Annotated in this window: 62 protein-coding genes and 2 pseudogenes (1 of these 64 running past the window's edge); 29 read left to right on the top strand and 35 right to left on the bottom strand. The window is 70.6% G+C overall.

Annotation, left to right across the window (positions count from 1 at the left end):
* Positions 1–9: 9 nt before the first annotated feature.
* Together AOK03_RS03030 and AOK03_RS03035 are read right to left on the bottom strand one after the other, a co-directional pair.
* Positions 10–822, bottom strand: coding sequence for a maleylpyruvate isomerase family mycothiol-dependent enzyme (locus AOK03_RS03030; RefSeq protein WP_055563652.1), 813 nt, complete (start codon positions 820–822; stop codon positions 10–12).
* A gap of 113 nt (positions 823–935) precedes the next feature.
* On the bottom strand, positions 936–2723 hold the full coding sequence (locus tag AOK03_RS03035) for an ABC transporter ATP-binding protein (RefSeq protein ID WP_055563555.1): 1788 nt from the start codon (positions 2721–2723) through the stop codon (positions 936–938).
* Positions 2724–3014: 291 nt separating this feature from the next.
* Between AOK03_RS03035 and AOK03_RS03040 the strand changes: the two genes are divergently transcribed.
* Complete coding sequence (locus tag AOK03_RS03040) at positions 3015–5141, top strand: ATP-binding protein (protein WP_055563556.1); 2127 nt, start codon at positions 3015–3017, stop codon at positions 5139–5141.
* A 28-nt stretch (positions 5142–5169) separates the two neighbouring features.
* Here AOK03_RS03040 and AOK03_RS03045 read toward each other — a convergent pair whose 3' ends face one another.
* Positions 5170–6072, bottom strand: coding sequence for a LysR family transcriptional regulator (locus AOK03_RS03045; RefSeq protein WP_055563557.1), 903 nt, complete (start codon positions 6070–6072; stop codon positions 5170–5172).
* 189 nt (positions 6073–6261) lie between these two features.
* Between AOK03_RS03045 and AOK03_RS03050 the strand changes: the two genes are divergently transcribed.
* Positions 6262–6567 (top strand): DUF1330 domain-containing protein, encoded by a 306-nt coding sequence (locus AOK03_RS03050; protein WP_055563558.1) that lies wholly within the window; start codon positions 6262–6264, stop codon positions 6565–6567.
* Positions 6568–6641: 74 nt separating this feature from the next.
* Here the strand turns inward: AOK03_RS03050 and AOK03_RS03055 are convergent, their stop codons facing one another.
* Entirely contained in the window at positions 6642–7994 is a 1353-nt protein-coding gene (locus AOK03_RS03055) for an ROK family protein (RefSeq protein WP_055563559.1), read from the bottom strand.
* A 173-nt stretch (positions 7995–8167) separates the two neighbouring features.
* Between AOK03_RS03055 and AOK03_RS03060 the strand changes: the two genes are divergently transcribed.
* The 4 genes from AOK03_RS03060 to AOK03_RS03075 are packed head-to-tail and all read left to right on the top strand — an operon-like array spanning position 8168 to position 12770.
* Positions 8168–9490, top strand: a complete 1323-nt coding sequence (locus AOK03_RS03060; RefSeq protein WP_055563560.1) for an ABC transporter substrate-binding protein — start codon at positions 8168–8170, stop codon at positions 9488–9490.
* Between the two features lie 10 nt (positions 9491–9500).
* Positions 9501–10496, top strand: a complete 996-nt coding sequence (locus AOK03_RS03065) for a carbohydrate ABC transporter permease (protein ID WP_055563561.1) — start codon at positions 9501–9503, stop codon at positions 10494–10496.
* A gap of 28 nt (positions 10497–10524) precedes the next feature.
* Positions 10525–11364, top strand: a complete 840-nt coding sequence (locus tag AOK03_RS03070; protein ID WP_055563653.1) for a carbohydrate ABC transporter permease — start codon at positions 10525–10527, stop codon at positions 11362–11364.
* Positions 11365–11384: 20 nt separating this feature from the next.
* Complete coding sequence (locus AOK03_RS03075; RefSeq protein ID WP_244177466.1) at positions 11385–12770, top strand: GH1 family beta-glucosidase; 1386 nt, start codon at positions 11385–11387, stop codon at positions 12768–12770.
* 40 nt (positions 12771–12810) lie between these two features.
* Here the strand turns inward: AOK03_RS03075 and murJ are convergent, their stop codons facing one another.
* On the bottom strand, positions 12811–14382 hold the full coding sequence (gene murJ, locus AOK03_RS03080; RefSeq protein ID WP_107097912.1) for a murein biosynthesis integral membrane protein MurJ: 1572 nt from the start codon (positions 14380–14382) through the stop codon (positions 12811–12813).
* 264 nt (positions 14383–14646) lie between these two features.
* Here murJ and AOK03_RS03085 point away from each other — a divergent pair, with 264 nt between their 5' ends.
* Positions 14647–15225: a hypothetical protein gene (locus tag AOK03_RS03085; protein ID WP_079074438.1), complete on the top strand. Its 579-nt coding sequence runs from the start codon at positions 14647–14649 to the stop codon at positions 15223–15225.
* Positions 15225–15692 carry a hypothetical protein gene (locus AOK03_RS03090; RefSeq protein ID WP_055563562.1) on the top strand — a complete coding sequence of 156 codons (468 nt, stop codon included), beginning with the start codon at positions 15225–15227 and terminating at the stop codon, positions 15690–15692. The genes AOK03_RS03085 and AOK03_RS03090 overlap by 1 nt, the downstream gene beginning before the upstream one ends.
* Here AOK03_RS03090 and AOK03_RS03095 read toward each other — a convergent pair.
* Complete coding sequence (locus AOK03_RS03095; protein ID WP_055563657.1) at positions 15647–16849, bottom strand: MFS transporter; 1203 nt, start codon at positions 16847–16849, stop codon at positions 15647–15649. The two genes, AOK03_RS03090 and AOK03_RS03095, sit on opposite strands and share 46 nt — an antisense overlap.
* Positions 16850–16922: 73 nt before the next feature.
* On the opposite strand from AOK03_RS03095, the gene AOK03_RS03100 reads away from it, so the two are divergent.
* Positions 16923–17681, top strand: a complete 759-nt coding sequence (locus AOK03_RS03100) for a DeoR/GlpR family DNA-binding transcription regulator (RefSeq protein WP_055563658.1) — start codon at positions 16923–16925, stop codon at positions 17679–17681.
* 5 nt (positions 17682–17686) lie between these two features.
* Positions 17687–18337: an HAD family hydrolase gene (locus AOK03_RS03105; RefSeq protein ID WP_244177467.1), complete on the top strand. Its 651-nt coding sequence runs from the start codon at positions 17687–17689 to the stop codon at positions 18335–18337.
* On the opposite strand, the gene AOK03_RS03110 is transcribed toward AOK03_RS03105, so the two are convergent.
* On the bottom strand, positions 18327–18935 hold the full coding sequence (locus AOK03_RS03110; RefSeq protein ID WP_055563563.1) for a TetR/AcrR family transcriptional regulator: 609 nt from the start codon (positions 18933–18935) through the stop codon (positions 18327–18329). The two genes, AOK03_RS03105 and AOK03_RS03110, sit on opposite strands and share 11 nt — an antisense overlap.
* 108 nt (positions 18936–19043) lie before the next feature.
* On the opposite strand from AOK03_RS03110, the gene AOK03_RS03115 reads away from it, so the two are divergent.
* From AOK03_RS03115 to AOK03_RS03125, 3 genes are read left to right on the top strand one after another with little or no spacing between them, the layout of a single operon-like run.
* Positions 19044–20561, top strand: a complete 1518-nt coding sequence (locus AOK03_RS03115; RefSeq protein ID WP_055563564.1) for a cytochrome P450 — start codon at positions 19044–19046, stop codon at positions 20559–20561.
* 55 nt (positions 20562–20616) lie between these two features.
* A complete protein-coding gene (locus tag AOK03_RS43745; RefSeq protein WP_306333181.1) occupies positions 20617–20952 on the top strand; it encodes a hypothetical protein in 336 nt (111 codons plus the stop codon).
* On the top strand, positions 20949–21965 hold the full coding sequence (locus AOK03_RS03125; protein ID WP_055563565.1) for a glutathione S-transferase family protein: 1017 nt from the start codon (positions 20949–20951) through the stop codon (positions 21963–21965). Before AOK03_RS43745 ends, AOK03_RS03125 begins: the two co-directional genes overlap by 4 nt.
* 7 nt (positions 21966–21972) lie before the next feature.
* Here AOK03_RS03125 and AOK03_RS03130 read toward each other — a convergent pair whose 3' ends face one another.
* Positions 21973–22251: a hypothetical protein gene (locus tag AOK03_RS03130; RefSeq protein WP_055563566.1), complete on the bottom strand. Its 279-nt coding sequence runs from the start codon at positions 22249–22251 to the stop codon at positions 21973–21975.
* Positions 22252–22491: 240 nt separating this feature from the next.
* Here AOK03_RS03130 and rpmF point away from each other — a divergent pair, with 240 nt between their 5' ends.
* Complete coding sequence (rpmF, locus tag AOK03_RS03135) at positions 22492–22662, top strand: 50S ribosomal protein L32 (protein WP_055563567.1); 171 nt, start codon at positions 22492–22494, stop codon at positions 22660–22662.
* 23 nt (positions 22663–22685) lie between these two features.
* On the opposite strand, the gene AOK03_RS03140 is transcribed toward rpmF, so the two are convergent.
* Entirely contained in the window at positions 22686–22928 is a 243-nt protein-coding gene (locus tag AOK03_RS03140) for a hypothetical protein (protein ID WP_055563568.1), read from the bottom strand.
* 22 nt (positions 22929–22950) lie between these two features.
* Positions 22951–23583: a TNT domain-containing protein gene (locus AOK03_RS03145; RefSeq protein ID WP_425264349.1), complete on the bottom strand. Its 633-nt coding sequence runs from the start codon at positions 23581–23583 to the stop codon at positions 22951–22953.
* A gap of 345 nt (positions 23584–23928) precedes the next feature.
* Here AOK03_RS03145 and AOK03_RS03150 point away from each other — a divergent pair, with 345 nt between their 5' ends.
* Positions 23929–25164, top strand: a complete 1236-nt coding sequence (locus AOK03_RS03150) for a lactonase family protein (RefSeq protein ID WP_055563569.1) — start codon at positions 23929–23931, stop codon at positions 25162–25164.
* Here the strand turns inward: AOK03_RS03150 and AOK03_RS40480 are convergent.
* Positions 25161–25490 carry a hypothetical protein gene (locus AOK03_RS40480; protein WP_157868843.1) on the bottom strand — a complete coding sequence of 110 codons (330 nt, stop codon included), beginning with the start codon at positions 25488–25490 and terminating at the stop codon, positions 25161–25163. The two genes, AOK03_RS03150 and AOK03_RS40480, sit on opposite strands and share 4 nt — an antisense overlap.
* 141 nt (positions 25491–25631) lie before the next feature.
* Here AOK03_RS40480 and AOK03_RS03160 point away from each other — a divergent pair, with 141 nt between their 5' ends.
* Entirely contained in the window at positions 25632–25985 is a 354-nt protein-coding gene (locus AOK03_RS03160; RefSeq protein WP_055563571.1) for a hypothetical protein, read from the top strand.
* Positions 25986–26148: 163 nt separating this feature from the next.
* Here the strand turns inward: AOK03_RS03160 and AOK03_RS45095 are convergent, their stop codons facing one another.
* Together AOK03_RS45095 and AOK03_RS03165 are read right to left on the bottom strand one after the other, a co-directional pair.
* Positions 26149–26340, bottom strand: a complete 192-nt coding sequence (locus tag AOK03_RS45095; RefSeq protein ID WP_208609489.1) for an HNH endonuclease signature motif containing protein — start codon at positions 26338–26340, stop codon at positions 26149–26151.
* A 310-nt stretch (positions 26341–26650) separates the two neighbouring features.
* Positions 26651–27583, bottom strand: coding sequence for a hypothetical protein (locus AOK03_RS03165; protein WP_055563572.1), 933 nt, complete (start codon positions 27581–27583; stop codon positions 26651–26653).
* Positions 27584–28210: 627 nt separating this feature from the next.
* On the opposite strand from AOK03_RS03165, the gene AOK03_RS03170 reads away from it, so the two are divergent.
* A complete protein-coding gene (locus tag AOK03_RS03170) occupies positions 28211–29131 on the top strand; it encodes an IS5/IS1182 family transposase (RefSeq protein ID WP_055563573.1) in 921 nt (306 codons plus the stop codon).
* A 31-nt stretch (positions 29132–29162) separates the two neighbouring features.
* Here the strand turns inward: AOK03_RS03170 and AOK03_RS03175 are convergent, their stop codons facing one another.
* Together AOK03_RS03175 and AOK03_RS03180 are read right to left on the bottom strand one after the other, a co-directional pair.
* On the bottom strand, positions 29163–30314 hold the full coding sequence (locus AOK03_RS03175) for a serine hydrolase domain-containing protein (protein WP_055563574.1): 1152 nt from the start codon (positions 30312–30314) through the stop codon (positions 29163–29165).
* 147 nt (positions 30315–30461) lie between these two features.
* Complete coding sequence (locus tag AOK03_RS03180) at positions 30462–31865, bottom strand: amidohydrolase family protein (RefSeq protein WP_079074442.1); 1404 nt, start codon at positions 31863–31865, stop codon at positions 30462–30464.
* A 289-nt stretch (positions 31866–32154) separates the two neighbouring features.
* Between AOK03_RS03180 and AOK03_RS03185 the strand changes: the two genes are divergently transcribed.
* The gene (locus AOK03_RS03185; protein WP_055563575.1) at positions 32155–32949 is read left to right on the top strand and encodes a hypothetical protein; all 795 of its coding nucleotides are present in this window, start codon (positions 32155–32157) and stop codon (positions 32947–32949) included.
* 75 nt (positions 32950–33024) lie between these two features.
* On the opposite strand, the gene AOK03_RS03190 is transcribed toward AOK03_RS03185, so the two are convergent.
* Positions 33025–33798: an SDR family NAD(P)-dependent oxidoreductase gene (locus AOK03_RS03190; RefSeq protein ID WP_244177468.1), complete on the bottom strand. Its 774-nt coding sequence runs from the start codon at positions 33796–33798 to the stop codon at positions 33025–33027.
* Positions 33799–33954: 156 nt separating this feature from the next.
* On the opposite strand from AOK03_RS03190, the gene AOK03_RS03195 reads away from it, so the two are divergent.
* Positions 33955–35328, top strand: a complete 1374-nt coding sequence (locus tag AOK03_RS03195; protein WP_055563576.1) for a HEAT repeat domain-containing protein — start codon at positions 33955–33957, stop codon at positions 35326–35328.
* Positions 35329–35334: 6 nt separating this feature from the next.
* Here AOK03_RS03195 and AOK03_RS03200 read toward each other — a convergent pair whose 3' ends face one another.
* Positions 35335–35934, bottom strand: a complete 600-nt coding sequence (locus AOK03_RS03200) for an isochorismatase family protein (protein WP_055563577.1) — start codon at positions 35932–35934, stop codon at positions 35335–35337.
* Between the two features lie 69 nt (positions 35935–36003).
* On the opposite strand from AOK03_RS03200, the gene AOK03_RS03205 reads away from it, so the two are divergent.
* The gene (locus AOK03_RS03205) at positions 36004–36291 is read left to right on the top strand and encodes a DUF1232 domain-containing protein (protein ID WP_055563578.1); all 288 of its coding nucleotides are present in this window, start codon (positions 36004–36006) and stop codon (positions 36289–36291) included.
* Here the strand turns inward: AOK03_RS03205 and AOK03_RS03210 are convergent.
* From AOK03_RS03210 to AOK03_RS03220, 3 genes are all read right to left on the bottom strand, one after another.
* Positions 36256–36969: a DUF2470 domain-containing protein gene (locus tag AOK03_RS03210; RefSeq protein ID WP_055563579.1), complete on the bottom strand. Its 714-nt coding sequence runs from the start codon at positions 36967–36969 to the stop codon at positions 36256–36258. The genes AOK03_RS03205 and AOK03_RS03210 overlap by 36 nt on opposite strands.
* Positions 36970–37115: 146 nt before the next feature.
* Positions 37116–37772, bottom strand: a complete 657-nt coding sequence (locus AOK03_RS03215; protein ID WP_055563580.1) for an MBL fold metallo-hydrolase — start codon at positions 37770–37772, stop codon at positions 37116–37118.
* On the bottom strand, positions 37772–38857 hold the full coding sequence (locus AOK03_RS03220) for an S-(hydroxymethyl)mycothiol dehydrogenase (RefSeq protein ID WP_055563581.1): 1086 nt from the start codon (positions 38855–38857) through the stop codon (positions 37772–37774). The genes AOK03_RS03215 and AOK03_RS03220 overlap by 1 nt, the downstream gene beginning before the upstream one ends.
* A 121-nt stretch (positions 38858–38978) precedes the next feature.
* Between AOK03_RS03220 and AOK03_RS03225 the strand changes: the two genes are divergently transcribed.
* The gene (locus AOK03_RS03225) at positions 38979–39761 is read left to right on the top strand and encodes an ABC transporter permease (RefSeq protein WP_055563582.1); all 783 of its coding nucleotides are present in this window, start codon (positions 38979–38981) and stop codon (positions 39759–39761) included.
* Positions 39762–39809: 48 nt separating this feature from the next.
* Here AOK03_RS03225 and AOK03_RS42385 read toward each other — a convergent pair whose 3' ends face one another.
* The gene (locus AOK03_RS42385) at positions 39810–39974 is read right to left on the bottom strand and encodes a hypothetical protein (protein ID WP_157868844.1); all 165 of its coding nucleotides are present in this window, start codon (positions 39972–39974) and stop codon (positions 39810–39812) included.
* Positions 39971–40156 carry a hypothetical protein gene (locus AOK03_RS03230; protein ID WP_055563583.1) on the bottom strand — a complete coding sequence of 62 codons (186 nt, stop codon included), beginning with the start codon at positions 40154–40156 and terminating at the stop codon, positions 39971–39973. Before AOK03_RS03230 ends, AOK03_RS42385 begins: the two co-directional genes overlap by 4 nt.
* Before the next feature lie 622 nt (positions 40157–40778).
* Between AOK03_RS03230 and AOK03_RS42390 the strand changes: the two genes are divergently transcribed.
* The 3 genes and pseudogenes from AOK03_RS42390 to AOK03_RS03240 all read left to right on the top strand — a co-directional run bounded on the left by AOK03_RS42390 (position 40779) and on the right by AOK03_RS03240 (position 43407).
* A complete protein-coding gene (locus AOK03_RS42390) occupies positions 40779–41267 on the top strand; it encodes a hypothetical protein (RefSeq protein WP_157868845.1) in 489 nt (162 codons plus the stop codon).
* Positions 41268–41410: 143 nt separating this feature from the next.
* Positions 41411–41800: pseudogene (locus AOK03_RS03235) on the top strand (glutathione peroxidase); the annotation flags it as partial.
* 59 nt (positions 41801–41859) lie between these two features.
* Positions 41860–43407 (top strand): recombinase family protein, encoded by a 1548-nt coding sequence (locus AOK03_RS03240; protein ID WP_055563584.1) that lies wholly within the window; start codon positions 41860–41862, stop codon positions 43405–43407.
* Here AOK03_RS03240 and AOK03_RS42395 read toward each other — a convergent pair.
* The gene (locus AOK03_RS42395) at positions 43382–43519 is read right to left on the bottom strand and encodes a hypothetical protein (RefSeq protein WP_157868846.1); all 138 of its coding nucleotides are present in this window, start codon (positions 43517–43519) and stop codon (positions 43382–43384) included. The two genes, AOK03_RS03240 and AOK03_RS42395, sit on opposite strands and share 26 nt — an antisense overlap.
* Positions 43520–43814: 295 nt before the next feature.
* Here AOK03_RS42395 and AOK03_RS41695 point away from each other — a divergent pair, with 295 nt between their 5' ends.
* Positions 43815–44498, top strand: a complete 684-nt coding sequence (locus AOK03_RS41695; protein ID WP_055563585.1) for a hypothetical protein — start codon at positions 43815–43817, stop codon at positions 44496–44498.
* Positions 44499–45431: 933 nt separating this feature from the next.
* On the opposite strand, the gene AOK03_RS03250 is transcribed toward AOK03_RS41695, so the two are convergent.
* From AOK03_RS03250 to AOK03_RS03265, 5 genes are all read right to left on the bottom strand, one after another.
* Positions 45432–46094, bottom strand: coding sequence for a class I SAM-dependent methyltransferase (locus AOK03_RS03250; RefSeq protein ID WP_055563586.1), 663 nt, complete (start codon positions 46092–46094; stop codon positions 45432–45434).
* A 68-nt stretch (positions 46095–46162) separates the two neighbouring features.
* On the bottom strand, positions 46163–46672 hold the full coding sequence (locus AOK03_RS03255; RefSeq protein ID WP_055563587.1) for a hypothetical protein: 510 nt from the start codon (positions 46670–46672) through the stop codon (positions 46163–46165).
* Positions 46669–46896, bottom strand: a complete 228-nt coding sequence (locus tag AOK03_RS43045; RefSeq protein WP_167355568.1) for a hypothetical protein — start codon at positions 46894–46896, stop codon at positions 46669–46671. The genes AOK03_RS03255 and AOK03_RS43045 overlap by 4 nt, the downstream gene beginning before the upstream one ends.
* Positions 46893–47084 carry a hypothetical protein gene (locus AOK03_RS03260; protein WP_107097909.1) on the bottom strand — a complete coding sequence of 64 codons (192 nt, stop codon included), beginning with the start codon at positions 47082–47084 and terminating at the stop codon, positions 46893–46895. Before AOK03_RS03260 ends, AOK03_RS43045 begins: the two co-directional genes overlap by 4 nt.
* Positions 47077–47286 carry a hypothetical protein gene (locus AOK03_RS03265; RefSeq protein ID WP_055563588.1) on the bottom strand — a complete coding sequence of 70 codons (210 nt, stop codon included), beginning with the start codon at positions 47284–47286 and terminating at the stop codon, positions 47077–47079. The genes AOK03_RS03260 and AOK03_RS03265 overlap by 8 nt, the downstream gene beginning before the upstream one ends.
* Before the next feature lie 168 nt (positions 47287–47454).
* Here AOK03_RS03265 and AOK03_RS03270 point away from each other — a divergent pair, with 168 nt between their 5' ends.
* The 3 genes from AOK03_RS03270 (at position 47455) to AOK03_RS03280 (ending at position 49382) form a co-directional block, all read left to right on the top strand.
* Positions 47455–48210, top strand: coding sequence for a DUF6879 family protein (locus tag AOK03_RS03270; protein WP_055563664.1), 756 nt, complete (start codon positions 47455–47457; stop codon positions 48208–48210).
* 13 nt (positions 48211–48223) lie between these two features.
* Positions 48224–49075, top strand: a complete 852-nt coding sequence (locus tag AOK03_RS03275) for a helix-turn-helix domain-containing protein (protein ID WP_055563589.1) — start codon at positions 48224–48226, stop codon at positions 49073–49075.
* A gap of 97 nt (positions 49076–49172) precedes the next feature.
* Positions 49173–49382: a hypothetical protein gene (locus AOK03_RS03280; RefSeq protein ID WP_055563590.1), complete on the top strand. Its 210-nt coding sequence runs from the start codon at positions 49173–49175 to the stop codon at positions 49380–49382.
* Between the two features lie 27 nt (positions 49383–49409).
* Here the strand turns inward: AOK03_RS03280 and AOK03_RS42400 are convergent, their stop codons facing one another.
* The gene (locus tag AOK03_RS42400) at positions 49410–49571 is read right to left on the bottom strand and encodes a hypothetical protein (protein ID WP_157868847.1); all 162 of its coding nucleotides are present in this window, start codon (positions 49569–49571) and stop codon (positions 49410–49412) included.
* Between the two features lie 159 nt (positions 49572–49730).
* On the opposite strand from AOK03_RS42400, the gene AOK03_RS03285 reads away from it, so the two are divergent.
* Positions 49731–50015: a hypothetical protein gene (locus AOK03_RS03285; protein ID WP_055563591.1), complete on the top strand. Its 285-nt coding sequence runs from the start codon at positions 49731–49733 to the stop codon at positions 50013–50015.
* A gap of 522 nt (positions 50016–50537) precedes the next feature.
* Here the strand turns inward: AOK03_RS03285 and AOK03_RS03290 are convergent.
* The 6 genes and pseudogenes from AOK03_RS03290 to AOK03_RS03310 all read right to left on the bottom strand — a co-directional run.
* Positions 50538–50765: a hypothetical protein gene (locus AOK03_RS03290; protein ID WP_055563592.1), complete on the bottom strand. Its 228-nt coding sequence runs from the start codon at positions 50763–50765 to the stop codon at positions 50538–50540.
* A 166-nt stretch (positions 50766–50931) separates the two neighbouring features.
* Positions 50932–51516: pseudogene (locus tag AOK03_RS03295) on the bottom strand (N-acetylmuramoyl-L-alanine amidase); the annotation flags it as partial.
* A gap of 2 nt (positions 51517–51518) precedes the next feature.
* Entirely contained in the window at positions 51519–52010 is a 492-nt protein-coding gene (locus tag AOK03_RS03300; protein ID WP_055563594.1) for a hypothetical protein, read from the bottom strand.
* Positions 51997–52179 (bottom strand): hypothetical protein, encoded by a 183-nt coding sequence (locus AOK03_RS42405; protein WP_157868848.1) that lies wholly within the window; start codon positions 52177–52179, stop codon positions 51997–51999. Before AOK03_RS42405 ends, AOK03_RS03300 begins: the two co-directional genes overlap by 14 nt.
* Positions 52180–52183: 4 nt before the next feature.
* A complete protein-coding gene (locus AOK03_RS03305; protein WP_055563595.1) occupies positions 52184–52453 on the bottom strand; it encodes a hypothetical protein in 270 nt (89 codons plus the stop codon).
* Between the two features lie 8 nt (positions 52454–52461).
* Positions 52462–53300 carry the 3' portion of a hypothetical protein gene (locus AOK03_RS03310; protein WP_055563596.1) on the bottom strand. It continues 262 nt past the right edge of the window, so 839 of the gene's 1101 nt are visible here — the last part of the coding sequence; its start codon lies beyond the right edge, outside the window; its stop codon occupies positions 52462–52464.

Here is a 53300-nt window from a genome sequence, read left to right on the forward strand (position 1 = left end):
GCCCCGGCGTCACCGCCGCAGCCAGGCCCCCGCGCCCTTCACCCAGTCGGCGAACAGCGCCTCGTCACCGAGGACTTCGATGCCGTCGGCGGGGGTCGGGGAGCGGCGCAGGTAGAGCAGGAGCAGGAGGTCCGTGAGCGGGCCCCGTACGGCAGTGGTCGCCTTCTTGTGGCCGTGCGACCACGTGATCGGGGTCCCGGTGAGGTCGATCAGCCACTCCCCCGTCCCTTCGGGGGCGTCCGTCGCGTGGAAGTGGAGCGTGCGGTCGGGGCCCAGCAGCGCGTGCAGGTCGGCCTCCGACTCGTAGGCCTGGGGCAGGGTGCTGAACTCCAGCCACTCTTCGAGGCCGTCGAGCGCGACGTCCGCGTCGAGGGTGTACGTGCCGTCGACCGCCGCCGTCGCGTCGAAGCGGTGGACGACCGTCTCGTACGTCATGCGGCGGGCCCAGAAGAGCGGGGTGCCACCCGGGGCGACGGTCCACACCTTCACCTCGGGGCCCGCCTCCCGCAGCGTGTCCGCGAACTGGGCGGCGCCTTCGGTGAGCCAGGCGGACAGCGCGGGGACGTCGTCGTCCGCTTCGGGGGTGACGAGGTTGACCTGTTCGTCCGGGACGGGGCCGGTGGCCCGGGTCCGGACGACCGTCTCGGCCCAGCGGTGCGTGCCGCCCACGTGCCGCAGCAGGTGGGCGAGGGTCCAGCCGGGGCAGCCCGGTACGGGCGCGGTCGCGTCCGCACCGGCGATGGTCGCGGTCAACTGGGCGGTCTGGTCGATGATTCGGTCGGCGTAGCGGTCGTGGACCGCGTGGAGGCTCGGACGCGTCATGGCGTCACCGTAGACCACGGGCTGCAGCGTGCTCGGCACGAACCAGGGGCTGGCGAAGACGGACGGGGCCGCGGGGCGCGATGAAGTCGGCCGGGAAGGCGTCGGTCTCCCGGTCATGCCGACGTCGCCAGGAACTGTGTCGCGGCCAGTTCGCCGTACAGCGGGTCGGCCGCGACGAGTTCGGCATGCGTACCCACCGCACGCACCTTCCCCGCGTCCATCACCACGATGCGGTCGGCGAGCGTCACCGTCGACAGGCGGTGCGCCACGACCAGGACCGTGACCTCGCGGGACACCTCGGCGACGACGTCCCGCAGCGCCAGTTCGTTGACGGCGTCCAGCTGTGAGGTCGCCTCGTCGAGCAGCAGCAGGCGCGGCCTTCTGAGCAGTGCCCTGGCAATGGCCACCCGCTGCCGCTCGCCGCCGGACAGCTTGGAGCCCCGGTGACCGACCACTGTCTCCAGGCCCTCGGGCAGCCGCTCGACCACGGCGTCGAGCCGGGCGCGCACCAGCACGTCCCGGACCTCGGAGTCGGTGGCGTGCGGCGCCGCGAAGAGGAGGTTCTCGCGCAGGGTGCCCGCGAGGACGGGCGCGTCCTGCTCCACGTATCCGATGGCGGCCCGCAGTTCGGCCAGCGGCCACTCCCGCACGTCCTCGCCGTCGACCAGGACACGGCCGCCCGTCACCTCGTAGAACCGCTCGATCAGACCGAACACGGTGGTCTTGCCCGCGCCCGAAGGACCGACGAACGCCGTCATGCCCGGGCCCGGCACGTCGAAGCTCACGCCGTGATGGACGTACGGGAGGTCGTCGCGGTAGCGGAAGGTCACGCCGTCGAAGACGACCGACGCGGCGGCGTGGCCGGTGGGTGCGGGCTGCCTCGGCTCCGTCTGTTCCGTCTGTTCCGTCTCCAGGCGTTCCGCCTGCACGATCCGGGCGATCGCCGCCGACCCCACCTGGTACTGCGACGCCGCCTCGACCAGACGCGACACCGGGTCGATCAGATAGAAGAGGAAGAGCAGGAACGCCACCAGCGTCGAGACGGAGATCGCCCCCGACGCGACCCGCGCGCCCCCGATCCCGAGCACCGCCAGGAACGACACCTGCACCGCGAGACCGACCGAACTCCACGCCACCGACTGCCACTTCGCCGACCGCACGCCGTGCCGCCACGCCTCCTCCGCGGCCGACTCCACCGCGGCCGACTCGCGCTGCTCGGCACCTGAGGCCTTCAGTGTGCGGAAGGCGCCGAACGCCCGCTCCAGCGCGGTCGAGATCGTGCCCACCGCCTCCTGGGCACGCTCGGTCGCCCGTGCGATCTTCGGCATGACGAGGGACACCGCGCCGCCGATCAGCACGATCACACCGAGCGTGACACCGAGCAGCACCGGGTCCATCAGCCCCATCATCACGATCGTCGCGATGAAGGTGAGTCCTCCGGAGGCCGCGGACACGACGGACTGGGTCGTCACGGCCCGCAGCAGCGTCGTGTCCGAGGTGACGCGCGACATCAGATCGCCCGGCTGGGTCCGCTCCACCTCCCCGAGGCGCAGCCGCAGCAGCCGCCCGATCAGGGTGCGCCGGGCCGCAAGCACGACGGACTCGGCGGTGCGCTCCAGGACGTACGCGCCGACGGACTCGATCGCGGTGCCGAGCACCACGAGCGCGGTGAGGAGAATCAGGATTCCGGCGATCGAGTCGTCGCCGCCGAGCCGGTCCACGAGCGACTTGGCCGCCAGGGGCTGGGCGAGGCCGGTCGCCGAGCCGATCAGTGTCAGGAAGGCGCCCAGGGCGACGGCACCGCGGTGCGGGCGGAAGTGGCGGTACAGGGCGCGCCAGGTCTCTTTCGCGGGCAGCCGCTCGGGCTTCACCGGGGCGTCCTGGGGTGCTGCGGGCGTCATGGATCTCGGGGTGGGGGCTGCGTCGGTCACGTCGGACAGGACGCAGTGCGGCCTGATCCACCTGACTGACGCCCTGGCCGTGCCCTGCCGTCTCCGGCCGTCCCCGAACAGGGGTGCGACAAGTCGCCGTCCCGCATGATTCGGTTCCGTACTTCACTACCCCGAATCCGGGAGGGGAGTTAGAGGATCAGCCGAATCCGGTGCAGTGACGATTCTGCACAGGGACGGTGGTGGCACGGGGCGGGCGAACGGGCTCGCGGTGGTGTGGAACGCGAGCGGGAGTGGATTGTCGTGCGGGTGTGGGGTCACTGGGAGGGTGCCGGGCGACCGGCGCGGTTCGTCCGGAGCGCCGGGGGCCTGGTCGGACGGGCCGAGGAGCTGGGGGCGCTCCGCAGGATGCTCGCCCAGGGCAGACTCGTCACCGTGGTGGGCGGCGCGGGGATCGGCAAGAGCCTGCTCGCCGAGCACGCGGCCACGGCGGTGGGGAGCTCGATGCCGGACGGCGTGGTGCGGGTGCGGTGGTGGGACGGGGCCGCCACGCGACGGCGTTCGGTGGCGCAGGCGGTGGCGGACGCGTTGGACGGCGAGACAGAGGCGGAGGAAGCGGGAGGAGCAGCCGGAGAAGCGGAGGAGACCGGAGAGGCAGAAGGGGTCGGGGTGGGTGCGGCGGGGCAGCCCGCGGCGACCCTGGAGATCGCGGCGCTCGTGGCGCGGCTGCGGTCCCGGCGGATGCTGGTGGTCCTGGACGACTTCGATCCCGTACGGGGCGAGTGCGTACGTCTCGTACGGGCGCTGCTCGACGAGGCACCGGACGTGCGGGTCCTGAGTGCGGGACGCCATCCGCTGGGCCTCGGCGAGGAGGCGGTGCTGCGGCTCGGACCGCTGGGCGGCGCGGCGTCCGACGGTGGCTCCGATGCCGCCACCGGTGTCGACGCCCCTCCCGGCGCCGGGCCTGCCGCCGGTCCGGCGGCGACGCTCTTCCTGGAGCGGGTGCGGGCGGCCCGACGTGGCGCGGGTCACGACGGGCCGTCACGCGGCCGCCCCGGTCCCACGCCCGGCGACCGCGTGGACGAGCTGCGTCTCGCGGACGACATCTGCCGACGGCTCGAAGGCATGCCGCTGGCCATCGAGTTGGCGGCGGCGCAGGCGGTGCAGTACTCGCTGCCGCAGCTCGCCAGGATGCTGGAACCCGCGCAGGGCTGGCTCGGCGTGGCGGACGCCCCGTTACGCAGGCACCGGTCGCTGCGCGCCGCCGTGGGCGCCGGGTACGCGCTGTGCGGGGCGGCGGAGCGGACCGTGTGGGCCCGGCTCAGCGTGTTCGCCGGGAGCTTCGACGAGGACGCGGCCGCCTATGTGTGCTCGGGCGGCGGGCTGGACGCCCAGGACGTGCCCGCCTCGCTGGCCCGCCTGGTGCTGGCCTCGGTCCTCGAACCGGTCCGTGACCCGGGCGGCGTCCTCGCCCCGCGCTACCGGATGCCCGCCGCGGTCCGCGGATTCGGTGCCGAGCGGCTGCAGTCCGCCGGGGAGACGGCCGCGGCGGTCAGCCGCCATCTGTACTGGTACGGCCATGTCGCCTCCACCGCCCACCACTTGTGGAGCACCGGGCTGCACGAACGGGCCGCCTCGCTCGTCCGCGACGAGGAGGCCGACCTGCGCGCCGCCCTCACCCGGGTGCCGAGCGGCGCCGACCCGGCGTCGGCGACGCTCGCGGTCGTCGTGGACCTGTGGTTCTGGTGGGCGGTGTGCGGCCACGCCGAGGAGGGGCGCGCCCTGCTGGGCCGTCTGCTGCCGCTGGCCCGCACCGATACCCGGGTGTGCGGGCAGGCGCTGTGGCTGGCCGGCTGGCTCGCCGCGTGCGCCGATTCCCCGGAGGCCGCCGAACTCCTTGGCCAGGCCTGGCGCGTGGCCCTGCTCGCCGGGGACGACGCGACCGTCGGGCGCGTCTCGCACGTGCTGGGCGCGCTCGCCTTGCGGGACGGGCGGACCGAGCGCGCCATCGCCCATCTGCGGGCGGCCGCCGACACGATTCCCGTCCACGCGGACCACGGCCCGCCGGCCGCCGTCAGCTGGGCGCTGCTGGCCGTGGCGCAGGCCAGGGTGCGCCCCGCCGACGCGTGGCGCAGCGTACGTCGCGCATCGGCGGGACCGCAGCCGCGGCACGATCTGTGGACGCGTTCCATGACGCAGTACGCGCAGGCGTTCGTCGACCACTTACGGGGACGCCGCAGCCGCGCCTGGCGCCGGGCGCACAAGGCGCTGGCAGGCGCCCTCGGTGTAGCGGGAGCCGCCACGGCCTCCGAGCCGCCCGTTTCCGGCGATGCCGTCGCGGGTGCCGTGGCCTCCATGGCAGGGCCGCCTGGCGTCGCACTCATCCACCAACTGATCGCCGACATCGAGTCGGGCCCGCCGCCCGTCTGAGAACGTCGTCCAGTCGGGGGCTTGCGCGTCAGTCCGGCAGCCAGTGCAGTTCGTGCGCCAGGGTCTTGGCGACGACACGGATGCGGCGGTGCAGCGGCGACTGCTCGCGCGGGAGGACCAGGTGGATCGTCAGAGCGGGCGCGCCCCGCAGCGGTCGCCAGGTGAGACCGGCCGGTTGTGCCGTGGCCGCGGCTTCTCCGGCCGGGGCGAGGGTGACCCCGTCGCGCAGGTCGCGCTGAGACATGTCGAAGGAGACCGCGGGCGTGTGGAATCGGGGGTGTGGTCGGGCGTCCCGGAAAAGTGCGGACAGCTGATCGTGGATCACGGGGTTGGCCGCACGGTCCGGGAGTCGCAGCGGATACGCGGCCGCGTCGGCGATCTCGATCTCCGGGTGTTCGGCCAGCGGATGGTGCCGCGCCAGCTGGACCCCGACGCGCGCACGCCGCAGCAGGAACCGGCGCACGTCACGGCCCGGCTGTTCACCGCGGGTGATCCCGGCATCGATGCGGCCGTCGGCGACCGCGGGGGAGATCTCCGGTGTCGCCATCGGGGCCGCGCCGACCTGGAGTCCGCTGTTGCCGCGCATCAGCCGGTCCACCAGTGCCGGTACCGTCTCGGCCCCGGTGCTGAGGCTGTATCCGATGCGCAGCGTGCCCAGTTCACCGGCCGCCGCGCTCCGGGCGGTGTCCCATGCCCGGTCCAGCGCAGCCAGCGCGGGCGGCGCGGACTCCGCCAAAGCCGCACCAGCCGCGGTCAGTACGACGCTGCGCGTGTCGCGGACCAGCAGGGCCGTACCGAGTTCCGCCTCCAGTCGGCGCATCCGGGCGCTGAGTGCGGGCTGTGCGATGCCGATCCGTGCGGCCGCGCGGGTGAAGTTCAACTCCTGCGCCAGCACCAGGAAGTACCGCAGGCTGACCGTATCCGGCGCCACGTGCTCTCCCCCGCCGATTGATAACAATCCGTTCTGAGTCTATCCCGAACCGGTCTTTCCCCCGGCCGCACATCAAGCCCTAACCTGCGCATATGACGATTCAACTGACCGCAATACCCGTCGCCGGGATGGATCGATTCGAGTGTCGATTCGAAGTCGGACGCGTCCGGCTCCACACAGGGGGTTTCCATGGCTAAGGGCTACTGGGTCAGCGTCTACCCCGCCGATTCCGCCCCCGAGAGGCTGAGTGCCTACGACGAGCTGGCCGGTCCGGCCGTCCAGGCCGGGGGCGGGCGCGTCCTGTCCCGGATCCCGTCCCGTGGCGGCCGAGTCGTCGCCCACGAGGCCGGAATCACGCAACGCGTCGTTCTGATCGAGTTCGACAGCTTTGAACAGGCCGTCGCGGCATACGAGAGCGAGGTGTACCAGAAGGCGCTGATGGCCCTCCCCGACGGCTTCGAGCGCGACTTCCGCATCATCGACGGCATCGACTGACCGGCGCGGGGCCCGTGCGAGAAGGGCAGGACAAGCTGACGGCCAGGCGCCCCGCTCCCGTCGGCGCCACCACCTCAGCGCACTCCCCGCCCCTCCAACACCACCTGCCAGTCCGGCACCCCGGGCGTCGCCGACTCGGTCCGTGACGGTGTCGCGCGGCGTCGGCCGCCGCGGGCGAAGAAGTCGGCGAGGGGCAGCGTCGCCGCGCCCACGGTGACCGCGTCGGGGCCGAGTTGGCCGAGGTCGACCGTGGCGTGGGCGGCGGGGTGGCGCAGTGCGTACGCCTCGGCGTACTGCCGGACGGCGGGCAGCAGGTGCGGGCCGAGCTGGAGGCCCGCCCAGCCGCCGATCAGGACGCGTTCGGGGCCGAAGAGGTTGACGAGGTCGGAGATGCCCGCGCCGAGGTACTCGGCGGTCTCGTCGAGCACGGTCACGGCGACGGGGTCGGGCGCGCCGCCGTCCCGCGGGTGGGCCGCCGCCAGCAGGGCGCTCACGCCGGTCTCCTCGTCGGCTCCGGGCGGCAGCGCGCCGCCCGCCTCCTGCCAGCGTGCGAGGAGGGCTTCCGCTCCCGCGTACGCCTCCAGGCAGCCCCGCGCCCCGCAGCGGCAGCGGCGGCCGCGGACGCTCACGGTCAAGTGACCCCACTCTGCGGGCCCGCCGCGCGCCCCGCCGTGGATGACGCCGCCGGTGACGACGCAGGCACCCACGCCGGAGCCGATCAGCACGATCGCCGCGTCGCGCGCGCCGCGGCCGCCGCCGAACCACATCTCGGCCTGGCCGAGGGCCCTGGCTCCGTTGTCGACGAAGTATGCCGTGTCGGCGGGGAGTCGGATCGATTCGCGCAGCATGTGCTCCAGCGGGACGGCGTCCCAGCCGATGGTCTGGCCGTGCACCACCGTGCCCCCGGTGTCGTCGCGGTCGACGATGCCGGGCACCCCCACGCCCACCCCGATCAGGGCGCCCCGGGGCGCACCGGTCGTCGCCGCATGCGGTGTGCCGCGCTCGATGCCCGCCTCCGCCGCCACCTCCGCCACGCCTTCCGCGATGTGCCGGACGATCGTCTCCACGTCGTGCCCCGAGTCCGCCAACGGGCGTTCGGTACGGGCCAGTTCGGTCAGCGCCAGGTCGAAGGCCTCCACGCGGACCCGTGTCTCCCCCACGTCGACGCCGATGAGACGGCCGCTCGACGGGGCGACTCGCAGCAGGGTGCGCGGGCGGCCGCCGTCGGACTCGACGCTCCCGGCCTCCTCCAGGATGCCGTCGGCGGTGAGTTCGGCGACGACGTTGCTCACGGAGCCCGAACTGAGTCCGGTCGCGGGACCGAGCGCCTGCCGGCTCATCGGCCCGCCGAAATACAACCGTTGCAACACCGAAGCGCGGTTGCCCACGCGCAGGTCGCGCACCGTTCGACTGCTCCGCTCGGCCATGTGGCTCCTCTCCGATCGGCAACATACCCGTGCGCGACCCCTTGACGCGACTTTCTCTCAGGTTTTAACTCACGTCCTAAATTAAGTCGTGAATCCGTTCAGACGTCGAACTCGGCGCCGCCATACGCCTGTTCTCATTCCCACCCATCCACCACGAAAGGGACGGATCCGCCATGCGCAGACTCCGAGCCGTGGCAGCTCTTGCCACCGTGACCGCTCTCACCGGTGCCACCCTCACGGCCTGCGGCGGCGGCACGAGCACGGGCGGCGGAGGCAGCAACGCCTCGCCCGAGACGCTCACGTACTGGGCCTCCAACCAGGGGCCGAACATCGCCGCGGACAAGAAGATCCTCACGCCCGAGCTGAAGAAGTTCGAGAAGCAGACGGGGATCAAGGTCAAGCTGGAGGTCATCCCCTGGTCGGACCTGCTCAACCGGATCCTCGCGGCGACCACGTCCGGCCAGGGCCCCGACGTCCTCAACATCGGCAACACCTGGTCCTCCTCGCTCCAGGCCACCGGCGCCCTCCTGCCCTGGGACGCGAAGAACTTCGCGGCGATCGGCGGCAAGGACCGCTTCGTCGACGCGGCGCTCGGCTCGACCGGCACCGCGGGCAAGGACCCGGCGGCGGTGCCGCTGTACTCACTGTCGTACGCCCTCTACTACAACAAGGCGATGTTCAAGGAGGCAGGCATCGACAAGCCGCCGGCCACCTGGGACGACCTGGTGGCCGACGGCAAGAAGCTCTCCAAGGGCGGCAAGTGGGCGCTGGGCGCGGAGGGTTCGAACCTGGTGAACAACATCCACCAGGCCTTCGCCCTCGGCAAGCAGCACGGCGTCGATTTCTTCGACGCGCAGGGCAAGCCGACCTTCACCTCGGACGGTGCCGTGGCCGCCGTGAAGCAGTACGTCGACTTCATGGCCAAGGACGAGATCATCGCGCCGGGCAACGCCGAGTACGCGCAGAACCAGTCGCTGCGGGACTTCGCCCAGGGCAAGACGGCGATGGTCCTGTGGCAGGCCGCGGCGACCACGTTCGAGGCGCAGGGCATGAAGCCCGACGAGTGGGGGGTCGCCCCCGTGCCCGTGGCGTCCGGGAAGCCCGGCGCCGAGCGGCAGGTCAACTCGATGGTCGCGGGCATCAACCTCGCGGTCTTCAAGAACACCGACAACCTCGACGGCGCCCGCAAGTTCGTGAAGTTCATGACGAGCGACGCCGAGCAGGCCCACCTCAACAAGGCGTACGGGTCGATCCCGCCGGTCACCGCCGCACAGCAGGACGCGGCCTTCGACCGGGCCGACACCGCCGTCCTGCGCGACACGCTCCGCAAGAGCGCCGCGCCGCTGCCGCAGGTGCCCAACGAGTCGCAGTTCGAGACATCGGTGGGCACGGCCATCAAGAAGCTGTTCGCCGACGCGGCGGCGGGCAGGCCGGTCACCACGGATTCCGTGATGTCCGAGCTGTCCAAGGCGCAGCAGCAGATGCCGAAGAGCTGAGAGCCGCCCCGTGACCACGCTCACCGAACCGCCCACCGCCAAGGAGCGGGCGACGCCGCCCTCGGGCAAGCGCCCCTCGCGGCTGCGCCTGCCCGCCCGCCTGCGCCGCGTCTCGCTCCCCTACCTCCTGCTGCTCCCCGCGCTGCTCCTCGAACTCGTCGTCCACCTCATACCGATGGGCGTCGGCATCGCGATGAGCTTCAAGGAGCTCACCCAGTTCTTCATCCGCGACTGGGGCGCCGCCCCCTGGAGCGGCCTGGACAACTACAAGCTGTCGGTGGACTTCGACGCCCCGGTCGGCGAGGCGCTGCTGCACTCCTTCTACGTCACCGTCGCGTTCACCGTGCTGTCCGTGGGTTTGTGCTGGCTGATCGGCACGGCGGCCGCGGTCTTCATGCAGGAGCACTTCCGCGGCCGCGGTCTGCTGCGGGCCGTCTTCCTCATTCCGTACGCACTGCCGGTCTACGCGGCCGTCATCACCTGGTCGTTCATGTTCCAGCGCGACACCGGGCTCATCAACCACGTCCTGCACGACCAGTTGGGGCTCACCGACAGCCGTCCCTTCTGGCTCATCGGGGACAACAGCTTCGTCGCCCTGCTGACCGTGTCGGTGTGGAAGGGCTGGCCGTTCGCCTTCCTCATCGTCATGGCGGGGCTGCAGAACATCCCCAAGGAGCAGTACGAGGCGGCGGCGATCGACGGGGCCGGGATGTGGCAGCAGGTGCGGCGCATCACGCTGCCGTCGCTGCGACCGGTGAACCAGGTCCTGGTCCTGGTGCTGTTCCTGTGGACGTTCAACGACTTCAACACGCCGTACGTCCTGTTCGGCAAGGCGGCGCCCGAGGCCGCCGACCTCATCTCCATCCACATCTACCAGTCGTCCTTCGTCACCTGGAACTTCGGCACGGGCTCGGCCATGTCGGTCCTGCTGCTGCTCTTCCTGCTCCTGGTGACGGCCTGCTATCTGCTGGTGACCTCGCGGGGAAGGAAGACCGCCGATGTCTAGTCGCACACCGATGTCCAGGCGCTCACCGATGGCCGCGCCGCGTTCGTTCCTGTGGTCGCGGCGGATCTTCCTGACCCTGCTGGCCGGCTTCGTGCTGCTGCCCGTGTACGTGATGGTGAGCAGCTCCCTCAAGCCGCTGCAGGACGTGTCCGGCTCCTTCCGCTGGATGCCCAGCGGGTTCACCGTGCGGCCGTACCTCGACATCTGGAAGACGGTGCCGCTGGCCGACTACTTCATGAACTCGCTGATCGTGGCCGGCGCGGCGACGGTGTGCTCGGTGGTCATCGCGGTGTTCGCCGCGTACGCGGTCAGCCGCTACCGCTTCCGCGGCAGGCGGGTGTTCACCGTGACCGTCCTGTCGACGCAGATGTTCCCGGGCATCCTCTTCCTGCTGCCGCTCTTCCTGATCTACGTGAACGTCGGCAACGCCACGGGCATCGCGCTGTTCGGCTCGCGCGGCGGGCTCATCCTCACCTATCTCACCTTCTCGCTGCCCTTCTCCATCTGGATGCTGATCGGCTACTTCGACTCGGTGCCGCGGGAGCTGGACGAGGCGGCCCTGGTCGACGGCTGCGGACCGCTGCGCGCCCTGTTCCGCGTCGTGGTGCCCGCCGCGATCCCCGGCATCGTCGCGGTCGCCGTCTACGCCTTCATGACCGCGTGGGGAGAAGTGCTCTTCGCCTCGGTCATGACCAACGACGCCACGCGCACCCTCGCCGTGGGCCTGCAGGGCTACGCCACCCAGAACGACGTGTACTGGAACCAGGTCATGGCCGCCTCCCTCGTCGTGAGCATCCCCGTAGTCGCCGGCTTCCTCCTCCTGCAGCGGTATCTCGTCGCCGGTCTCACCGCCGGAGCCGTCAAGTGAACCTCCCCGAAAGGAACTCCGTGACCGACCCCTCCTCCTTGGACTCCTCCTCCGTGGACCTCTCCGCGCTCCCCCGGGACTTCGCGTGGGGCGTGGCCACCTCGGCGTACCAGATCGAGGGGGCCGTCGACGAGGACGGCCGCGCGCCCTCGATCTGGGACACCTTCGCCCGCACGCCGGGCGCGATCGACGGCGGTGACACCGGCGACGTGGCCTGCGACCACTACCACCGCTGGCCCGAGGACATCGCGCTGATGCGGGAGCTCGGCGTCGACTCCTACCGCTTCTCGCTGGCCTGGCCGCGCATCGTGCCCGGGGGCGACGGACCGGTCAACGCGGCGGGCCTCGACTTCTACGACCGGCTCGTCGACGCCCTGCTCGAAGCGGGCATCACCCCGAACGCGACCGTCTACCACTGGGACCTCCCGCAGGCTCTGCAGGACCGCGGGGGCTGGCCGGAGCGTGCGACCGCGGAGCACTTCGCGGCATACGCCTCGGTGGTGGCCGAGCGGCTCGGCGACCGCGTCCCGCACTGGGCGACGCTCAACGAGCCGCTGTGCTCCGCCTGGATCGGCCACCTGGAGGGCCGCATGGCGCCGGGCCTCACCGATCTGACGGCCGCCGTGCGCGCCTCCTACCACCTGCTGCTCGGGCACGGTCTGGCCGCGCAGGCGATCCGCGCGTCGGCGCCCCGCGCGCAGGTCGGCATCGTCAACAACCTGTCTCCGGTGGAGCCCGCGTCCGACCGGCCCGAGGACGTCGCCGCCGCCCTCAGGGCCGACGGGCACACCAACCGCTGGTGGCTCGACCCGCTGCACGGACTCGGCTTCCCCGCTGACATGCGTGAGGTGTACGGCGTCGACCTGCCGGAGCGGGCGGGCGACCTCGCGACCATCGCGCAGCCGCTGGACTGGCTGGGCCTCAACTACTACTTCCCTGCCGTCGTCGCCGACGATCCCACCGGCCCCGCGCCGTTCGCCCGCCAGGTGTACCGGCCCGAGGTGCCGCACACCGGCATGGACTGGGAGATCGACGCGAGCGGCATCGAGAGCCTGTTGATGCGGCTGACCGAGGAGTACGGGGCACGTCGGCTGTACGTCACCGAGAACGGCTCGGCGTACCCCGACGTCGTCCGCGCCGACGGCACGATCGACGACGTGGAGCGCACCCGTTATCTGGCCGAGCATCTGGCGGCCTGCGCCCGTGCGGCGCGCCGCGGCGCGCCGCTGGCCGGGTACTACGCATGGTCACTGCTGGACAACTTCGAATGGGCGTACGGCTACGACAAGCGCTTCGGCCTCGTGCACGTCGACTACGAGACGCAGCGCCGCACGGTCAAGGGCAGCGGCCGCCGCTACGCGGACCTCGTCCGCGCCCACCGCCACCGGACCGCGCGGGCTGCCTGACGCTGACGGCTCGGCCGTCGGGCAGGGTTGCCGCCCGGTCTCAGCGGCGCAGGCCGCGCAGCATCCGTACCTCCCCTATCCGCAGCAGCCGCGCGAGGACGAGGTAGCCGACCGTCATCGTCACGGCGCCGGCCGTCAGGGCCAGCGCCGTGGCGGTGGTGCCCGCCGGTGTCATCCGGGCTCCCGCGCGTGCGATGGCCCAGCCGAGGGCACCGGCGAGGGCGGACGCCAGGATCAACTTGCCGTAGGTGCGGACCAGTCGGCGGCCGTCCAGACGGCCGCCCAGGCGGCGGCGCATCAGCCGCGCGGTGAGCAGCAGCCCCACCGCGTACGACAGCGTGTAGGCGGCGGCCATGCCGGTGACCGCCCAGCGTGCGGGCAGCAGCAGGTGGCAGGCGGTGGCCAGGGCCATGTTCACACCCGCGACCCAGACCGCCATCCAGAACGGGGTGCGGGTGTCCTCGTACGCGTAGAAGCCGCGGAGCAGGAGGTACTGCGCCGAGAAGGGGATGAGGCCGAGGCCGAACGCCTGGAGCATGTGGCCGAGGGGCTCGGTGGCCGCGGCGTCGGACGCGCCGTGGGCGAAGAGCAGCTCCGCGGTCTGCGGTCCGAAGGCGAGGAAGAAGAATCCGGCGGGCACGATCACCGTGCCGGTGATGCGCAGCGCGCGGGACAGTTCGCCGCGCAGGTCGGCGGTCCGGCCCTCGGCCGCGGCCTTGCTCATCCGGGGCAGCAGCGCGGTCACCAGGGAGACGGTGACGATGGACTGCGGGAGGAGCCAGATCGTCTGCGCGTAGGAGTACGCGGTGTAGCCGACGCCGTCCTTCGGCAGGCTCCGGTCGGCGGCGTTGGCATAGTTCGTGACGACGGTCAGCGCGACCTGGTTGGCGAGGACGAGCAGCAGCGTCCAGCGGGCGGCCCGTGCGCTCTTGCCGAGGCCGGTGCCGCGCCAGTCGAAGCGCGGTCTGAAGCGCAGGCCCGCGGCGCGCACGAACGGCACGAGCGCGAGGGCCTGCAGGCCTATGCCGATGGTGGTGCCGATACCGAGGAGCCTGACCTGGGCCGCGGTGATGTCGTCGACGCTGTCGGGCACGGTCATCAGGCCCAGATAGGCGCCGAACATGGCGACGAGCACGACGTTGTTGAGGACGGGGGTCCACATCATCGCGCCGAACTTCTCGCGGGCGTTCAGCACCTGTCCGAGGATCGCGAAGAGCCCGTAGAAGAAGATCTGGGGCAGCAGGAACCGGGCGAAGACGACGGTGAGCTCGAACGCCTCATGGTTCTCGGCGGTGTCCCGCATGTAGAGACCGACGATCTGCGGGGCGGCCCACACCGCGAGGGCCGTGCCGACGCCGAGCACACAGACGACGAGGGTGATCAGGCGCTGCTCGAACGCCGTGCCGCCGTCGGGGTCGTTCGCGCGGGCGCGCACCAGCTGGGGCACCAGGACGGCGTTCAGGGCGCCGCCGATGAGCAGGGTGTAGAGGCTGGTGGGGACGGTGTTGGCGGTGTTGTACGTGCCGGCGAGGAGGCCGGTGCCCAGGGCGGCGCCCTGGAGGACCTGCCGGATCAGGCCGGTGGCGCGGGAGACCACCGTCCCGAAGGCCATGAGGAGCGAGGAGCGCGCGAGGGTCACCACGTCAGCAGCACCTCGTGTGCGGCTCGGCCCTCGGGTGCGGCTCGGCCGCCCTGTGCGGCGGCTCGGCGCGTATGACTTCGAAATCCATGCACTTGATCTTCGCACGGGCCCGTGGCGGCTCACGGTCACCCGAACGCTTCGCCGCCGCGCACGCGCGTCCTCGACCTGCCGCCGTAACGTCCGGTTCGTCCAGACCCGTACGCCCCGCAGGCAAGAAAGCGAGCCCCCTCCCCCATGTCGACATCCGTGCGCGCCTCCGCGGCACCGGTCCACCGCGCCGCGCTCCCGACCCGCTTCGTGGTCCTCTTCCTGCTCTCCCTGCTCACCGCCGCGAGCGGCTTCCTCGTCGCCCCGGGGCAGGCTCATGCGGCCCAGGCACCCATCCTCACCGCCACCGCACCGGCCGTCGTCGACGAGCCGTGCACCAGCAGCGACCCCGCCGTCTGCATGATCCGGGAGATGACCCCGGAGCAGCGCGCGCAGGCGCGCGAGACCCGGATCCGCTATCACCAGTTGCTCGACACCATGGAAGACGTGGCCGACCGGATGCATGCGGCGGGCAGTTCGGACGAGGAGATCGCCCGCACACTGGTGGACATGCGCAACGACGCCAAGGACATCACGCGCGCGGGCATGTCACCCGAGGCCGTGCAGGCCCTGGAGGCACGCAACATGAAGAAGTACGGCAACCCGCTGGGCCCGACGGCGGACCAGCAGTACGCCAAGTACGGCAGCTGGAGCGCGGTCATCGCGGCGGCCACCCGCAGCAGCGCCGCCGTGGACCGGGAGCTCGGCCTGGAGCCGCGCGGCTGATGACGCGCCTGTCGGACTACGACCGGCACGGCCGGGTGTGGGACCTGGACCCCGCTTCGGGGCTCCTCTCCCCCGCGCCCGGCGGCAGCTGCCACGGCTTCGTGCACCTTGCCGAGGAGGGTGAACACGCGGCCGCCGCGCTGTACGGCGCCGGGGAGGAGGCCGGGACGCTCTGGCTGCAGTTCGGGGCGCGGCGCTGGGACTGCGCGGCGGTCTCCGTACGGCAGGCGTCCCTGCCGGACGGCACCCGCCGCTTCACCGTCACCGATTCCGTCACGGGTTCCGGTGGCGACCCGGAGTTCGAACTCCCCTACTCGGCACCGGATCCCGTCCCCTTCGACCCGGCATACGACTGGCTGGACGAGCTCGCCGACGATTTCTACCTCTGGGTGGCGGACCGGCTCGCCACCGCCGCATCCCGTCAGACGCTGCTGGAACACTTCCGTGCGGGGTTCCCCGCCGCCTGAGGGGTCTCCCGCAGGATGCCCGCCGCGCAGGCCGCGACCGCGCAGAACGCCACCGGCAGGAAGAAGGTCAGGTTGAGCGGCATGAAGTGCGTCAGCGGGCCGATGACCGCGGGGCCCGCGAGCATGCCGAGGTAGCCGAGCCCCGCGACGCGGGAGACGTTGGCCCCCGCGGCCTCGTGGTCCGCGTGCCCCGCGGCGCTGAAGAGCTGGGGGATGCAGCCGGAGAGGCCCGCACCGAACACGGTCCAGCCGACCAGGGCGAGCGGAATCCAGGGGGACAGGGCCGCCGCGGTCAGGCCGACCGCGGCCACGGCCGCGCCGTACCGCAGGATGGCGACCGGGCCGAACCGCGCGGCCACCCGGTCGGCCAGCAGACGGCCGACGGTCATGGCCGTGGCGAAGGCCCCGTAGGCGAGGGCGGCCGTTGCGGCGGGCGCGTCGAGCACGTCGCGCAGTTGCAGCACGCTCCAGTCGTTCGCCACGCCCTCGCAGAGCATGAGCATCAGGGCGAGGGCGGCAAGGGCCCAGATCCGGCGCGGGGTTCCGTGCCGTGACGGCGTCGGGGACCCATGAGAATCCTGCGACGGTTCGGATCCGCGTGCGGGGCGCAGCAGCGCGGGAGCGGACAGCGCCGCGGCCACGACGCCGAGCAGCGCCACCGCGCCGAGGGTCGCCGCCGGGCTCCAGCCCCAGCTCAGCGTGCGGGCGCCGACCAGCGCGGCGAGGACGCCGCCGATGGAGAACGTCGCGTGGAAGGCGGACATGACGGGCCGTCGGTAGCCTCGCTCGACCTGCACGGCGTGCGCGTTCATGCTGACGTCCAGGCAGCCGTTGCCGAGGCCGAGGGCCAGCAGGGCCGCCCCCAACGCCCAGACGTTCGTGGCCAGTCCCGGCAGCACCACGGCCGCGGCGCACAGGCCCGCGCTCACCGGCACGACGGTCCGGGCGCCGAGCCGGTCGGTCAGCGGGCCGACGATCTGCATGCCCACGAAGGCGCCGGCCCCGAGCAGCAGCAGGAGCCAGCCGAGGACGGCGTGGCTGATCCCCGCGCGGTCCTCGACGGCGGGGATGTGGACGATCCACATGCCCATGAGGAAGCCGTTCAGAGCGAAGTAGGCGAAGGTGGCCAGTCGGCCGGCTCGCAGTGTTCTGTCCATGACTTCGAACATAACGAACAGACTCAATGTGCGGAAGTTTGATTTCCGAACAGCTCTGATGTTTGATGTGGATGTGGCCAGTACAGACCGACTGAGGCAGATCACGGACGCCGTGCGCGAGGCGGGGCGGATCGGTGTCGCGGAGCTCGCCGAACTCACCGGCGCCTCCGAGATGACCATCCGCCGCGACCTGGAAACCCTGTCCGAACAGGGCGTCCTCGAGCGCTACCGCGGCGGGGCCAGGAGCCTTCTGCTGCGCGGCGAGGAGCCGCCGTTCGCGCTGCGGGAGCAGGAAGGCCTGGCGGTCAAGCGGCGCATCGCCGCCGCGGTGGCCGACCTGATCGCCGACGGGGAGTCCGTGGTCGTCGACAGCGGCACGACCTGTCTGGAGGTGGCCCGCGCCCTGGAGCACCGCCGCCTGACCGTGATGCCGCTGTCCCTGCACGCGGTGAACGCCCTGTCCGCCGCTCCGCAGGTCACTCTGCTGGTCCCGGGCGGTCGGCCGCGCCCCGGCGAGCTGGCCCTCACCGGCCCGCTGGCCACGGCCTCCCTGGCCGCCCTGCGCTTCGACACCGCCGTGATCGGCTGCTGCGGACTGACCGCCGCGGACGGCCTCACCGCCTACGACCTGGACGATGCCGCCGTGAAGCGCGCCGCGATCGGTTCGGCCCGCCGCGTCATCGCCGTCGCGGACGCCGCCAAGCTCTCCCGTACCGCCCTGGCCTTCGTCGCCCCCGCCGCCACCCTGCACGCCGTCGTCACGGACGAAGCGGCACCGGACGCGGAGACCGACGCACTGGCCGCGGCGGGCGTGACCGTACGAAAGGTATGACCCCTGTGACCCCGATATCCCCCACGCATGACAGCGACCGCGACCCCGCCGCCACGCGCGACGTCGTGCTCTTCGACATGTTCGGCGTCATCGCGCGCCACCAGTCCGCGGACGGCAAGGAGCGTCTGGCCGCCATCGCGGGCGGGCCCGCCCCGGCCTTCTGGGACGCCTACTGGGGGCTGCGCCAGGCGTACGACCGCGGGGACGTGACCGGCGCCACCTACTGGCGACAGGTGGCCGATGCCCTCGGCGCCGACTTCGATGAGGCCCGGATCGCGCGGCTCATCGAGGCCGACCTCGCCAGCTGGAGCGCCGTCGACGCCACCATGGTGACCCTCCTCGACGAGATGGCGGCCGCGGGACAGCCGATCGCGCTGCTCTCCAACATCCCCGAAGAGCTCGCCACCCACTACGAAGAGCGGCATTCCTGGCTCAAGCTCTTCCAGGTGCGCGCCTTCTCCTGCCGCATCGGCCACGCCAAGCCCGAACCCGGGGCCTACCGCTGGTGCCTGGACGCGCTCGGCGTCGATCCCGGCCGCGTCCTCTTCGTCGACGACCGCGAGGACAACATCCGTGCCGCCGAGGCCGTCGGCGTGCGGGGCCACCTCTTCACGACCCCCGCCCGGCTGCGCGAGGCGCTCCGCATCAGCGCGTGATCGCGCCCAGCAGCGCCTTGGCGCACAGGTCCCGCACCTGCTCCCGCGTCAGGTCCGGTTCCTCCAGCCACTCCAGGCAGACCGCCACCATGAACGCGAGCCACCCGCGCACCGCGAGGCGCAGCGCGGGCAGGTCCTGGGTGATGTCCGAGGCGTCCGGGTCAGCGGCGAGGGCCGCGAGGATCTGCCGCTCCTGCGCGGCGAGCCCGTTGCGGTAGACCTCGCGGACCAGCGGGTCGCCCGCCGCCTCGGCCCGGTGGAAGGCGCGAAAACCCTGCGCGTGGCTCTCCACATAGCCGAGGAACGCGTCGAGGCCGGTGCCGATCTGCTCGCGCACCGGCAGCCCGGGAACCGCCGCCGTCAGGCGCAGCATGCGCTCGCTCTCCCGGTGCACCACGGCGGCGAAGAAGTCCCGCTTGGTCGGGAAGTAGTGGTACAGGAGCCCCCGCGACACCCCGGCGATCTCCGCGACCCGTTCGATCCACACGTCGTCGTACGGCTTCTGCGCGAAGAGCCGCGCCCCGACCGAGAGCAGCTGCTCACGCCGCTCTTCGGTACTCAGTCTGCGGCGCGTGCGCTCCTGGGGATTCGCGGCCATGCAGGCACCTTACTTGACGCGAATTCAATAGGGGCACCAGACTGGGATCTCCTATTGAATCCACGTACAACAGGCCCAACGGGCCCGTCGGACAAGGGAGATGGGCACATGGCGCAGACGACGCGGTCCGCGGCGGCGAACAGTCCTGAGGGACAGCGCGCCCCTGCCCCTCCCCCGAAGGGCTTCCGCAGCGCCGAGCTCGGCTGGCCCGAGCTGCACCGGATACCGCATCCGCCGCGTCGGCTCCCGCTGCTCGGCGACATCCTGGGGGCCAACGTCCGCACGCCGCTGCAGGACTCGATGAAGATGGCCCACCAGCTCGGGCCGATCTTCCGGCGCAAGGCGTTCGGCAAGGAGTTCGTCTTCGTGTGGGGCGCCGACCTCGCCGCGGACATGGCCGACGAGTCGCGGTTCGCCAAGCACGTGGGCCTCGGCGTGGCCAACCTCCGCCCGGTCGCGGGCGACGGCCTCTTCACGGCGTACAACCACGAACCCAACTGGCAGCTGGCGCACGACATCCTGGCTCCCGGGTTCAGCCGCGAGGCGATGAGCGGCTATCACCCACTGATGCTGGACGTCGCACGGCAGCTGACGGCACGCTGGGACGAGCGGGAGGCGGCGGGCCGGGCGGTGGACGTACCGGGTGACATGACGAAGCTGACGCTGGAGACGATCGCCCGCACCGGTTTCGGGCACGACTTCGGCTCCTTCGAACGCTCCGCGCCGCATCCCTTCGTGTCGGCGATGGTGGGCACGCTCTCCTTCGCCCAACGGCGCAACGTCGTGCCGCCGCTGCTGACCCCGCTCGTGCTGCGCGGCGCCGACCGGCGCAACGACGCGGACATGGCGTATCTCAACCGCACCGTCGACGCGGTGATCGCGGCCCGGCGCGCCGAGGGCGGTGCGGGCTCTGCCTCCGGTTCCGGTTCCGGCGGTAGCGGTGACCTGCTCGACCGGATGCTGGAAGTGGCCCACCCGGAGACCGGGGAGCGGCTCACTCCGGAGAACATCCGCCGCCAGGTCATCACCTTCCTGGTCGCCGGGCACGAGACGACGTCCGGCGCGCTGTCGTTCGCGCTGCACTACTTGTCGCGCTCACCGGACGTGCTCGCCCGCGCGCGGGCCGAGGTGGACGAGGTCTGGGGCGCCGCGGAAGAGCCCGCGTACGAGCAGGTGGCCAAGTTGCGCTATCTGCGCCGGGTGCTCGACGAGTCGCTCCGGCTGTGGCCGACCGCTCCGGGATTCGCCCGCGAGGCGCGCGTGGACACCACTCTGGGGGGCGAGCACCCGATGCGCCGCGGTGCGTGGGCGCTCGTTCTCGCGACGATGCTGCACCGCGATCCGGCGGCGTGGGGCGAGCACCCCGAGGAGTTCGACCCCGACCGGTTCGCCCCTTCGGCGGTACGCGCACGGCCCGCCCATGTCTTCAAGCCGTTCGGCACCGGCGCACGAGCCTGTATCGGACGTCAGTTCGCCCTGCACGAGGCGACCTTGGTGCTCGGACTGCTGCTGCGCCGATACGACCTGCACGCGGATCCGGGGTACCGGCTGCGCATCGCCGAGCGCCTCACCCTCATGCCGGACGGCCTCACCCTGCGGCTCACCCGCCGCGCCAGGGCTGCGTAAGGCGCCATTGTCAGACCCGTGCGCAAGAGTGGAGGTGGCATCCCGCGATGCCACCATGCCACCCAGCGCAGAGGAGTCGCTCGACATGACCGGCACGACGTCCGAGGAACTGCTCGCCGCCCAGGCCTGCTTGCGCCTGCTGCACACCGCGCGCGCCACGCTCTCCGACTCCGCGTCGGTCTCCCCGGTGGCCGCGGCGACGCTGCTCGCGGGGCCGATCGCGGAGGCCGACGAGGCACTGCGCCGCGCGGGCCTCGCGGGCAACGAAGCAGCACTCATCGAACGGATCTACGACCTCGCGCCGCCTCCCCCGCGCTCCGCGGATCCGGGCCCGCCCGAACAGCGGACGCAGTTGAGCCACTCCTGTGCGCGCGAGGGCAGCGAGTCATGAGCGCGGAGCAGGGCAACGCCTCGTACGGACACAAGGAGTTCAAGCGCTCCAAGAGCCACTTCGCGGACCGCGTCACGGCGGACGGCAGGGACGGCTGGCCGGTCGAGGCGGGGCGCTACCGCCTGGTGGTGAGCCGGGCCTGCCCGTGGGCGGGCCGTGCGCTCATCGCGCGACGGCTGCTCGGCCTGGAGGACGCGGTCTCCCTGGGCATCACCGACCCGATCCAGGACGACCGGAGCTGGCGGTTCACGCTGGATCCCGACGACCGCGACCCGGTGCTCGGCATCCGCTTCCTGAGCGAGGCGTACGAAGCCCGGGAGAGCGGCTATCCCGGAGGGGTCAGCGTCCCCGCGCTCGTGGACGTGCCGAGCGGCAAGCTGGTCACGAACGACTTCCAGCAGATCACGCTGGACTTCGCCACGGAGTGGACGGCCCTCCACCGCGAGGGGGCACCGGACCTGTACCCGGAGGCGCTGCGCGACGAGATCGACACCGTCATGGAAGGCATCTACCGCGACGTCAACAACGGCGTCTACCGCTCAGGGTTCGCCCCGGACCAGGCGACCTACGAGAGCGCGTGCAGCGATGTCTTCCGCCGTCTGGAACTGACCGCCGAGCGCCTGTCGAACCGCCGCTATCTGGTCGGGGACACGCTCACCGAAGCCGACATCCGCCTGTTCTGCACGCTGGTGCGGTTCGACGCCGCCTATCACGGCCACTTCAAGTGCAACCTCTGGAAGCTCACCGAGGACCGCGTCCTCTGGTCGTACGCCAGGGACCTGTTCCAGACCCCCGGGTTCGGCGACACCATCGACTTCGACCACATCAAGCGGCACTACTACCAAGTGCACACGGGCATCAATCCGACCGGCATCGTGCCGCTCGGCCCGGACCTCTCGGGCTGGCTGACGCCGCATCACCGGGAGGAGCTGGGCGGGCGCCCGTTCGGCGACGGCACGCCGCCGGGGCCCGTGCCCGCCGGGGAGGAGGTGCCGACGACCGGGCGCCCCTGAGCCCCGGTCACGGCCGTGTCGGCTCGTTCCCGGTCACGGCCGTGTCCGGCTGCTTGTCGGGCTTCCAGGTGAACTTGTCCCCGCCCACCCAGCGCACGGCGTCCGGGTCGTCGAGGTCGTGCACGGTGATGCCTGCCATGGCGGCCGCGTCGAGGACGTCCGTGACGCTCTTCGCCTTGCCCACCACCTCGCCGTCGATCTCCACGATGCGGAACGGGGGCCAGTCGGGCTGGACCCCGAGGACCGTGATCCGGGGGGTCGCCATGTGCAGGAAGCTTTCGGTCATGTCCGGAACTCTTCCATGGCGACCCACGGACCCGCCTCGCCAGTCGGCCGCTCGGGCTACCGGCTGCGGTGATCAGGATGCGCGCCACCGGCATCTCTCAACCTCAGGTTCAGCGTGAGGGTTGATGTCGGTCTCAAGTCGAGCCCGAGACTCCGCGCGACTGTTGCTAATGGGATTCATTTTCATATAGCGTGCGGGCGACCGCTCCCCATGACCGCACCGACGCACCCGGAGGACCCCATGGCCGTACCCAAGAGGAAGATGTCCCGCAGCAACACCAGGCACCGCCGCGCCCAGTGGAAGGCCACCACCGTGCAGCTGGCGCCCGTCACCGTCGACGGCGTGCCGCACATGGTGCCGCAGCGACTGGTCAAGGCGTACGAGCGGGGGCTGCTGCACCCGGAGAGCTGACGGCACGACATGCGTGCGATCGGTCAGGTCAGCTGGCGCAGCAGATGCGCGCAGGCGGCCGACTCGTCCGCATACCGGGCGAGAGGCTGGTGCACACCCCTCTCGTACGTTCCGACCTCCCACTCCTCGCCTTCGACCCCGTCGACCCTGCGCAGGTAGACGAAGTCGGGAGGCGTGGGAGCCGGCTCGTGGACGCCGTCGATCCAGTAGTAGCCGTCGGCGACCCCGGCGGCGCGCAGAGCCGCCGCGGCTGCTCGGACGTCCACGATCCCCGCCCCCTTCCTCGCGCTAGTCGTTCGCGGGCTCGAGGTAGCCGTTCTCCAGCAGCCACTTCACGTTCAGCCGCTGCCCCGCACCCGGGTCGAGGAGGGCCGGGTCCAGCTTGATCTGCTGACCGCGGCCGGGCTGTTCGAACCACGGGGCGATGCTGCCCTGCCAGACGTGGAACGGCTTGCTCACCTCGTAGACGCGGTAGTCGCAGGCGAAGGCGGCGTCGCGGGTGTTGAGGTTCTGCGGAGGCAGGGCGCGCTTCGCGTAGGGGTCTCCGGCGGGCGCGAGGTATCCCCCGAACTCCGAGCCGAAGCGGTCCAGCTCCTCACCCTTCTCCAAGAGCTCACGGTGCTTGTCGACCTGGCCGTTGACAGTGTCGAAGCCGTCGTTGGGCGGGTACTTCCAGCTCCCCGTGTCCGCCGGGCCCTCCCAGTACTTCTTCAGGAAGGCCTTCGGCGACAGCTTGCCGGTCCGCTTCCAGTCCTTCAGGAGCGGGCCGACGGGGCGCTCCCACTTCTTGGGCAGCCAGGCCGGGCCGAGGCGGGCGTCACCGTGGAACTCCCCCGTGCACGGCTCGTGCGCCGCACCGGCCGCCACCGGGGGCGCGGGGGCGGCGGGGGCCGTGGCGCTCGCGGCGGGTGCGGCCGCCATGGCGCCCGCGACACCGAGCGCGGCCAGGACGGTACGGATCCGGATCACACGGCTGTGGTCCACTCGGCAACTCCTCAGACATCTGCACACGTCTGCATGCAGTCAACAACAATGCCTCGCACACCGTACTCGAATGATCACTCCCGGTTTCTACGTGTGGTCAACTCGCCCTGATGGACGCCCCCGTTGGCCGATTCCGGCCGCTGCCGTCGCCGCCCGGCATCGCCCCCGTCGGCTCCCCTCACCGTCCTGGCGCCGCGCCGAGGGGCGCGCCTCTTGTCCACTCGCTCATGTACGGGCACTGTGTCTGCCACATCCGTCACGACCGACCCACGAGGTGCAGGTATGAACAGCGGAGCAGAGTCCGACCCGGGTTCCGGGAGCGGCCCGGGGCGGCGGCGGTTCATCGGCGCGCTGGTCGGGACCGTCACCACCGCGGCGGTGGCCTCCACATCCGCCTGCGCCTCACCGGACCGGGCGAGCCGGGAGCGCTCCGGCCGCACCCGCAGCGACACCGCCTCCGACGTGGCACACCGCCCGCGCAGCGAGGGGCAGCTGTTCCTGGGGACGTACACCTCGCAGGAAGGCGGCGGCTCGGGCATCGGCCTGGCGACGTACGACGACGCGACGGGCCGCGTCACCGGCACCGGCACGCTCGGCGGCGTCCCCGACCCGTCCTACCTGGCGCTGCATCCGTCGGGCCGCACGCTCTACGCCGTCAACGAGCGGGAGCAGGGCGGGGTGACCGCTGTCGCGCTCTCCCCCGACGGCGAGCACGACGTCCTCGGCACGCGCGCCACCGGTGGCGCGGGCCCCTGTCACCTCTCCGTGCACCCGGGCGGCCGCTGGCTGCTCAGTGCGAACTACGGCTCCGGCAGCGTGGCCGTCCACCCCATCGAAGCGTCGGGAGCACTCGGCGAGCGGACCGAGCTGGTCACGCACTCCTCACCGCCGCCGGGCCCAGGCCAGCAGGGGCCGCACGCCCACCAGATCAGCACGTCCCCGGACGGCCGCCACGTCCTCGCCGTCGACCTCGGCAACGACACCGTCTACACCTACCGTCTCGACGAGAAGGCGGGCTCGCTCAGCCGCGTCTCGTACGCGAGCCTGCGGCCGGGCGCGGGGCCGCGCCATCTCACGTTCCACTCCTCGGGGCGCTTCGCGTACCTCGCCAACGAGTTGGACAACACGGTCGTCGTCTGCGCGTACGACCCCGCCACCGGCCGCCTCACGCCCGGCGAACCGCAGCCGACCGGCACGGGCGAGGGCACCAGCTATCCGGCCCAGATCGTGGTGACGCGCGAGGGCCGCTTCGCCTTCCTCGCCAACCGGGGGCACAACAGCATCACGCGGTACGCGATCGAGGGCGACGGCGCCCGGCTGCGACTCCTCGACACGGTCTCCGTCGGCGGGGACTTCCCGCGGCAGCTGGCGTTCTCCCCGTCCCAGCGGCTGCTGTTCGCCGCGAACCAGAAGTCGAGCTCGGTGAGCGTCTTCCAGGTGGACGGGGAGAGCGGCGCGCTCCGGCTCGCGGGCAAGCCGTTCGCCGCGCCGGTCGCGGTGTGCGCGCTGCCGCTCTAGTCAACGGCAGAAAGCTGGGACTTGCCCTGCCGATCAAGTTCACAGCCGGATGACCAGGGCTGCAATGTGGCAGTACCGAGGAGGCGGATGAACGCTGTCGTAGTGGGTGGCGACGGCGCGAAAGGCTCCTTCAGCCCACAGTTGCCTCGCTCGATGAGCCAGTCCGGGGCTGGCGGTCGGGCCTGCTCGCCGCGGATCCGCTCGGCTTCGCGCCGCTCTGCTTCGGCGATCGCCCCGTCGAGCCTCTGGACCCACATGGCGCGCCAGGTCCGCGGGATGCGGAGGCGCGGCAGATCCGGAGGCAAGTCGACCTTGCTCGATGACATGCCGAGCCTCGTCACCATGCCCCTCGCGGCGTCGGTGCAGACGCATCTCGCCACCTCGCAGACAGAGCAAGGATCACAGCCCGTGCAGCTATGTTGAGATTTACGCACCCAGCGTAATCATGCGAACACGTGGAGAGTTCCTTGCGACGCTCACTCACCGCCCTCGCCGCTACGGCCACCGCACCCATCGTCATCCTGGCCCTCGCGGCTGCACCCGCTCAGGCAGCCCAGGGCACCGCCAGCTTCCGCAACGCCAAGGGCATGGACATCACCCTCACCGATCCGCTCGACGGTCATTGCTACAAGCTGGCAGACCCCCAGGAGGAAGGCGCCGCCTGGCGAAGCAACGACACCGACACCGACGCCACGCTCTACTACGGGGCCGACTGCGCCCAGGACATGCTGACGGTGACGCTGAAGTCCCACCGTCGACTTGAGCCGATGTGGGGGCACGACACGATCATGTTCCCGCCCCATTCAGTGAAGTTCGGCTAGCGGCGGACGCGCGGGTGCCCCCGCCTCCGACCCGCGAGGCAGGGGCTCCGCCGACGGTACGACTAAGGCCGCCGCTCCTCGCGGGATCGCCACTGCTTCCGTCGAACGATGTTGTGGACCTGCGACTTCCCCAAGCCGTACTCCGTAGCCAAGGCGGCTTGCGTCACCGTCCCGCTGTCCCGTGCCGAACGGCACCGGCCGAGTTCTCGGCCGGTGTAGCCCAGCGAAGATTGCACGGCCGGTTGTTGGTTGGATCGCCGTCCCCATGGGCGACTTGGTGCGACGCGGTAGGTCGTGGCCCGTGGAATGCCACGCACACCAAGAAGTGTGCGGACTCCACCTTGTCGCCAGTCACGGTGCCGGACGGGTACCCCTTGCCCCGCAGCTTCTGCCGGAGTAGACCTCCTTGCGGGCCGCGCCCTTGGCCTTGAGCATCGACCAGGACTTGTCCGGCCGATCATGTGAGCCGGGGCGGCATGCGGTTGGTGGCTGTCTTCCGCGAAAGGTGCTGTGGCCCTTGGGACTTCGGGGCGCAGCCGGTCCGCCGCGATCTGCCGGCTGCGTGTCCCGCTCCCGGACGCCGGGGCAGGCGCGGCGGCGAGCCCCGGGTTCCGGTTGGCGGTCAGGCATGCGGCGGGGTGTGTCGGGTCTTTGGTGGATGCCGGTCAGGACCAGGTGTCGGGGAAGGCGCAGGAGGCCAGGCCGGTGACCGAGCCGTCGCCGGCGATGTGGTGAGTGGGTTGCAGGTCGAGTTCGTTGCCGCGGTCGCCGGCCCGGGCGACGAACCGCTCGCCGCGGTCGGACCCGGAGACGAACAAGGCGTCCTGCCCGTTCTGACGGCCGAAGGCGAGGTCCTCGAACTTCCGGGTCGAGGGCTGCGCCGCGGATGTGTACTGCGCCTTCCAGGTGGTGGCGGCGGTATCGCGCACGGTCCACAGTTCCCCGTGCCGGGTGATGATCCACGCCTGGTTGCGGCCGTCGAAGGCCAGACCGGTGGGGTCGTCCAGGTCGTGGTCCTGGCCGGGGGCGGCATTCAGGTTGATGCGGCGCCGGTCGGCGGGCCGGTCCGCGGGGAAGACGTAGACGTTCGTCGCGCCGTTCTCCTCGGCGAGGAAGTAGCCCTTGCGGTCCTTGCCGAAGGCGATGTCGCCCTTGTAGGAGGGGCCGGACAGGTCGCGCCAGTTGTAGGGGGTGCCTTCGGCCTTGGAGGACCACACGCGGTTGCCCTGGGTGGTGAACCAGAGGGTGGAGGAAGCGGGGTTGACACCCAGCGCGCCCCCGTTGCGGTCCTGGTTGCGCAGCAGCACGTAGTCCTGCCGCAGGTCCTCGCCGAGTTCCAGCGAGACGATCGTCCCGCCGCCGGAGGTGCCGGTGGAGCCCTCGCCGGTTCCGGCGAGGTAGGCGACCAGGTGGCCGGAGTCGCATGGGTTCACCGCAGCCAGGGCGGGCGGGGCCGTCGCCAGCCCGGACAGGGAGCAGGCGGCCGTCAAAGCGAGGACGGACGCCCACCGGGGCGGCAGGCCCCTGATCCCCGGCCAGGCGTCGAGCGGTCGGGTGTCGCGGGATGCGGCGGTGGGGAGCGGCGGGAACGGGCGCATGGGATCTCCAACGGGCGAAGGGGGCGCCGGGCACTGCAGCGGTGCCCGCCGGGTCGCGTACCCGTGGCGCCTGGAACCGGGTCCAACGGCGGGCGTCCCCGGCGCGACCGCTCCAGGGGGAAGGGTCCGGGCCGGGGCGGCACCAGCTTTTCGGGCTGAGGTCCGCGCCCGGAAGGATCAGTCCGCACGTGGGCGTGTCGCGCTCCGGGCGTCGGCCGCCGCACGGGACCCGGCACAGGGCTACGGCGATCGGGACGCCCGTGCCGCACGGACGACAGGGCCCGGCCCGGCACGCCCTTCGCTGCGCGCCCGGCCCTGGCGGCTGGCGGATGAAGCCGGTCCGCCACGACCGCCCCGCCGCGCCTCCCGTGCCCGGACGCCGGGGCAGGCGCTGCGGCGGGCCCCGGGTGCCGGAGCGGTCGGAACCGCGGTGGGGTGTCCTCGTCGCCTTCCGGGTCCAGGCGAGATCGGTGTCGAAGCGGATCGCTGCCTGGCTCGCGGGCCGCGCACTGGGGACCGCCAACCGGTCCAACTGATGATCACGCAAGCCCCGGCGGCGAGACCGGCAAGCCCGTCGCCAACCAGCTGATCATGTGGCTACTCCGTGCTCGAGTCGTTCCTCTGGGCATGGGGCGGGGTGATCTGAGCGATGCCGAAGGGGAACAGCTGCGCCCGTTCCTGCGCGTGAGCAACGGGCGTTGTGGCAGATGGCGAGATCACCGTCAGGCGATCGACGGGATTCTGCACCGGGTGCGAACCGGTGTGCAGTGGCGTGGCCTGCCGGCCCGGTTCGGTCCGTGGAAAACCATCTATGAACGCCACCGGCTGTGGTCGGCCGACGGCACTTGGGAGCTACTGCTCCAGCAGGTCCAGGCCGCAGCCGACGCGGCGGGTGAGATCGGCTGGGACATCTGGGTCGACTCCGCCGTCGCGCGCGCACATCAGCACGCCGCCGACGCCCCCCACCGATCCGCCGCCGGCTCCCGCCTCAAAGGAGGCCGCAGCAGCAAAACACCGGGGCGAGACGCGGTGGCAGAGCCTGGTCGCCCACCTGGCGGAGGTGGTGCAGAAGGTGAGGGCCCGGGCCGCTCGCGGGGCGGGTTCACGACCAAGACCCATCTGAGTGCGGACGGCCGCTGCCACCCGCTGTCCCTGATCGTCGCACCGGGACAACGGGCGCACCGCACGCAGTTCGAGCTGGCGTCGGAGAAGATCCGTGTCCCGAGGATCGGGTCGGGCAGGCCGCGGAAGAAGCCTGACAGCCTCGCGGCGGACAGGGCCTGCGGCAACGGGCCGTGCCGTGAGTATCTGCGGCGCCGGGGTATCCGGCACACCATCCCGGAGAAGATCGACAGCCAGGCCGCCCGCCTGCGCAAAGGCTCACGCGGCGGACGGCCACCGGGCTTCGACGAGGAGCGGTACAAGAAGCGCAACACCGTCGAACGGGCCATCAACAAGCTCAAGCACGCCCGAGCTGTGGCCACCCGCTGCGACAAGCGCGGCTACGTCTTCCTCGGGACCGCTACCGCCGCAGCCCTCGGCACCTGACTCCGCGCATGATCGGCCGGACAAGTCCTGGTCAACGGCAGAGAGCGGTGTCCAGCAGGCGCTCGGCGTCGTGGCGGCCCTCGTCGTCGGGGCCCGGGTCGGCGGTGACGGCGATGGTGGCGGCCCGGCCGTCGTCGGTCGCGGCCGGGAAGGTCGCGTAGCCGAGGAAGTCGCCGTCGTGCCCCCACAGCAGGCCGCCGCAGCTCAGCGGCCGGCTGAACAGGCCGAGCCCGTACCGGGTGCCCTTCGGGTACGGGGAGTCGGCCGGGAGCGCCACGGTCCTGCGCATCTGGGCGAGCTGCGCGGGCTTCAGCAGCTTGCCGTCGAGCAGGGCGCCGAAGAAGCGGTTCAGGTCGCTGGGGGTGGCGATCAGCGCCCCGGAGGCCCAGGCCACGGACGGGTCCAACTCGGTGACGTCCAGGAGCGGCGCACCGGGCTCCGACGCGACGTAGCCGTGTGGGTGGGCGCCCCGAATGCTCTGGTCGCCCACGGCCGGGAAGTAGGTGTGCCGCAGCCCGGCGGGGTCGATGATCCGGCGGGTGAACTCCTCGCCCACCGGGCGTCCGGTGACCTGCTCGACGAGCAGTCCGGCCACGACGTAGTTGGTGCTGCTGTACTGCCAGTTCGTGCCGGGCGGGAACGTCGCCTTGTGCCGCAGTGCGTGGTCGAGCAGTGTGCGGGGTTCGTAGTAGCGGTGGCGGTTGCCGAGGAGGTCGTCCAGGTACTGGGCGTAGTCCGGCAGCCCGCTGATCTGCTGGAGCAGTTGACGCACCGTGATGCGACGGCCGTCGATGCCGTCGCCGCGCAGCAGCCCCGGGAGATAGGTGTCGACCGGGGCGTCCAGGGCGACCTTGCCCTCGCCGACGAGCTGCAGGACGACGACGGCGGTGAACGACTTGGTGTTGCTCGCGGCCCGCACCTGCCCGTCGACCGGCACCTTCGCCCCGGTCCGCAGGTCCGCGACGCCCGCGACGGCGTTGCGGGTGCGCCCGTCGCGGCCGGTGACAGCGGCCAGCGCACCGGGGTAGCCGTCTTCCTGCACCAGCCGGTCCAGCCCCCGCTGGACCGGTCCGGCGACCGGGGTCTGCGCGGCGGACGCGGGCAGTGAGCCCGCCAGGGCCAGGGCGGCCGCGCCCGACACGGCGACCGCCGTGATCCGCCGACGGTGGGAGCGCTTCGACATGAGGGGCCTTTCCTCGGGTGCGGAGCTGTGGCAGCGCAGTCCAGCCTGTTGGCGACGCGCCTCACCGCACCATCCGGGCAGCCACAGGAGCCCTACTGGGGCTGCCCCCACCTCAGTCGACCCGACAGTCGTGGCGCGCGGCCCTCCTCAGGGAGCGGTGGGCAGGTGTGCCGCGGCCCGTTCCGCCGCGTCGACGACCTTTTCGGTGTCCACGCCCACGAGTTCGCCGCCGGTCTTGCGCAGCCTGCCGTCGACGTACACATCGGTGATGTTGTGCGGCTGGCCGTTGAGGATGATCTGGCTCGTCCAGTCGAAGCGGGGGGCGAAGTTCAGGGTGCCCGGGTCGAGGACGAGGACGTCGGCGCGTTTGCCGGGGGTCAGCGAGCCCACCTGGTCGGCCATGCCGATGGCTTCCGCGCCGCCCATCGTGCCCATGCGGAGCACGGCGGGGAGTGTCGGGTGGATCTGCGGGTCCTCGTGTACGGCCCGTTGGAGGCCGACGGCTGCCTTCATGAGGGCGAACATGTCGGAGGTGTCGTTGGTTCCGCCGTCGTGCCCCAGGCCCGCCTTCACCCCGGCCCGGTGCATCTTCGGCAGCGGCATGACGCCTGAAGCGAGTCGCATGTTGCTCAGCGGGCAATGTGCCACCCGTACGTCGTGGTCGCCGACGAGCGCGATCTCGTCGCGGGTCAGATGGATGGCGTGGTTCATCAGCAGGTCGGGGCCGAATGCTCCGATGTCCCGCAGGGTTCGGATCTGTTCGTCGTTGCGGTCGGTACGGTGCTCCAGCACGTGCGAGTTGAGCATCAGCCCCAGATCCTGGGCCTGCTTCCAGGAGGCGCGCAGCGCTGCGATGCCCGCCCTGCGCGCGTGCACCGCCAGCTGGGCGGAGGCCAGCGGCAGCGGATCTATGAGCCTCTCCTTGACGGTGCGGACCTGGTCCTCCGCGCCCTCGAAGGCGGCCATGGCGTAGACGAAGCGCAGCCCCGCGTCGTCCAGGGCCTGCACGTACTGCTCGCTCGTCGCGTACGGGATCGCGTGCACCCAGTCGACCAGGGTGGTGACGCCCGCCTGGAGGGCGTCGAGTGCCGACAGGTGGACGAAGGCGTACATGTCCGCGGCGTCGATCTTCGGCAGCGTCGGGCGGTTGCACGTCTTCAGCCAGCCGGCCACGTCCTGGTCCGAGCAGCCGCCCCGGATACTGGACTGCCACAGGTGGTTGTGGATGTCCACGAACCCCGGCAGCACGAACCGGCCGGAGACGTCCCGCACCCGGGCATCTGCCGGTGCCTTCAGATCCCTGCCTACGTCCGCGATCTCGCCGTTCCGCAACAGGACGTCGGCACCTTCGAGAAGGCCCAACTCCCCGTCGCCGATGTGAGGGTCCATGGTCAGGACGAGTGCGGCGCCCCTGAGCAGGGTCGTTCGCCCGGGGCGGTCGGCACCGACGGCCGCCGGTCCGGTGGCTCCGGAGACAGCGGCCAGCGAGAGACCACCGGCACCGGCGAGGACACTGCGACGCTTGAGACGGGAGAGCTTTTGTGGGGTCATTGCGGCGTTATATCGTCGGACACGGCACCGTCGGCAGACCAGAATCAGCCCATGGCGTGGAATCGGCATTCCGCGATGCGGAGGCCGAAAGGCTCCCAACTCCGTTGCTCCTGGCGTGAATCCACCGCCGATCCGTCCGCCCACTGCCACCGCGAGTCCATCCGCACCGCCGTACGGCCTGCGTCGATGGGTCCGGGGCGCGACCTGGCGCGAAATCGCTCGGAGCGACGGCCACGCGGGGACCCGAAGACCATGGTCCAACCGGTTGCGCACATGAGAGGTTGAGCGGGTGGACAAGGACATGGCCGTCGCGCTGATCGGTGCGATCGGTGTGGGTGGCACCATCATCGGAACCTTCGCCGGCACGGTGCTCGGCGCCCGCATCCAGGCCCGCGGCGGACACGACCAAGCCCAAGCCGCACGCGACGCGGCCACCACCACCGCAACCGCCACGGCGCGTCAGGCAATGGCCGAACGCCGATGGGCGATCCTCGCCGAATACCTCCGCGCGGCCGCCGCACTCCACGAGAGCGCGAATCGGCTCTACGCATCGAGCGCGGATGTCCGTGTCGCCGGAAGTCCGCGCAACGCGGACGGACCGGCTCTCGAAGCCGACGTCGAGGAGCGGCGGCATGCCCTCCTCTACGCGTACGCCGAGGCCGAACTCGGCGCACCGGCCGACATGCGCCCCCTGGTCGCCGATCTGCAGGACAGGACGTTCTCCCACGTCGAGCAGTCCATCAGGGGCAGAGACCTCATCAGCGCGCATGCGGCCCTGCGCGACCTCGCCGCCGCGCAGGGCCGCCACTCACCGGCCGGTCGAGCACACCTCGCCGTGACGACACCGTCCGCGCCTCAGCCGGTCGACGACACGACGCACGAGGACCTCGCGCGCTGGCGCATCGAAGCCACGAGGACCTTGGAAGACGTCCACGAACTGACCTTCGAGCAGCGCCATCTGCTCGCCTACCTCCCCGACGAGGACCAGACCCTCAACCTGATCGAGGCCGGGGACCGGTACACGGAAGCATGGGACGCCCTGGTCACCGCCGCACGCCGAACACTGGGAACCGACCCCACTTAGTGGTTGGCACCCACCTGCTTCCGAGAGAGCGGCAAGGGGCCCCACACCGACCGGCGAGGCCCCCGCACCCCCGCCTCAGTTGGACGTCAACCCGCCGTCCACGGCCAGCGCCGTACCCGTGGAGAACGACGCGCGGTCGCTGCACAGCCACAGGGCCGCCTGGGCGATCTCGACCGGGTCCGCCATGCGCTTCTGCATCTGGCGGGCGACGAAGGCCTGCTCCAGCTCCGGGTGCGCCTCGACCGCGTGACTGATCATTTCCGTTCGCGTGGTGCCGACGACGAGCGTGTTGATGCGGATGTCGTGGGCGGCGTACTCGGCCGCGGCGGCCCTGGTCATGCCGAGCACCGCGTGCTTCGCGGCGACGTAGGGCACGGGTGCACCCGTGGCGACCATGGCCGCCGTGCTGGCCGTGTTGACGATCGCGCCCTTGCCCGCTTTGAGCATGACCGGGATCTGCGAACGCAGGCAGTTCCAGGTCCCGCGGACGTTCACGTCCATGGTCCGGTCGAAGACGTCCGGGTCGAGCACGTGCAGCGGGGCCATTTGCGTACCGGCGTAGCCCGCGTTGTTGAACGCGGCGTCCAGGGCGCCGAAGTGCTCGCGCGTGGCGTCGACGGCGCGCTGGACGTCCTCAGCGACCGCGACGTCACCGACGCTCACCGCCGCGCGGCCGCCCGAGTCGTTGATCTCCCCGGCGAGTTGCTTCAGTGTCTCCTCGCGGCGGGCCATCAGCAGGACCGCCGCCCCCTCGGCGGCGAAGAGCCGCGCGGCGGCCTCGCCGATCCCGCTCGAAGCCCCCGTGATCATGACGGCCTTGCCGGCCAGCATTCCATTCGTGTCGGTCATGCCGCGAGTAAAACCCGTACAGGCCGGGACCACACCCCTCAAAGATCATGAGATCCCCCACAGTGGCCATTCACTCAGCGAGAGCTCCTCAGCGACAACTCACTTGCGGTGTCCCCGGGCCGGTCCGAGACTCGGTCCGGATCAGGGGGCGGGTGGATGGACGAGAACGGACTCGGTGTTCGACTCATCGCGGCGGTTCGGGCCGGGGACGTCGAGGCGGTGCGGGCCCTGTTGGGCGACGGGGCGGATCCGGACACGGTGGACGGGAGCGGGCTGCCCGCGCTGTGCGTCGCGGTCGCGGCGTATGACGCGCCGGTCGCCGAAGCGCTCGTGGAGGGCGGAGCCGATCCGGACCGGGCGCTGCCCGACGGGACCACACCGCTGTGGCGTGCCGTCGACGGCGGCTCGCACGCGGTCTTCGCGGCCGTGCTCGGCGCGGAGCCCCGGCTGCGGCTGCCGGAACCCGATCGCGCACGGCTCATCGCCCTGGCCGCGGACTGGTACGGAACGGGGGCGGTCGAGGGGCTGCGGCGCAGGACCGGTGCGGTGGGGCCCGCCACCACGGTCCGGGTCCCTGACGACACGTACGACCGGGTCGATCAGGTCTCGCTCGGCGGCATGGTGGTGCGCGCCGGGCACGGCGGCGTGTTGAGCACGCTCGAGTGGGCCTTCCGCATCCTCACCCCCGTCGACGAACTGGTCGCGCGTGCCGTCCGGCGGCCGGGCGAGGAGCATGCCGACTGGTCGGCGGTCTGCTGGGTCCTCGTCTCGCGTCGCAGCGACGAGACGTGGACGGCCGTGGTCGCCCACCGCCACCACCCGGACCCGGCCCACCGTCGGTTCGTCGCCGACTATCTGCGGTCACGCTCGTTCGTCGACTGGGACCGTCCCTACTACGGGAAGAAGGAGGCCGAGCTCCTGGTCGGCTGGTCCGCAGAGGAGACGGACAGCGCGGTGCTCGCCAAGGTGCTCGGCGCGCTCACGGAGTACGAACACCCGGACCTGGAGGCCGCCGGACTCCGCCACGCCGACCACCCCGACCCGCGCGTACGACGCGAAGTGCCGGACGCCCTCCTCACGAACGACGGCGGTCGGCGCTCCCCGGCCGCCAGGGAGGCGCTGCTCGCCCTCACCCGTGACCCGGACGTGGAAGTGCGGCTCAGGGCCTGCTCGGTGGGCGCGGACGACGAGGTGCTGCGGTCCGAGGTCACCCGCGCGCTGCTCCTCATGGTCGAGGGCCCGGACGCCGCCGTGCGCAGGAGGGCGGCGGAGACCCTGGCCGCTTCCGCCGACCGAACGCCCGCCGTCGCGGACGCCTTGATGGCCCTGCTGGACGAGGACGACCAGATCCTGCGTCTGGAGGCCGCATGGGGGCTGGCCCGCCGCGACGACCCGCGCACCGAAGAGGCGTACGAACGCGTGGGCGCGCTCGGTCCGGGTTTCGAGGAGGACCACCGGGCCGGCGCGCTCCTGCACTGGAAGTGGCGGCGCCAGGACGCGGCGGCCGCTGCCGCCGCCACGACTTCGTGAGGCCCGCTACGGCTTCGTGAAGCCCACGTCGGCCGCCCGCGCGACGATCTCGACCTCGTCGCCGAGGGTCCACTCCGCGACGCGCGACACCGTCGCCGCGGGCACCACGTCGCTGATCCCCTCGGCGGCCGGAATGTCGTAGGTCGCGTGGGCGTCGTGCGGCAGGACGACGCGGAAGCCGAGGTCCAGGGCGGTGCTCGCGGTCGCCCTCACGCACATCTCCGACATCACGCCGCAGACGGCGAGTTCCTTCACTCCGGCGTCGCGCAGCAGCGTCTCCAGCGGGCTGTCCTCGAAGCCGTCGTCGACGGTCTTGCGCAGGAGGACCTCGCCCCGGTCCGTTTCGACGGGCAGGTGGATCTCCCAACCGGGCGTGCCCGGTTCATCGGAGGTACCGGGCTCCCCGTCGTTCTGCAGTTGCACGACGAGCGCGCCGCTCTCGCGCGCCCTTGCCAACAGTCCCCGCACGCTCTCCAGGAGGCGCCCCACGTCGGGCACGGCGCCCTCGCCGCCGACAAAAGCGTTCTGCATGTCGACGACGATCAGTGCCTGGACGGGCGCGACGGCCTGGACGGGCGCGAGAGACGGGGTGGGCTGCGTGGGCATCGGCTGATTCGTCACCCCGCCATCATCCATGCGAGACGCGAGACCTCAATTTGATTAACGTACGGGGGTATGAGCACGGACCTGACCGTCCTCCTCGTCGTCGCCGCCGTTCTGGTCGCCGCGACCCTCGCCGTCGCGGTCGCTCTGCTCATACGTCTCGTACGGACCCGCCGCGCCCTGCGAAGAGCCGGCCTGCCCGTCGAGCGGCAGTGGGTCTTCTGGGGCGCGGTCGCCTATCTCGTACTGCCCACCGACCTGGTGCCGGACCCCGTCTACCTCGATGACATCGGGGTGCTGCTGCTGGCACTCCGGTCACTGCGGTCAGCCGCCGACCGGCCGCCCGCGCCGGGTGGTTGAGAGGCGGGCCTTCATCAGGAGTGCGTGCATGCACTCCGTCACCTGCGTGACGTCCTCGACCATCTGGTGGAACGGCAGGCGGACATCGGCCTGACCGCGGGCGCGTTCGAGGCGCAGCGAGATTCCGTGCCGGTCGATGGCGAGCGGGCGGACCCGCACCACACCCTGCAGGCTGTCCGGGCTGATGAGGCGGGTGAGCTGCTCGACGGCGTCCGGGTGGGCGTCGGCGAGGTGGGTGAGCAGGCGCGACTCCGCCTCGGCGAGCAGATCGGGCACGGTCAGGGAGAATTCGTCGAGCTCCACGCCCTGGCGCTCCCCAGTGGAGTCGTGCAGTACGGCGCACGTCGGCTCGAAGACGAGGTGCTCGCCGTCGTACCCCAGCGACCCGGACAGCCAGAGCCGCGCACGGATCCGGTCCCTGAGCGGCACCGGCGAGACGTCGGCGAACTCGATCAGGGTGGACGGCTCGCCGCGCGGCGCGCAGATGACGGCGGCGGCGAGCGCGCTGTCCTCCGGCGGCGACAGAAGGATTCTGCCGTCCTCGGTCACGGTGTGCGCGCCCACGAGTTCGTCCCTGCCGATCTCCGTGGTCACCGCGCAGGACCACGCGGTGGCGAGCACTGAACGCGCGCGTGCCGCCGCTGTGGGCACGGTCGGGCTGCTGTGACGGACACCCATCCTCAACCTCCATTAGGTAAGCCTTGCCTAACTTATCGAAGATTGCCGAACAGGGCCAGTACGCGTCTCGGCCCCGCGCGGCGAACCACGCGGGGCCGAGAGACGTACGTCGAGCAGCGGAAACGGGCGTCGGACAGAGCCCGGCGTCAGTGCCCTCGGGCGATCCACTCCTCCAGATGCGGTGCCTCCGCGCCGACCGTGCTGCTGTCGCCGTGCCCGGTGCGCACCACCGTCTCGGACGGCAGCGTCAGGAGCCGCTCCTTGATGGACTCCACGATCGTCGGGAAGTCGCTGAAGGAACGGCCCGTGGCACCCGGACCGCCGGCGAACAGCGTGTCGCCGGTGAAGACCGTGCCGAGGGCCGGTGCGTACAGACTGACGGCACCGTGGCAGTGACCCGGTGTGTGCAGCACCTTCAGGACCGTGCCCGCCACGGTCAGTTCCTGCTCGTCGGACAGCTCGCCGTCCGGGGCACGGTCGGGGTGGGTCTGCTTCCACAGCTCCGCGTCGGCCGGGTGCAGCAGGATCGGCGCGCCCGAGCGGGCCGCGAGCGCCGGGGCCGCGTCGATGTGGTCGTCGTGCGCGTGCGTACAGACGATCGCGACCAGGCGCCGCTCCCCCACCGCGGCCGCGATGGCGTCCGCGTCGTGCGCGGCGTCGATGACGACGCACTCGCTGTCGTCACCCACGATCCACACGTTGTTGTCGACCTCCCAGGTGCCGCCGTCCAGGGAGAAGGTCCCCGACGTGACGAGGTGGTCGATCCGCGCGCCGGACGCGCCCGCAGCAGCTTCGGCCGCCATCAGAACGTCACCACCGAACGGAGGACGTCACCGTGGTGCATGCGCTCGAAGGCCTTCTCCACGTCCTCCAGGGCGATCGTCTCCGTGACGAACGCGTCCAGGTCCAGGCGCCCCTGCTGGTACAGGTCGATGAGCATCGGGAAGTCGCGCGACGGCAGGCAGTCGCCGTACCAGCTCGACTTGAGGGCGCCGCCGCGCCCGAAGACGTCCAGCAACGGCAGCTCGATCTTCATCTCCGGCGTCGGGACACCCACCAGGACGACCGTGCCCGCCAGGTCGCGGGCGTAGAAGGCCTGCTCGTACGTCTCCGGGCGGCCGACCGCCTCGATGACGACGTCGGCTCCGTTGCCGCCGGTCAGCTCGCGCACCGCCTCGACGGGGTCGGCGGAGCGGGAGTTGACGGTGTGCGTGGCGCCGAGGTTCTTCGCCGTCTCCAGCTTCTTGTCGTCGATGTCCACGGCGATGATCCGCGCGGCTCCCGCGAGGCGGGCGCCCACGACCGCGGCGTTGCCGACTCCGCCGCAGCCGATGACCGCGACCGAGTCGCCGCGGCCCACGTTGCCGGTGTTGATGGCGGCGCCGATGCCCGCCATCACGCCGCAGCCGAGGAGCCCGGCCGCGGCGGGCGAGGCGGCCGGATCCACCTTGGTGCACTGCCCGGCGGCGACGAGGGTCTTCTCGGCGAAGGCGCCGATGCCGAGCGCCGGCGAGAGCTCGGTGCCGTCGGTCAGGGTCATCTTCTGCTTCGCGTTGTGCGTGTCGAAGCAGTACTGGGGGCGGCCGCGCCGACACGCACGGCACTGCCCGCACACCGCGCGCCAGTTCAGGATCACGAAGTCGCCGACCGCGACCTCGGTGACGCCCTCGCCGACCGACTCCACGACGCCCGCCGCCTCGTGCCCGAGCAGGAACGGGAAGTCGTCGTTGATGCCGCCCTCGCGATAGTGCAGGTCGGTGTGGCAGACCCCGCACGCCTGGATCTTCACGACGGCCTCTCCCGGCCCCGGATCCGGGACGATGATCGTCTCGATCCGTACCGGCTCGCCCTTCGCGCGTGCGATCACGCCCTGCACCTGCTGCGCCATGACTTCAGCCCTTCTATCTCTGCACGTCTTACCTCCCACATCGTTACAGGTCGAGCGCCTCGACACAGCACTCCCTCCGCTCCTTTCCGGGTCCACGGGTGCCGCGATCTAGGGTGTGCCCGTGCGCAACCTCGCCGCCCAGGCCCTGCTGCCGGTCAACACGGCGCTCGCCGTCGCCCTGCTCGTGCTGCTGCTGGCCGCTGCGACGGCAGCGGCCGTCTTCCGGCTCGCCCCCGACGGCTCGCGCGGCAGGGCCCGGGAGATCGTGGTCGCCGGAGTGCGCGCCACCGTCCAGCTGGCGGCCGCCTCCCTAGTGATCGCCTGGGTCGTGCACCACACGGCCGCCCTCTTCGCCTTCCTCCTCCTCATGTTCGCCGTGGCCACCCGCACGGCCGGGCGGCGCATCACGCCGAACTCCACGTGGTGGTGGGCGGCGCTGCCCGTCGCGGGCCCCGTCGTCCCTGTGGTGGCCGGATTGGCCCTCGTGGGCCTGCTCCCCGTGCGGGGCGTCGCGATGATTCCCGTGACCGGCATCCTCATCGGCGGCGCGCTCACCGCGACGGTCCTCGCGGGCCGCCGCGCCCTCGACGAACTGCGCACCCGGTTCGGCGAGTTCGAGGCGGGCATCGCCCTCGGGCTGCCCGACCGCGACGCGCGCCTCGAAGTGATCCGCCCGGCCGCGTCGGACGCGCTGCTGCCCGGACTCGACCAGACCCGGACGGTGGGCCTCGTCACCCTGCCCGGCGCCTTCGTCGGCATGCTCCTGGGCGGCGCGTCACCGGCGCTCGCCGGGGCGGTGCAGCTCTTCGTGCTGATCGCCCTGATGGCGGTCCAGGCGATCGCCGTGGCCCTCACGGTCGAACTGGTCGCCTGCGGTCGACTGCACCGGGACGGAGGGTCTTGACCACCGGTGCCACGAGGTGGCGAGGTGGCACACGGCACCGACCCTCCGCTACGTCCGCGCGAGGAACCGCACCGCCGCCGCGGTGACACGCCCCGCCCTGCGCGAGGCGTCCACGGCGCGAGCCCGGTCGTCGGCTCCCGCCGCCTCCCCCTCGGGCGCCACGCGGCGCCGCACGGTCTTCTGCTTGGTGAGCCGGACGGTTCGGCGGGTCACGCACAACTGCCCTTCGTACAACTGCCCTTCGTACGCCTGCCCTTCCTCAGACACACGAACGCCGGGACCAGGCTGTCCGCGTCCGCGTCGTGCAGCAGATGCCGCATCTCGGCCGCCTCACCGTCACGGATGCGCCGTGCCGGCTCTTCCTTCGTCACGTCCAGGTCTGCGATGGTCGCCATGACTCCCCCTAAGGCGGTGACCGGATGCGTACTCGCACTCGCCGGAGGATTCGAAGCCGCGGGCTTCAGGGATTGCGTGAAATCCGAAACACATGCGCGATGTCACCGATGCCACGCAGAGCGGGCGCCCGCCGCGGGAGGGACGGGGCACCTCGGGTGCGAAAGCCGGCACGTACGCTCCGGATCACCTGCGATCTCTGCCAGCTCAGCGACGTCGGCGCCCGCGCTGCTGACGCGCGGCGGCGCTCCGAGGATCCGGGGCGTCTGACTGCCACGCCCCGGAATGACGACACCGCTGATGCCGCGGTACCCCTGCGGCGCCGTCCGGCGCCGGGCGTGCCGCCGGTACGACGGGCCATCAGCTCATCAATCGGCGACTCCTCAGACGAAGCCGGGATCGACTCCACGGCTTCGAGCACCTTGACCAGGCGCAGCGCCAGTGCCGCCGTCTCGCTGCCTGCTGACCGGCGCGGCTCTGCGGTGACGCTCACTGGCCCGACTAGTTCCCTCATCAGGAGAGTGGCCGACACCGCTCTGGCTGGAATTCGGTGGTCCGGTGACACTGAGCATGGCCATGTCGCCTTCGGACGGGGGAACGATGCGTCAGCACACGACGAGGAACATGATCCGCAGTGCCCTGGCTCTGGGACTGGCGGCTATCACCGTCATGAGTACCGGAAGCTCCGCATCAGCTGCGGACTACGACGGTTCACGAGGATTCGACATCTCGGTCCCCGGAGCGCGGTTCAAAGGCGTCATCAACTGGAAGGAGACCGATCTGAACCCTCCATCGACCTTCGCCGAGATCGTCAACGCCCAGGTAAGCGATACCGCACCAGACGACTACCGGGCCGTGGCATATGTCCACTACGAAGTGGTGGCCTACGAGTACAAATGCAACACAGAAGACTGGTGCTGGTGGGAAGACGGTGACCGCACCGTGTACGCGAAGAGGTACCTGGGAACCGCGACTCCCCACGGGGACACCAGCCCGGCGAACTGGTCACACGATGCATACCAGGGACGCATAGAGAACGTATGGGTCGGTGTGTGCACCGAACAGTGGCGTACAGAACCCAACACGACGATCCAGTGCAGCGGCTGGAGGTAGTCCTCAGCACTCCTCGAAGCCCACGTAGGCGACTGCAGTGCCGCTGCTGACCTCCCAACGTAAAGGCGCCTCGTTCCGCGGACCCATCTCGGAACAAGGGGCAGGGCACGATGACGGCGATGCGGCGGCGTACGCTCCGCACCATGACCGTTTACGACGCAGTAGAGATCGAGAGCCTCCAGGGCGGGCCGGCGAACCTGGACCAGTACCTGGGCAAGGCCGTCCTGATCGTCAATGTGGCCTCCAAGTGCGGGCTGACCCCGCAGTACTCCGCCCTGGAAAAGCTTCAGCAGCAGTACGCGGACCGCGGCTTCACCGTTCTCGGGGTGCCGTGCAATCAGTTCATGGGCCAGGAGCCGGGCACCGCCGACGAGATCGCGGAGTTCTGCTCGGCGACGTACGGCGTGACCTTCCCCATGACGGAGAAGGTCGACGTCAACGGCGAGGGGCGGCACACGCTCTACACGCGCCTCGTCGACACGGCGGACTCCGAGGGGCACACGGGTGACATCCGGTGGAACTTCGAGAAGTTCTCGGCTTAATTGTGCTGATTCGCTGCCGATGATCAAGCTGTGACACTAGCGTCACCGGCATGCGCCACCGTGTGCTCGACAGCTACGCGCGTGAGTCGGCAGCAGGAGACTCGCGCAATACGTCCATTCTCGGCCAGCACGAGACCAACGCCGGGAGGATCGAAGAACTTGACGGTCGGCTCGGCGAACGCCTGGACGACAAAGGCAAGTCCGCCTGGAAGCCCGGCGTCGTACGCCCCGACTGGGAACGGCTGATCACGCGGCTGGAATCGGGTGAGTCCGACGGCGCCGTGATCTTCGACATGGAACGCCTGCTGCGCACCGTCGAAGACGCCTTCCGTCTCGCCAGCGCAGTCAAAGCCGCATGGGCCGACGGCCGCAAAGTCCTCGTCTACGACTCCGACGGCGAGTTCGACATCACCACGCCGCAGGGCGAGAAGAACTTCTACGACGCCGCCGTCGCCGCGCAGTACTACAGCCACCGCCTCAGCACCCGGGTACGCCGCGGCAACCGCCGCAAGGCCACGCGCGGCGAAGGCCGCCGCGGCCGCTACCGCCCCTCTGGATTCGAGGAGGACGGCGCCACGCCCCGGGAGAGCGAGCGCCCCCACATCCGCAGGGCCGCGGAAAGGGCACTGGAGCCCGGCGCAAAGTGGCAGGACATCTGCGACAAGGCCACGGCGGAAGGCTTTTACTCCCCCGCCCAGATCCATACCGTCGAATGCGCCGTCCGGCGTGCGGCCATCCTGGGCGTCAAATACCGGCAGTACGCCTGTGACTGCCCGCAGAAACCGTGGGAGCCGATGTCGCTGCGCAGTGCCCTGCTCGCCCCGCGCATGGCCGGATACGTGAAGCTCGGCCCCGATCTCATCCTGGGCAGGATGCCCGGCGAGCCGCACCTGGACCCGGAGGTCTGGCAGGCGCTGACCGCCCTGGTGCAGTCGCGCCGCGGGCGGCCCGCCCAGGACCGCTTCCTGTGCACCGGCAAGGAGTGCCCGGTGCGGTGCGGCGACTGCGGCGGGTACTTCGCCGGCATCGTCAACAGCAATGGCCGGGTGTATCCCGACGGCGTCGCCCGCTACTACTACGCGTGTCTGAAGAACGCGAAGGTCAAGGGCTGCGGGCGCACCATCGGCGACTGGCGTGCGGTGGACACGGCCGTGTCCGCCTTGGTCATCGACCGCCTGTCCACGCCGGAGCAGATCGCCCAGATCAAACGGGTCCGGGAAGAGAGACGCGCACAGCGCCAGCCGCACGAGCACAGGATCTCCAAGCTCGAAGAGCTGGAAGGCTACTGGGACAAGCGGCTGAACGAAGGGAAGATCTCCCCGGATCGGCATGCCGCAATGGTGGATGACCTGCACAGGAAGCTCGCGGCCGAACGCAGCAAGCTCGAAGCGCTCGAAGAAGTCCCAGTGCCTCCCCTCCTGGAGGCGAAATCGAGGGAGCGCATCAGGCAGGAGTGGGACGGCGCACTCCCGGCGAAGCGAAGAGAAAGGCTGCATCAGGCATACAAGGGCTTCCATATCGCCATCGCTCCGGGCAGTTCCCGCGAGGACGACGTGCGCCACCGTATATCCGTCAGGCGCATTCCAGATCCGGCGTGACGTCCTCTTCCGTATAGGTCCGCGCCACGCGGCGCAGTGCTTCTTCGGTCATGGGTTCGAGGCTGGCATTCACCGACCGCGCCCACTGGAGGTAGTCGTCGTCTAACGGCATGCATGGCACCCCTTCGAGGTATGCGTGAGTAACCCCTGGCCAGCACACTCCTGGGGGGCAGTAAGTGGATGAAGTTTCTGAGAAACCTCTGTCATAACGGGGACAGCGCTTGCCCTGGCGCCGATAGCCTGAAGAAGTACCCAACGCTTCACGGTGCGTGACTGCTCAACCACTTGGCCGGTACCCGGCGGTCGGTGCGTCACATGTGTCAATCAGCAGTGCAGTGAAGGACCTGTGCAACTAAGGTCAGCGCTGCCACACGTCTGGACCTCTGCCCGCCCACACGGGAGGACCTTTGCCGCTCGCGCAGCCGCGCCGACCAGGGCGGCCCCCGGAGGATCTCTATCTGTGCAGCGGCAGGGACTCCCCTGTCCGCTGCGCCGACTGCGGGGGCTACCTTTCCGCCACCGTCCACCAGCGCGGCGCGGTGTACGAGGACGGCGAAGTCCGGCGCCACTACCGGGTGCTGAAGAGACCGGCCGGCGGGTGCGGCCGGACCGTGGCGGACCTGCGTGCACTGGACAGCGTGATCGGAGACCTGACCGTCCAGCGGCTCACCGACCCCCAGCAGGTGGCGATGATCCGCAGGATCCAGGCCGAGCGCCGGGCGGCACGGGAACCCTACGCAGCCGAGATCGCGCGGCACGAGGAGACCAGAGCCTACTTTGACCAGCGGCTCGGCTCCGGCGCGATCACCACCGCCCAGCACGCTGCGGCAGTAGGAGAGGCGGACGCGGGGATTCTCGCCGCGCGGGCCGCCCTGGACGGCCTTGCCGCTGCCCCCGTGCCCGAACTGGACGAACAGGCGATGGCACGCATCGCCGCCGGATGGAGGAGCGCCACCTCAGCACAGAGATACCGCGATCTGCGCAGGGTGTGGCTGGGCTTCCAGATCTTTGTGACACCCGGATCATCCACCGAGACCGAGGAGCAGGTGCGCAAAAGGGTCTCCCGGCCTAAGCGGACCGGAGCCGCCTGAACTCAGTGAGCCACTCGCCGATGCACTCCAGGGCTTCGACGGCATCGTGTCCCATGGGTGGAAGCTCCCGCACCATCTCGCGGGCCCACGCCTCGTCCTCTTCACGGTCGTCGTCTTCGTTCCCGGCGATCACGGGCGCCCCTCTCGCTTGCTGGTGTCACTTCCAGGGGCGGCAGGGGCCAGGCCTTCCCTCGGATGCAGCTGCGCATCCCGTGCCCCGGGGTTCCATCGAAGGATACGGCCGTGCCGCGCCGTCTCCGGGGCTCGTGCGCTACGCCACGGCCACCCCCCTGGGGGCAGGCGGCCGTGGCGCGGCGCTTCGTTCTTTCGCTTGTGCTACCTAGAATTTGATCTCCGGCTGGGGCCTTCCGTCTGTTCACGGTGCCTGCGGGTTTCTTCAGCCGCGGTCGCAGCTCTACGAGGGTCCGGTCCTAGCGGTACCGGCTGACCCTGCCGGTGATTTCGTCCGGCTCGTGTATAGAAGACGATCAGCCCATGCTTTGCGGGTTTTAGCCGTCTGCCTCGGAGGCTGATCTTTTGTGGTCCACAGCCGGTGGAGGAATATTCCGGCGGCTGCTTGGTGCCCCATATTCCTCCACACGGCCCGGGTGTCAACGTGTCCTTCAATGTCCGATTCATGATTCCTTCGCCCTCCCTGGGCATCGATGGGCCGCAACGTCCGTAACATCTCGCCCGCCCGTCGTCCCCGGCGATCTCCGGCGCACACAGCTGGCATCCGGGCAGATGGCCAGCCACGTGCGCATACTGCACCGTCGCACCGCACACGGTGCGGAGTCAGGGGGTGCGATGGATATATCCGCGCCCGCCCTTCACGCGGGGTGTGAAACGGCGGGCAGGCTGAGGTGCATCTACGCCAAAGAGCCGTGCCCCCGCTCCCCCCGCAAGGGGAACAAGGACACGGCGGGCAGCGCGTCAGACAGAGGCCGTCCCGCCGCGCACGATCAGAGTCCCGATGTGATCCGCCTCCGGGGCGCCCAGCACCATCGCCTCCGCGCTGGTGAATCCTGCCCGCAGCAGCAGCCGCTCCCATACCGCGGGCCGGTAGCTGTAGCGGTAGGTGAACACCGCCTTCCCGGCGAAGCCGCCCTTGTACATGCCCTGCGGCCCGTACGCCCCGGGGATCGCCGGGGGCTGGCTGAACACGAACACCCCGCCGGGGTGCAGCCGTTCACGGACCAGCGGGAACAGGCGGGACGGGTCGGCGAACCAGGCCGCACCGAAGATCGAGTACACGGCGTCGTACATGCGGGTGTCCTCGCGCAGGAAGTCGAGCGCCTCCCCGCACCCGAATTCCGCGCCCGTGTCCGCCCACCGCTCGCCTGTCTTCTTGACCATGACCGGGGAGAGGTCGATGCCGCGGGCAGCGACGCCCCGCCCCGCAAGGTACGCCAGGGCGCGGCCGGTGCCGCATCCGATCTCCAGCACGCTGGCCGGATCACCGAGCAGTTCGGGGCCGGGTCCGTGTCCCTGGTACTGCGTCCAGTTGAAGACCGGTTCCATGCCGTCCTTGAGCGCGGACTCCGCGTACTGGTCCCAGAGTTCGGTCTCTGCGGCGATGTCGTGAGGTACGGGCACTGCGTTCCTTCGTCAGTGGCGGTGAGCCCGCCCCCACTCGGGGGCGTGGGGGCGGGCGTCCTGGGCCGTCAGTGGCTGTCGGGGACCTTGTCGTCGCACGGCGAGCAGTTGGCGCCGTCCACGGCCCACAGCCCCCCGCTGGGCTCGAAGCCCTGGCCGCGGATCACGTCCACGGTGCGCAGTACCAGCCCGTCGGTGCGGCGCTCCACCAGCGGGGCGTGGTGCTTGTAGGCGCCGCTGTTGTAGACATGGCAGAACGCGAAGTACACGGGCGAGTCCAGGATGATCTGGTGCACACCCAAGTCGACGATCTCGCCTACGCCGATGTGCAGGTCGGGGCGCTCCATGGCGGTGACCAGATACATCACGGCGTTGCCCAGGATCTCCTCGGCCCATTGGCGGGTCAGCATGTTGTCGCGCATCAGCAGCGCGACCTCACGGTCCCACAGGTCACCCTCGTTGCCGGGCGCATCGAAGACGTTGTACGTGCACTCCTTCACGTGAGGGTGCACCGCGTTCAGCAGCTCTCGCGGATCCCTGCTCGCGATGGCGAGCGGAGGCTCTTCCAGAATGGTCATGCTTCCTTGCCCTTCTTGAGGGGGACGTCAGGACTGCGGGGCACCTTCGGTCTGCCGCCGTGCTTGCACCCGTGCGCGCAGCGCCGGATGAAGAGAGGCGGTTCGAAGTCGGGGCGCTTGCCCGGCGCGTACACGGGGATATCGTCGCCGGGGCAGAGGCTGCACATGCCGAGCTGGCATTCCGGGGAGAGGTCTTCCGTCCTGAGGGGGCGCGCAGCGGTCATGGCGTCGTCACCGCCCGGCGGATCTCGGACTCTGCGGCGGGCCGGACGCGAGCAGGGTCGGCGTCCCACTCGCGTCCGCCCCCTGGAGGACGGAGCTGGAGATAGGGCCCCTCGTGGCCCATCACCTGCCCGAGCCTCTGCCGCGCTTCGTCGACGGCCAGGTCGCCGGTCTTCACGTCATCAGCCATCGCGGCCTCCTCGCCGGATCGTCTCTGCCAGCCGCATGGCCACTTCCGCGCGGACGCCCCCGAGCTGGATCAGTCCGAGGTTCGGCGATGCGGAGTCGACCCTGAGGGAGGGCAGGACGATCCCCGCCTGCTCAAGTGCCTGCATCAGCACTTCGGTTGCCGCATGCGGATCTACTTCTCGCGGCTTGCGCGTAGTGGCCATGACCAGGACGTTAGAGATGCCGGAGGGGCGGCCGCGAGGCGCTATGCGCGATTATGCGCGGGAGTTGGCCGAAAATGCGGCAGCATGCGCGCCACTTCGGCGGGACGCTGTACCGCAGAGTGCCGGGCGCGGAGATGCTGCACAGATCACGTCCGACGAGAGGACACGATCATGAGGCGTCTGCGCTTCAACGGCACGGGCAGCGGCGTCAACGGCTGCCCCGCGATCCACCAGGACACCGGCACCGGCGAGATCATCGTCCACGGACCGCCGCTGACCGACCCGGAAGACATTGCCCAGCTCCGGCACCTCGGAGCAGGAGAGACCGCGATCGTTGTGCCACCGGAGCTGCTGGTGGACTTCGGCCCGAAGGAGGTTCAGCGCGTGCCCGACATCATCAGCCTCGCCGAGTTCGACCGGCTGTTCACGCAGTTCGAGCACACCGCGTGGCGGCTGGAGACACGGCGGCGGTACGCGAGCGACGAGGTCACGGACACGTACCGGCAGTTCCTCGCCGGGAGCCCCGTCGACTGGACCGGCGTCGATGCCGCGTGGTGCCAGGAGCGGCGCGAGCAGGTGGCGCTGGGCAAGACCTTCGGCCGCGTCCGGATCATCGACCAGCCGCCGACGCCGGGGCAGCTCTACCTGCTCGACAACGCGAGGCGGAACAGCGCGGTCGGCGAGGACATCCGCAGTCTGCAGCGCGGCGACGCCGAGCGGCTGCGTCTGCCCGCGGAGGACTTCTGGATCTTCGACTCACGGCTGGTCGCCCTGCTCGGCTTCGACGATGACGACCAGCTCGTGAACGTGGAGCTGATCACCGAACCGGTGGCAGTGAACCGGTATGCCCAGGCCCGGGACGCGGCCATGCACTACGCCGTCCCGTACCAGGACGCCGTCGCCCGCACGGGCGCGGCCGACTAGCGAGAGTGATGCGGTGAGCACCGACTACCAGCAGGCAAGGGAAACCCTCGGGCTGCGGCTGAGGGAACTGAGAATCAACGCCCCTGGTGGTCGGCTCACCGGCACCGAACTGGCCGTGCGCACGGGCTGGGCACAGTCGAAAATCAGCCGCCTGGAGCGCGGCCAGCAGACGGCCACCCAGGAAGACCTGGAAGCCTTCGCCAAGGAGACGGGCCAGCCGGAAGCCGCCGACGAGCTGAAGGGCATGCTGCGCGGCATAGAGTCCCAGATCCGCCCGTGGCGCCGCCAGCTGGCCGGCGGGCACCGCGCCGTACAGAACGCCCACAACGCGGAGCACGCGAGCGCAAGTCTCTTCCGCGGGTGGGAGCCCGCCATGGTCATGGGCATCCTGCAGACCCCCGACTACGCCCGCGCGATCTTCAACCGGTACGCAGAACTCCAGGGGACACCCCGCGACGCGGACGCCGCCGTCCGCTCGCGCGTGAAGCGGCAGGAGGCGCTGTACGACTCCACCAAGCGCTTTCACATCATCATGTGGGAGGCGGCGCTGCGCGCACTGGTCTGCCCGCCCTCCGTGCTCGCCGCGCAGCTCGACCGTCTGGCCGGTGCCGTCGGGCTCGACACGGTCGAGCTCGGGATCATCCCGTTCTCCGCATCACTCAAGATCCCGGCAAGCACGGCCTTCTGGGTGTACGACGACCGACGCGTGATCGTGGAGACCTGGCACGCGGAGCTCTGGATCGACGAACCCGTCAACGTCCGCACCTACTTGCGCACCTGGGCAACCCTGCGCGAGTCCGCGGTCTACGGCGCCGACGCGCACAACATCATCAACGCGTCGCGGCGGGCGCTCACCGCGCGCTGATCATTCCCGCGACGGGCGGGGCGCACGTCGGCCTGCTCCGAGTGCATGGGCCACCGGCCAGGGACTGAGTACCGTCAGTGCCAGGGAGGGGGACGCCATGGTGACGTTCGACCCGGACAGGAAGAAGACCAAGCGCACGATCTGGCGGCGGATGTTCGGCATGAACCCCGCGGCCGACATCCGCCGCGCGCGGATGGATCACCGCGACGCGGCGGCATCGATCAACGGGAACAAGGCCAGGATCAAGAAGGCACGCAGCGACCGGGCCTACATCAAGCAGCTCAAGAAGGACGGCACGCTGAAGTAGGCGGGCATACGAAAGGGCCCCCGGCCGCTACCGGGCCGGGGGCTTCGCGTCGCCGGGACGCTCGGGGAGGCTGGCGCCGGGCAGCCCGGCATACCAGGCCCACAGCGCTTCGGTGACCTTCGAGCGGTTGGAGTCCGCCGCAGCGGCGGCAGCGTCGACGGCGGCCTTCACCCCGGGCGCGACGCGCACCGAAGCCACCTCCCCGCTTCCCGTCGCGGGGCGTCCGCGCCTCTTGGGCCCCTCCTTTTGTGTCATACAGAAAATCATGACGCACGTCCTTGACGGCGGCAAGGCCCCGCAGGATTCTCGTAATACAGAAAAGGAAAGCGCCGGAACCGGGGAGAGACCATGACATCGCCTGCGATACAGGCCCTGCGCGCCCAGGGCAAAGCCGCCGGACTGCCGCGTCTGTACTGGTCCACCACGTGCGGAGGCGCCGCTTTCGGCCAGGCCGACACCGACGATCCGGCGTTGGAGCGCGCGGCGTTCGAGCAGTGGGCCGATCACCTCGGTGCCCGGCGGTGGCGCGAGACCAGGAGCGGCGAGTACTTGCTGCTTCGCGCCACCGTCACAGCGGACGGCGAAGAGGGTCCGAGCGTGGTGCTCGCGGCCAATGTCTACTCACCCGAATAGGGAAGATCAATGAGCGAGCCCCGCTATGCATGCCGCCAGTGCGGTACGTGGATCTGCTCAGAATGCGGCGGGCAGCGATCGAGCACAGACGTCAGGTACGTCAACTACCCTTGCGGCCGTTGTCGAGGCCGCATCGGCGCACTCATTCCAACCATGCACACAGCCAAGATGCATGCCAAGCACAGCAGCGGCCCACTGCCGACGGCGTATCCCTACGGTGAGCACCCCCCGGCGGAAGAATGGGCTCCAGGCTTCGGCAGCCGGGAAGTCCCACAGCCTCATTACCGAGGCGTGCCTGTCCCAGACGCCGCCCACCTGGATATTGAATCGTTCAGGTGTGGCGTGGACGCGGCACTCAGCCGCCACGCGCAGCCGTAACCCCACGCAAAAGAAGCCCCCTCCGCCCGAAGGCAGAGGGGGCTTGCTGCTGTGCTGGATCACCTCACGGCGGACCGCTTGGCCGCGGCGACGAAGGCCGACCAGGCGGCGGGACCGACGGGCAGAACGCCCGAGTCATGGACATCAGTCCACGGCGGACACGCGCGGCGAGTGCTTCGCCGCCCAGCCGGACACGAAAGTGACGGCCGCGGGGATCAGGGCGAGCGCGAACGGGGCGATGCCGGTCGGCAGGAAACCGATCAGGCGGTCATCGCTCTGCACGGCGGTGAGTACGGCCAGCAGGCCGGTGCTGGCCAGGTAGGCGGCAACAGTGGCGAAGGTGACTTTGTTCTCTACAGACGCGGTGGCCATGACTGCCTCACTTCTTGGGGATCTTCAGTTCCTGACCGGGATAGATCCGGAAAGGCGTCCTGATGCTGTTGGCCCTCGCGATGCTCAGCCACGGCACACCGACCAGAGCGCCGATGCTGGAGAGCGTCTCGCCGACCCGCACCGTGTGCGTCGCCGGCTTCGGCGCCAGCCGGCGCCCGACCCGCTCGCGCATCCCGCCCATGGTGAAACCCCTGGGATCTACCTTCCCCGGCTGCCACTCCAGGTGACCGATGACGGAACGTTCGCTCCAGCCGTGCGCCCGGCACAGTGCCGCCGACACGCGTTCGATCGCAAGCAGCTGGGCCTCGGGCCAGGGGTCGCGGCCGTCGCCCAGGTTCTCGCACTCGAAGCCGTAGAAGGCGCGGTTGCCGTCCGTGTTCGCCTCGTTGTCGGGCGGCAGCGCCGTCTCCGCTATGACCGCCTGAAGGACATCGTCGTCCCCGAGTCCGGCGTGGTTGACGCGGCCGTAGCCGACCAGATGGACGCGGCCGTCCTTTGCGATCATCCCGTGGCACAGCGGACCGGGCAGGCTCTCGTACCCGCTGCGGACGATGCGTACTGTCCGGGCTGTACCGGACGTCACCGTGTGGTGGATCATCACGCCGTGGACCGGGCCCCATGGGCCGTGGCCGGCGCGGTTGTGCGTCTGCCAGCCGCCGACCTGGACGATGCGGACGCCCTCGCCCTTCAGCGTCTCAAGAAAGCGGGGGGCAGACAGAGGGAGAGACATCATTATCCCTTCGGGGTTGCGCCGAACGGCGCTTTGTCACTGGTGAATTCGGCGCACTTCAGCGCGCGATGCCCCTCCCCGATGACCTCGAATGCATGGTCATACGCCTTCGGATCAGACGCCGCCTTGCGGCCCTGCGCGGACTTCGAGCTGAGGAATATTTCGTACAAAGGACAGAAGGCCCTGCGCCTGGTATCCGTCTGCGCCACGTCCAGGCGGCGGGTGAGTGCGTCGATACCGTCGGCATTCCTGTCGACACGGACCAGTGCGATCCCGGATCCGACCGTCAGCGCAGCGGTCAGCGTAAGGCTGATGACCAGCGCCCAGATCATGCGGCGGTTCTGCCGCGACGTCCTTGCCAGTGAGGTGAACTGACGGCCCGTGTCCCGGCCGAGAGATTCGAGCTCTCCGAGCAGCTCGGAGGCTGCCTGTGTCAGACGGTCCAACGGATCCAGCCCGGGGTCCGGGGACTGAGCGCCGTCAGGTACCTGCATCGCTGTCACTCCCTCCCGCCGCCGGAGGCTTCGACTCGGCGCGCAGCTGGCGCACTTCGGCCAGCAGCTCTGCCGAGAATCCCTCCAGCCGGGCGGCGGTCCTGAGCAGTTCCTCGCGTAGCCTTTCCGATTCGGCGAGCAGCCGGTCAACCGGACTCTGCCTCGTCATGAAATCAACCCCTGCGTACCGCTGCCAGGGCGTCAGCGACGGCGCGGTTGGCGTCAGAGATAGCCTGCGCGGCGGTAGCGATTGTTCCGATGTAGTCACTTCGAACCGTTTCGTTCAGCCGACGCAATTCCTCTTCGAGACGGTCGGCCCGCTCCGCCTCCCTGTCGACCGCCGCCTGCAACCGGGTAAACAGAACACGCACCGCGGCTATCGCCATGACGGCGACAGCGCCGACCGCCCCGTACTGGACAAGCACCCCTGTCGCCGGGTCCATGAATTCCCCTAAACGAAATACTCAATTTGGTTGAACGAAATCCATGCCGGGTCATCGACAGTCGGGGTGAACTCGTGATCGTGCGCCTCGGTACCGGTCGTGCCGCCGGGCTGCCCCGCCGTCGCCGATCCGTGCTTGTGCGTGGTGGTGGTGATCGAGTGACTGTGGTCGTTCACCGTTGTCGTGCCGCCGGGCTCGCCGTCGGCCGCAGAGCCGTGCTTGTGCGTGGTCGTCGGCATCGGATGGCTGTGACTCTCAAAGGAGTTGTCACCGATGCCCGTACGCGCCCTCTGGCCGGTCGTGCCGCCGTGGTCGTGCTCGTTGTTGGCGATGCCGTGCGTGTGGCTGCCCTCGTAGCTGACGCCGCCGCCGTGGTCGTGCTCGTTGTTCTCCATGCCGTGACTGTGCGACGCCTCCGACGACGTCGTCCCGCCGCTCGGCGCCGTGGTACCGCCGACCATGAGCAGCTGGCCGTTCGTCTCGACGTCCATCTTCACGACATTGGAGCCGCCGATCGCCGTACGGGTGCAGAGCAGGGGCCGCCGCGCGGACGGCCAGTACTTGGAATCCAGCGTGGCGATCAGCGTGCCCGCGGACCTGTTGGCGACACCCTGCATCTGTACCTTCCAGGACCCGTGATCCCAGACCCGGCGGATCATGACGTTGCCACCGCTGTTGCCGTTGTGAGTGAAGCCCGAGGCCAGGGCGACTGTCGTCCAGGCGCTCTCACTGAACTGCCCGGCGATCTCCCCGAGGGCGACCAGGTCCGTGCCCTGCTTGATGATCAGGACGGTGTCGCCGACCTCGGGCGCATAGCTGTCGATGTAGCGAATGCCGGGAATCTCCG

The sequence above is a fragment of the Streptomyces atriruber genome (genome assembly GCF_001418325.1).
GTDB lineage: Bacteria > Actinomycetota > Actinomycetes > Streptomycetales > Streptomycetaceae > Streptomyces > Streptomyces atriruber.

Coding starts and splice junctions, on each gene's coding strand:
- AOK03_RS03035 (WP_055563555.1), bottom strand. CDS start 2,723: ATGACGCCCGCAGCACCCCAGGACGCCCCGGTGAAGCCCGAGCGGCTG.
- AOK03_RS03210 (WP_055563579.1), bottom strand. CDS start 36,969: ATGGGTGTCCGTCACAGCAGCCCGACCGTGCCCACAGCGGCGGCACGC.
- AOK03_RS03280 (WP_055563590.1), top strand. CDS start 49,173: ATGGTGACGTTCGACCCGGACAGGAAGAAGACCAAGCGCACGATCTGG.
- AOK03_RS03190 (WP_244177468.1), bottom strand. CDS start 33,798: ATGACCGACACGAATGGAATGCTGGCCGGCAAGGCCGTCATGATCACG.
- AOK03_RS03175 (WP_055563574.1), bottom strand. CDS start 30,314: ATGTCGAAGCGCTCCCACCGTCGGCGGATCACGGCGGTCGCCGTGTCG.
- AOK03_RS03055 (WP_055563559.1), bottom strand. CDS start 7,994: ATGGCCGAGCGGAGCAGTCGAACGGTGCGCGACCTGCGCGTGGGCAAC.
- AOK03_RS03200 (WP_055563577.1), bottom strand. CDS start 35,934: ATGCCCACGCAGCCCACCCCGTCTCTCGCGCCCGTCCAGGCCGTCGCG.
- AOK03_RS03215 (WP_055563580.1), bottom strand. CDS start 37,772: ATGGCGGCCGAAGCTGCTGCGGGCGCGTCCGGCGCGCGGATCGACCAC.
- AOK03_RS03170 (WP_055563573.1), top strand. CDS start 28,211: ATGGGGCGGGGTGATCTGAGCGATGCCGAAGGGGAACAGCTGCGCCCG.
- AOK03_RS03030 (WP_055563652.1), bottom strand. CDS start 822: ATGACGCGTCCGAGCCTCCACGCGGTCCACGACCGCTACGCCGACCGA.
- AOK03_RS03130 (WP_055563566.1), bottom strand. CDS start 22,251: ATGACCGAAAGCTTCCTGCACATGGCGACCCCCCGGATCACGGTCCTC.
- AOK03_RS40480 (WP_157868843.1), bottom strand. CDS start 25,490: ATGTCATCGAGCAAGGTCGACTTGCCTCCGGATCTGCCGCGCCTCCGC.
- AOK03_RS03125 (WP_055563565.1), top strand. CDS start 20,949: ATGAGCGCGGAGCAGGGCAACGCCTCGTACGGACACAAGGAGTTCAAG.
- AOK03_RS03195 (WP_055563576.1), top strand. CDS start 33,955: ATGGACGAGAACGGACTCGGTGTTCGACTCATCGCGGCGGTTCGGGCC.
- AOK03_RS03085 (WP_079074438.1), top strand. CDS start 14,647: ATGTCGACATCCGTGCGCGCCTCCGCGGCACCGGTCCACCGCGCCGCG.
- AOK03_RS03240 (WP_055563584.1), top strand. CDS start 41,860: ATGCGCCACCGTGTGCTCGACAGCTACGCGCGTGAGTCGGCAGCAGGA.
- AOK03_RS03070 (WP_055563653.1), top strand. CDS start 10,525: ATGGCCGCGCCGCGTTCGTTCCTGTGGTCGCGGCGGATCTTCCTGACC.
- AOK03_RS03050 (WP_055563558.1), top strand. CDS start 6,262: ATGGCTAAGGGCTACTGGGTCAGCGTCTACCCCGCCGATTCCGCCCCC.
- AOK03_RS03305 (WP_055563595.1), bottom strand. CDS start 52,453: ATGGACCCGGCGACAGGGGTGCTTGTCCAGTACGGGGCGGTCGGCGCT.
- AOK03_RS03220 (WP_055563581.1), bottom strand. CDS start 38,857: ATGGCGCAGCAGGTGCAGGGCGTGATCGCACGCGCGAAGGGCGAGCCG.
- murJ (WP_107097912.1), bottom strand. CDS start 14,382: ATGGCCTTCGGGACGGTGGTCTCCCGCGCCACCGGCCTGATCCGGCAG.
- AOK03_RS43745 (WP_306333181.1), top strand. CDS start 20,617: ATGCCACCCAGCGCAGAGGAGTCGCTCGACATGACCGGCACGACGTCC.
- AOK03_RS03115 (WP_055563564.1), top strand. CDS start 19,044: ATGGCGCAGACGACGCGGTCCGCGGCGGCGAACAGTCCTGAGGGACAG.
- AOK03_RS03265 (WP_055563588.1), bottom strand. CDS start 47,286: ATGGCCACTACGCGCAAGCCGCGAGAAGTAGATCCGCATGCGGCAACC.
- AOK03_RS03110 (WP_055563563.1), bottom strand. CDS start 18,935: ATGGCCGCGAATCCCCAGGAGCGCACGCGCCGCAGACTGAGTACCGAA.
- AOK03_RS03230 (WP_055563583.1), bottom strand. CDS start 40,156: ATGGCGACCATCGCAGACCTGGACGTGACGAAGGAAGAGCCGGCACGG.
- AOK03_RS42405 (WP_157868848.1), bottom strand. CDS start 52,179: ATGACGAGGCAGAGTCCGGTTGACCGGCTGCTCGCCGAATCGGAAAGG.
- AOK03_RS03260 (WP_107097909.1), bottom strand. CDS start 47,084: ATGGCTGATGACGTGAAGACCGGCGACCTGGCCGTCGACGAAGCGCGG.
- AOK03_RS03205 (WP_055563578.1), top strand. CDS start 36,004: ATGAGCACGGACCTGACCGTCCTCCTCGTCGTCGCCGCCGTTCTGGTC.
- rpmF (WP_055563567.1), top strand. CDS start 22,492: ATGGCCGTACCCAAGAGGAAGATGTCCCGCAGCAACACCAGGCACCGC.
- AOK03_RS42390 (WP_157868845.1), top strand. CDS start 40,779: ATGATCCGCAGTGCCCTGGCTCTGGGACTGGCGGCTATCACCGTCATG.
- AOK03_RS03145 (WP_425264349.1), bottom strand. CDS start 23,583: ATGGCGGCCGCACCCGCCGCGAGCGCCACGGCCCCCGCCGCCCCCGCG.
- AOK03_RS03290 (WP_055563592.1), bottom strand. CDS start 50,765: ATGGCCACCGCGTCTGTAGAGAACAAAGTCACCTTCGCCACTGTTGCC.
- AOK03_RS03150 (WP_055563569.1), top strand. CDS start 23,929: ATGAACAGCGGAGCAGAGTCCGACCCGGGTTCCGGGAGCGGCCCGGGG.
- AOK03_RS43045 (WP_167355568.1), bottom strand. CDS start 46,896: ATGACCGCTGCGCGCCCCCTCAGGACGGAAGACCTCTCCCCGGAATGC.
- AOK03_RS03180 (WP_079074442.1), bottom strand. CDS start 31,865: ATGACCCCACAAAAGCTCTCCCGTCTCAAGCGTCGCAGTGTCCTCGCC.
- AOK03_RS03165 (WP_055563572.1), bottom strand. CDS start 27,583: ATGCGCCCGTTCCCGCCGCTCCCCACCGCCGCATCCCGCGACACCCGA.
- AOK03_RS03060 (WP_055563560.1), top strand. CDS start 8,168: ATGCGCAGACTCCGAGCCGTGGCAGCTCTTGCCACCGTGACCGCTCTC.
- AOK03_RS03090 (WP_055563562.1), top strand. CDS start 15,225: ATGACGCGCCTGTCGGACTACGACCGGCACGGCCGGGTGTGGGACCTG.
- AOK03_RS42395 (WP_157868846.1), bottom strand. CDS start 43,519: ATGCCGTTAGACGACGACTACCTCCAGTGGGCGCGGTCGGTGAATGCC.
- AOK03_RS03300 (WP_055563594.1), bottom strand. CDS start 52,010: ATGCAGGTACCTGACGGCGCTCAGTCCCCGGACCCCGGGCTGGATCCG.
- AOK03_RS03255 (WP_055563587.1), bottom strand. CDS start 46,672: ATGACCATTCTGGAAGAGCCTCCGCTCGCCATCGCGAGCAGGGATCCG.
- AOK03_RS03285 (WP_055563591.1), top strand. CDS start 49,731: ATGACATCGCCTGCGATACAGGCCCTGCGCGCCCAGGGCAAAGCCGCC.
- AOK03_RS03095 (WP_055563657.1), bottom strand. CDS start 16,849: ATGGACAGAACACTGCGAGCCGGCCGACTGGCCACCTTCGCCTACTTC.